Annotated in this window: 44 protein-coding genes; 14 read left to right on the forward strand and 30 right to left on the reverse strand. The window is 63.8% G+C overall.

Annotated elements, in window-relative coordinates; all coding sequences use genetic code 11:
- The coding region (locus BMF89_RS12920; RefSeq protein WP_139359649.1) for an HNH endonuclease signature motif containing protein at positions 1 to 653 on the forward strand (653 nt) is incomplete at its 5' end.
- On the opposite strand, the gene mctP is transcribed toward BMF89_RS12920, so the two are convergent.
- Both mctP and BMF89_RS12930 read right to left on the reverse strand, forming a co-directional pair.
- Complete coding sequence (gene mctP, locus BMF89_RS12925) at positions 569 to 2266, reverse strand: monocarboxylate uptake permease MctP (protein ID WP_078107512.1); 1698 nt, start codon at positions 2264 to 2266, stop codon at positions 569 to 571. The two genes, BMF89_RS12920 and mctP, sit on opposite strands and share 85 nt — an antisense overlap.
- A complete protein-coding gene (locus tag BMF89_RS12930; protein WP_078107513.1) occupies positions 2263 to 2553 on the reverse strand; it encodes a DUF3311 domain-containing protein in 291 nt (96 codons plus the stop codon). The genes mctP and BMF89_RS12930 overlap by 4 nt, the downstream gene beginning before the upstream one ends.
- 276 nt (positions 2554 to 2829) lie before the next feature.
- Between BMF89_RS12930 and BMF89_RS12935 the strand changes: the two genes are divergently transcribed.
- A complete protein-coding gene (locus BMF89_RS12935; RefSeq protein WP_078107514.1) occupies positions 2830 to 4326 on the forward strand; it encodes a lysozyme in 1497 nt (498 codons plus the stop codon).
- Positions 4327 to 4403: 77 nt separating this feature from the next.
- Here the strand turns inward: BMF89_RS12935 and BMF89_RS12940 are convergent, their stop codons facing one another.
- The 3 genes from BMF89_RS12940 to BMF89_RS12950 all read right to left on the reverse strand — a co-directional run bounded on the left by BMF89_RS12940 (position 4404) and on the right by BMF89_RS12950 (position 8772).
- Positions 4404 to 6899, reverse strand: a complete 2496-nt coding sequence (locus BMF89_RS12940) for a bifunctional YncE family protein/alkaline phosphatase family protein (RefSeq protein ID WP_078107515.1) — start codon at positions 6897 to 6899, stop codon at positions 4404 to 4406.
- Positions 6900 to 7054: 155 nt separating this feature from the next.
- Entirely contained in the window at positions 7055 to 7378 is a 324-nt protein-coding gene (locus BMF89_RS12945) for a DUF6221 family protein (protein WP_078107516.1), read from the reverse strand.
- Between the two features lie 47 nt (positions 7379 to 7425).
- Positions 7426 to 8772 carry an ammonium transporter gene (locus tag BMF89_RS12950; RefSeq protein ID WP_171983485.1) on the reverse strand — a complete coding sequence of 449 codons (1347 nt, stop codon included), beginning with the start codon at positions 8770 to 8772 and terminating at the stop codon, positions 7426 to 7428.
- A gap of 384 nt (positions 8773 to 9156) precedes the next feature.
- On the opposite strand from BMF89_RS12950, the gene BMF89_RS12955 reads away from it, so the two are divergent.
- From BMF89_RS12955 to BMF89_RS12965, 3 genes are all read left to right on the forward strand, one after another.
- The gene (locus BMF89_RS12955) at positions 9157 to 9927 is read left to right on the forward strand and encodes a glutamine amidotransferase (protein ID WP_078107517.1); all 771 of its coding nucleotides are present in this window, start codon (positions 9157 to 9159) and stop codon (positions 9925 to 9927) included.
- 14 nt (positions 9928 to 9941) lie between these two features.
- Positions 9942 to 10262 (forward strand): antibiotic biosynthesis monooxygenase, encoded by a 321-nt coding sequence (locus BMF89_RS12960; RefSeq protein ID WP_078107518.1) that lies wholly within the window; start codon positions 9942 to 9944, stop codon positions 10260 to 10262.
- Between the two features lie 158 nt (positions 10263 to 10420).
- The gene (locus BMF89_RS12965; RefSeq protein WP_241710418.1) at positions 10421 to 11350 is read left to right on the forward strand and encodes a serine hydrolase; all 930 of its coding nucleotides are present in this window, start codon (positions 10421 to 10423) and stop codon (positions 11348 to 11350) included.
- A gap of 1381 nt (positions 11351 to 12731) precedes the next feature.
- Here BMF89_RS12965 and BMF89_RS12970 read toward each other — a convergent pair.
- Positions 12732 to 13418 carry an IclR family transcriptional regulator gene (locus BMF89_RS12970; RefSeq protein WP_366214892.1) on the reverse strand — a complete coding sequence of 229 codons (687 nt, stop codon included), beginning with the start codon at positions 13416 to 13418 and terminating at the stop codon, positions 12732 to 12734.
- Positions 13419 to 13660: 242 nt separating this feature from the next.
- Here BMF89_RS12970 and BMF89_RS12975 point away from each other — a divergent pair, with 242 nt between their 5' ends.
- Entirely contained in the window at positions 13661 to 14860 is a 1200-nt protein-coding gene (locus BMF89_RS12975) for an allantoate amidohydrolase (RefSeq protein WP_078107521.1), read from the forward strand.
- Positions 14857 to 16212 carry a formimidoylglutamate deiminase gene (locus BMF89_RS12980; protein WP_078107522.1) on the forward strand — a complete coding sequence of 452 codons (1356 nt, stop codon included), beginning with the start codon at positions 14857 to 14859 and terminating at the stop codon, positions 16210 to 16212. The genes BMF89_RS12975 and BMF89_RS12980 overlap by 4 nt, the downstream gene beginning before the upstream one ends.
- A gap of 187 nt (positions 16213 to 16399) precedes the next feature.
- On the opposite strand, the gene BMF89_RS12985 is transcribed toward BMF89_RS12980, so the two are convergent.
- The 9 genes from BMF89_RS12985 to BMF89_RS13025 form a co-directional block, all read right to left on the reverse strand.
- Positions 16400 to 17290: a carbohydrate ABC transporter permease gene (locus tag BMF89_RS12985; protein WP_078107523.1), complete on the reverse strand. Its 891-nt coding sequence runs from the start codon at positions 17288 to 17290 to the stop codon at positions 16400 to 16402.
- 11 nt (positions 17291 to 17301) lie between these two features.
- Positions 17302 to 18258, reverse strand: coding sequence for a sugar ABC transporter permease (locus tag BMF89_RS12990; protein ID WP_078107524.1), 957 nt, complete (start codon positions 18256 to 18258; stop codon positions 17302 to 17304).
- A 31-nt stretch (positions 18259 to 18289) separates the two neighbouring features.
- Positions 18290 to 19252: a phosphodiesterase gene (locus tag BMF89_RS12995; RefSeq protein ID WP_078107525.1), complete on the reverse strand. Its 963-nt coding sequence runs from the start codon at positions 19250 to 19252 to the stop codon at positions 18290 to 18292.
- Between the two features lie 44 nt (positions 19253 to 19296).
- Positions 19297 to 20097: a tyrosine-protein phosphatase gene (locus BMF89_RS13000; RefSeq protein ID WP_171983486.1), complete on the reverse strand. Its 801-nt coding sequence runs from the start codon at positions 20095 to 20097 to the stop codon at positions 19297 to 19299.
- A 44-nt stretch (positions 20098 to 20141) separates the two neighbouring features.
- Positions 20142 to 21497 (reverse strand): extracellular solute-binding protein, encoded by a 1356-nt coding sequence (locus BMF89_RS13005; protein ID WP_139359650.1) that lies wholly within the window; start codon positions 21495 to 21497, stop codon positions 20142 to 20144.
- 67 nt (positions 21498 to 21564) lie between these two features.
- On the reverse strand, positions 21565 to 22716 hold the full coding sequence (locus BMF89_RS13010; RefSeq protein WP_078107552.1) for an ABC transporter ATP-binding protein: 1152 nt from the start codon (positions 22714 to 22716) through the stop codon (positions 21565 to 21567).
- A gap of 160 nt (positions 22717 to 22876) precedes the next feature.
- Positions 22877 to 23767, reverse strand: coding sequence for a MurR/RpiR family transcriptional regulator (locus BMF89_RS13015; RefSeq protein WP_078107528.1), 891 nt, complete (start codon positions 23765 to 23767; stop codon positions 22877 to 22879).
- A 92-nt stretch (positions 23768 to 23859) separates the two neighbouring features.
- Positions 23860 to 24333 carry an ATP-binding protein gene (locus BMF89_RS13020; protein ID WP_078107529.1) on the reverse strand — a complete coding sequence of 158 codons (474 nt, stop codon included), beginning with the start codon at positions 24331 to 24333 and terminating at the stop codon, positions 23860 to 23862.
- Positions 24334 to 24463: 130 nt separating this feature from the next.
- On the reverse strand, positions 24464 to 25303 hold the full coding sequence (locus tag BMF89_RS13025) for an alpha/beta hydrolase (RefSeq protein WP_078107530.1): 840 nt from the start codon (positions 25301 to 25303) through the stop codon (positions 24464 to 24466).
- Positions 25304 to 25467: 164 nt separating this feature from the next.
- Between BMF89_RS13025 and BMF89_RS13030 the strand changes: the two genes are divergently transcribed.
- Positions 25468 to 27201 carry an ABC transporter ATP-binding protein gene (locus BMF89_RS13030; protein WP_078107531.1) on the forward strand — a complete coding sequence of 578 codons (1734 nt, stop codon included), beginning with the start codon at positions 25468 to 25470 and terminating at the stop codon, positions 27199 to 27201.
- Positions 27198 to 29183 (forward strand): ABC transporter ATP-binding protein, encoded by a 1986-nt coding sequence (locus BMF89_RS13035; protein WP_078107532.1) that lies wholly within the window; start codon positions 27198 to 27200, stop codon positions 29181 to 29183. The genes BMF89_RS13030 and BMF89_RS13035 overlap by 4 nt, the downstream gene beginning before the upstream one ends.
- 107 nt (positions 29184 to 29290) lie before the next feature.
- On the opposite strand, the gene BMF89_RS13040 is transcribed toward BMF89_RS13035, so the two are convergent.
- The 15 genes from BMF89_RS13040 to BMF89_RS13110 all read right to left on the reverse strand — a co-directional run bounded on the left by BMF89_RS13040 (position 29291) and on the right by BMF89_RS13110 (position 46936).
- Complete coding sequence (locus BMF89_RS13040; protein ID WP_078107533.1) at positions 29291 to 29503, reverse strand: hypothetical protein; 213 nt, start codon at positions 29501 to 29503, stop codon at positions 29291 to 29293.
- Between the two features lie 148 nt (positions 29504 to 29651).
- Positions 29652 to 30536: a BadF/BadG/BcrA/BcrD ATPase family protein gene (locus BMF89_RS13045; protein WP_078107534.1), complete on the reverse strand. Its 885-nt coding sequence runs from the start codon at positions 30534 to 30536 to the stop codon at positions 29652 to 29654.
- On the reverse strand, positions 30533 to 33130 hold the full coding sequence (locus BMF89_RS13050; protein ID WP_078107553.1) for a glycoside hydrolase family 2 protein: 2598 nt from the start codon (positions 33128 to 33130) through the stop codon (positions 30533 to 30535). The genes BMF89_RS13045 and BMF89_RS13050 overlap by 4 nt, the downstream gene beginning before the upstream one ends.
- A 67-nt stretch (positions 33131 to 33197) precedes the next feature.
- Positions 33198 to 34277, reverse strand: a complete 1080-nt coding sequence (locus tag BMF89_RS13055) for a family 43 glycosylhydrolase (RefSeq protein WP_078107535.1) — start codon at positions 34275 to 34277, stop codon at positions 33198 to 33200.
- Positions 34278 to 34301: 24 nt separating this feature from the next.
- A complete protein-coding gene (locus BMF89_RS13060; RefSeq protein ID WP_078107536.1) occupies positions 34302 to 36386 on the reverse strand; it encodes a hypothetical protein in 2085 nt (694 codons plus the stop codon).
- 72 nt (positions 36387 to 36458) lie between these two features.
- Positions 36459 to 37541 carry a glycosidase gene (locus tag BMF89_RS13065; protein ID WP_078107537.1) on the reverse strand — a complete coding sequence of 361 codons (1083 nt, stop codon included), beginning with the start codon at positions 37539 to 37541 and terminating at the stop codon, positions 36459 to 36461.
- A gap of 5 nt (positions 37542 to 37546) precedes the next feature.
- Positions 37547 to 38302 (reverse strand): carbohydrate ABC transporter permease, encoded by a 756-nt coding sequence (locus BMF89_RS13070; protein WP_241710426.1) that lies wholly within the window; start codon positions 38300 to 38302, stop codon positions 37547 to 37549.
- Positions 38303 to 38519: 217 nt separating this feature from the next.
- On the reverse strand, positions 38520 to 39482 hold the full coding sequence (locus BMF89_RS13075) for a sugar ABC transporter permease (protein ID WP_078107538.1): 963 nt from the start codon (positions 39480 to 39482) through the stop codon (positions 38520 to 38522).
- 13 nt (positions 39483 to 39495) lie between these two features.
- On the reverse strand, positions 39496 to 40806 hold the full coding sequence (locus BMF89_RS13080) for an extracellular solute-binding protein (RefSeq protein WP_078107539.1): 1311 nt from the start codon (positions 40804 to 40806) through the stop codon (positions 39496 to 39498).
- 111 nt (positions 40807 to 40917) lie between these two features.
- Positions 40918 to 41940 carry a LacI family DNA-binding transcriptional regulator gene (locus tag BMF89_RS13085; protein WP_078107540.1) on the reverse strand — a complete coding sequence of 341 codons (1023 nt, stop codon included), beginning with the start codon at positions 41938 to 41940 and terminating at the stop codon, positions 40918 to 40920.
- Positions 41941 to 42131: 191 nt separating this feature from the next.
- Complete coding sequence (locus BMF89_RS13090; RefSeq protein ID WP_078107541.1) at positions 42132 to 42899, reverse strand: type 1 glutamine amidotransferase domain-containing protein; 768 nt, start codon at positions 42897 to 42899, stop codon at positions 42132 to 42134.
- Between the two features lie 151 nt (positions 42900 to 43050).
- Positions 43051 to 43530 (reverse strand): RpiB/LacA/LacB family sugar-phosphate isomerase, encoded by a 480-nt coding sequence (locus BMF89_RS13095; RefSeq protein ID WP_078107542.1) that lies wholly within the window; start codon positions 43528 to 43530, stop codon positions 43051 to 43053.
- Positions 43527 to 45257 (reverse strand): dihydroxyacetone kinase family protein, encoded by a 1731-nt coding sequence (locus tag BMF89_RS13100; protein WP_078107543.1) that lies wholly within the window; start codon positions 45255 to 45257, stop codon positions 43527 to 43529. Before BMF89_RS13100 ends, BMF89_RS13095 begins: the two co-directional genes overlap by 4 nt.
- A 33-nt stretch (positions 45258 to 45290) precedes the next feature.
- Positions 45291 to 46067, reverse strand: coding sequence for an SDR family NAD(P)-dependent oxidoreductase (locus BMF89_RS13105; RefSeq protein ID WP_078107544.1), 777 nt, complete (start codon positions 46065 to 46067; stop codon positions 45291 to 45293).
- A gap of 44 nt (positions 46068 to 46111) precedes the next feature.
- A complete protein-coding gene (locus BMF89_RS13110) occupies positions 46112 to 46936 on the reverse strand; it encodes a sugar phosphate isomerase/epimerase (protein WP_078107545.1) in 825 nt (274 codons plus the stop codon).
- 193 nt (positions 46937 to 47129) lie between these two features.
- Here BMF89_RS13110 and BMF89_RS13115 point away from each other — a divergent pair, with 193 nt between their 5' ends.
- From BMF89_RS13115 to BMF89_RS13135, 5 genes are all read left to right on the forward strand, one after another.
- On the forward strand, positions 47130 to 48467 hold the full coding sequence (locus BMF89_RS13115) for an MFS transporter (protein WP_078107546.1): 1338 nt from the start codon (positions 47130 to 47132) through the stop codon (positions 48465 to 48467).
- Complete coding sequence (locus BMF89_RS13120; protein ID WP_078107547.1) at positions 48467 to 49381, forward strand: transketolase; 915 nt, start codon at positions 48467 to 48469, stop codon at positions 49379 to 49381. The genes BMF89_RS13115 and BMF89_RS13120 overlap by 1 nt, the downstream gene beginning before the upstream one ends.
- An 80-nt stretch (positions 49382 to 49461) precedes the next feature.
- Entirely contained in the window at positions 49462 to 50415 is a 954-nt protein-coding gene (locus BMF89_RS13125; protein WP_139359652.1) for a transketolase C-terminal domain-containing protein, read from the forward strand.
- Between the two features lie 122 nt (positions 50416 to 50537).
- Complete coding sequence (locus BMF89_RS13130) at positions 50538 to 51197, forward strand: GntR family transcriptional regulator (RefSeq protein ID WP_078107549.1); 660 nt, start codon at positions 50538 to 50540, stop codon at positions 51195 to 51197.
- A 115-nt stretch (positions 51198 to 51312) separates the two neighbouring features.
- Positions 51313 to 52713 carry an MFS transporter gene (locus tag BMF89_RS13135; protein ID WP_216353819.1) on the forward strand — a complete coding sequence of 467 codons (1401 nt, stop codon included), beginning with the start codon at positions 51313 to 51315 and terminating at the stop codon, positions 52711 to 52713.
- Positions 52714 to 52970: the final 257 nt, after the last annotated feature.

Below are 52970 nucleotides of genomic sequence, written 5' to 3' on the forward strand. Positions count from 1 at the left end.
ACCGCACCCTCTTCCAAGGCGACGCCGAACCCGCCCGGCTCCCCGGCTACGGCATCGTCCCCGCCGGCTGGGCACGGTCACTCCTCAACGCCGGGAACCAGGGCAACGCCACACCCGGCCAAAATCACGATTTGAAGGTCTGGCTCCGGCGCCTCTACACCGCCCCCGGAACCGGGGAACTGGTCGGAGCCGATTCCCGTGCCCGGCTTTTCCCGGCGGGTTTGCGGCGCTTCATCCAGGCCCGCGACGACACCTGCCGCACCCCCTACTGCGACGCACCGATCAGGCACATCGACCACATCATCCCCTGGCACCACGACGGCACAACCAGCCTGGCCAACGGGGCAGGACTCTGCGAAGCCTGCAACCACACCAAAGAACTCCCCGGCTGGACAGCACAAACCTGGACAGCGCAAAACGGGACAGCAACAACCAGTCCCGGAACACGGCACGTCCTCGACATCCGCACCCCCACCGGACACCACTACCGATCCACAGCGCCACCCCTGCCAGGAGTCGGCATGCGGGGCACAAACCCGCCCGGCCGTGTATTGGTAGTGCCATCCAGTCAGAACGCAGGGCCTCCCGTTTCGCCCAGCCGGTATTCGCGCTGGAGTTCGGCAACTTTGGGGTCGTGCTCGTCAGCTCCGTAGTCCGAATTCCGGGTGATGTCCTTGCCGTCGGGGAGCTTCATCGCCCGGAAGACCAGGGACAGGACGGCAGCAATAATGAGGTTGATCGCGAATGCCACGACGGCGATGTAGACCTGCACGTTGGTGCCGGGGATGGCAGCGATGGAGCCGCCGAAGTTCGCCTTCGTCACGGGGTTGACCACGTTGTACGCCGCGACGGTGCCGTAGGCAATCCCGGCCACCCAGCCCGCGAAGAGGGCCCAGCGGTGGAACCAACGGGTGTAGAGCCCTGCCACGATCGCCGGGAAGGTCTGCAGGATCCAGATGCCGCCGAGGAGCTGCATATTGATGGCGGCCGACTGGTCCATCGCGATCACGAAGATCAGCGCCCCGAACTTCACCACGAGCGAGGCGATCTTGGAGACCTTCGCTTCTTGCCGCGGGTCGGCGTCGGGCCGTATCAAGTCCCGGTAGATATTGCGGGTGAACAGGTTGGCGGCAGCAATCGACATGATGGCGGCCGGGACCAACGCGCCGATGGCGATGGCCGCCAGGGCAATACCGGCAAACCATGCCGGGAAGTTGTCCAGGAACAACTGCGGAACCACCAGTTGCGGATTGACCGCACCGTTCAGGTCAATCGGCTTGGTGCCCGCGGAAATGGCCGCGTACCCCAGGAGGGCAAGGAATCCCAGCATGAGCGAATACAGCGGAAGGACCGCGGCGTTCTTGCGGATCGTGTTCCTGCTCTTCGTCGCCAGGACTCCCGTGACCGAGTGCGGGTACATGAACAGCGCCATGGCCGAACCAAGGGCCAGCGTCCAGTACGCGGAATAGCTGGCGGCACCCGGGATGAAGACACCCGCCGGCTTGCCTGTGGCTGGGCTGACGGCGTCGAGTTTCGTCTGGGCTGCACCGAAGATGTTGTCCCAGCCCCCGAACTTGATTGGCAGGTAGATCACGGCAACGATGACCGCGAGGTAGATCAGCAGATCCTTCACGACGGCGATAAGCGCCGGCGCCCGCAGGCCCGAGGTGTAGGTGTATGCGGCCAGGACCACGAAGGCGATGATGAGGGGCAAGTCGGTCAGCAGCACATTCTGCGCACTGCCGAGGCCCAGCACGGTGAGCACCGCCTTGATGCCAACCAATTGCAACGCGATGTAGGGCATGGTCGCGACAATCCCAGTGAGGGCCACCGCAACCGTCAACGCTCTGCTGCCATAGCGCCCGCCCACGAAGTCAGCCGGTGTGACGAACCCATGCCGGTGGGAGACCGACCACAAACGGCTCATCAAAAGGAACACGATCGGGTAGAGCACGATCGTGTACGGCACGGCGAAGAAGCCGCTCACGGCGCCGGTGGCCCACATTGCCGCCGGGACTGCCACGAACGTGTAGGCCGTGTAGAGGTCCCCGCCAAGGAGGAACCACGTGACCCACGTTCCGAAACCGCGGCCGCCAAGGCCCCACTCATCGAGGCTGTGCAGGCCCGTCTCCTTGCCCGCGCGCCAGCGCGCGGCGAAGAAGCCCAGCACCGCCACGAGGATGAAGAGGACGACGACGACGGTGAGCGCGACGCCGTTGACGGGCCGGTCCGCTGTGGTCGCCAGCGGGACAGTGAACGCGCTCATTGTTCCTGCTCCTCGGTGAATGCGCCTCGTCCGCCCCGCGCTGCTTCTCGGCGTCGACGGTCCTCCTTGGTGACCAAGCGATAGGAGATGCCCACCATGCCCGCGGTGATAGGGACCCAGAGCATTTGGTACCAGTAGAAAAACGGCATGCCGGCGAGCCGCGGTTGATCAATCGAGTACGCGGGGACGAACAGCGGAACCAGAATGGCGACGGCCAGCAGGATTCCGGCCGCAATATAGGGACCAGGCCTTGCGGGCCCCCGGGTCGGCACATCTGGAGTGGACATGGACGCCTCCTCAGAGAGACGGCCCCCGGTGCGGGATGGGCTTCCCGGGACGTGCCGGCGGCCTGATGGACCGTATGTGTACCGGTTCATCAACAGAATAGATTCTGGATTAATTCTTTGACAGGGGAAGTGCCCCCGCTTTTTTCGCGGCCGGGTTTGATGCCGCCTGTTTGTCATCCGTCTTGACTAGAGCTGGTAATGTCCGTGACGTCCGCTCCTGCGGGCGTTGTTTGCAGGCGCGGGTCTCTTCCGTTGCCAAAACGGAAGGAAATTCACATGAACGCGTCGATCCTGCGCGCTCCCAGGCGGCCGAAACTTGTTCGACCCCGTATCCGGAAAGGCATCGCCGGGTACGCGGCCCTGCTCATAGCGGGCATCGTCCTCGTCGCCCCCGGCGCCGGCGCGGCTTCCGCGGCACCCACGACGACTTCACCGTCACCCTCTCCGTCCGCGACGTCAAGTACCTCGAATGACCACGCGATGGGTTCAACTGTCCGCAGTCATGAGACCGCTGCGCCAATGCGGATGTCTGCCCAGGCCGTAGCGCCCGCTTCGGTGGCGTCCGGGGTGCCGGGGATGGATGTCAGCAGCCACCAAGGCAATGTCGACTGGCCCACCGCGGCCGCAAATGGCGCCAAGTTCGCCTACGTCAAGGCCAGCGAGGGCACCGGTTACGCCAACCCGTACTTCGCCAGCCAATATGCCGGATCCGCAAACGCCGGACTCTTGCACGGCGCCTACCACTTCGCGCTTCCCGACGCGTCCTCAGGAGCGGACCAGGCCAACTACTTTCTGCAGAGCGGCGCAGCCTGGACCCCCGACGGGAAGACCCTTCCTGCCCTCTTGGACATCGAATACAACCCGTATGGAAGTACTTGCTACGGATTGAGCCAAGGGGACATGGTGAATTGGATCTCCGATTTCGCCACGACCATCCTGTCCAAGACCGGGCGCCTCCCTGCCATTTACACCACCACTGACTGGTGGACAACGTGCACCGGCAATGCGGCGGGTTTCGGAAACCACCCCCTGCATATTTCCTATTTCTCGACTGACGCCGGACCGCTGCCGGCCGGCTGGCCGGACTACACCTTGTGGCAGAACTCCGATACAGGCGTTTTTCCCGGCGACCAGGACGTCTTCAACGGCACCCTCACCCAGCTGACCGACTTCGCCACCAACCCGGGCCCCATCTTCTCGGACATTTCCGGGGACCCGTTCACGTCCGAAATCAACTGGCTTGGTTCCCGTGGCATCTCCACCGGGTGGACCGCGTCGGACGGGTCGAGGAACTTCAACCCCCTGACGGCGGTAGCTCGGGACGCAATGGCTGCCTTCATGTACCGCCTGATGGGCAGCCCGGCGTTCACCCCGCCGGCGACGTCGCCATTCACTGATGTCGCCACGAACAATCCGTTCTATAAGCAGATCACCTGGCTTGCGATCAACGGCATCAGTACGGGATGGACCGAGTCCGACGGAAGCAAAACTTACCGTCCGTATCTAGCGGTCAACCGGGATGCGATGGCCGCTTTCATGTACCGCCTCGCGGGTAGCCCGGCCTTCACGGCACCGGCGACGTCGCCATTCACCGACGTCGCCACTGACAACCCGTTCTACAAGCAGATCACCTGGCTCGCAAACAGCGGCATCAGTACCGGATGGACCGAGTCCGACGGAAGCAAAACCTACCGTCCGTATCTAGCGGTCAACCGGGATGCGATGGCCGCGTTCATGTACCGGTACAACACCAATTTCGGGACGATGCACTGACAGTAATGCCCTGCAGATGAAACCGCAGAGGGCGGCCACCGATGCCGGTGACCGCCCTCTGTCATGTGTGAATTTGGCTAGCCGTCAGGATCCTTCGCGGCCGGCTGGCTGCTGGAACCGGAGCCCGAGCCGATCACGTTGTGCTGGGGTTCGGGCATCTTCGAGTCAGCACCGTTCACTGACTGCCAGATGGACTTGTTGAAGAGTTGCTCATCGATCTTGTCTTCGGTTGCCGTGTCCTGGGTGGCTACCTGGGGGGCCATGGGAGCGTTTGACCCGTTGACAGCGGTCATGTCGTAGCTCGGTTTGAGCGCGGTGTACGGCGTGTTGTCAGGCTTGGCGGTGAACGACGCGTTCATGGGAGTGGCGAATGCGTCGAACTGGGTCAGCGGGCCGATGCCGGCGATGAGCCCGATGGTGCGGACCATCGAAGCCGTGCTGTAGAAGGTGGAATCGACTTTCCCGGTCTGGGTGTAGGGGCTGATGGCCAGTGCCAAGGTGCGGTGCGCATCCACGTGGTCCGGGCCGTTCTGCGCGTCATCCTCCGTGACGAAGATGGCGGTGTCCTTCCAAGCAGAAGAGTGGGACACGGTGTCCACCAGCTTGCCGAGCGCGTAGTCGTTATCAGCGACGTAGGCCTTCGGCGTGGGGGCGCCAGTGCGGGTGGCCTGGGTGTGGTCATTGGGCAGCCGGACGAACTGGACCGTGGGAACGGTTCCGGACGCCACGTGGGACTGGAAGTCCTTGGCCCATTCTTCAATACGTGGAGTACCGCAGCCAGGCTTCAGCGGCGCGAACGATCCCGCCGAATCAGGGCAGTTCAGGTCGTAACCGTGGTAGTTGTGGTCGGTTTGCGCATCCAGAACGGGGTCCGCTGCGTTGAATGTGCCGGCGTTGTTGGACACATAGAAGCCGTAGTTGCGGAAGCTGACTCCTGCCTTGGCGAGCCGCTGCCAGACATACGTGTTGTCAGGCTGTTGGGCCGCGATTTCAGGGGCGTTTCCTTCGCTGGGATACGGCGCCTTGCGGCCCGAATAGTTGGCCGGCCACATTTGCTCTGCGTACGGGTTCGAGTTCGCGGAGGCCACCCAGTTCCAGCCGTTGGCACTGACTTCGGCATCGGCGTAGAAGTTGTCAATGGTGGTGAACTTCTTGGACAGGGCCCGCATGTTCGGTGCCGACTCGTCGCCGAAGAGGTTCAGTGAGGGGTCACCATTGCCCTTGCCGAGGCTTCCAAGCACCTGGTCGTAGGTGCGGTTTTCCTTGACCACGTAAATCACGTGTTTGATGGGACTTTCTTGACCGGGTTGGCGCGGGATGATGTTGCCACCGGCGGTGTCCGGGCGGTTGTTGTTCTTTACCTGCTCGGTGGCCTTCTGCAACTGGCCGCCCTCCGGAACGCTGAAACTGCTCAGCGTGCCAGCGATCATCGATCCGCTGTATTGGTTTTCGGCGGCCGGGGTGGTTGACTCCGGGTTCGGGTGGCCAGGTCCGTTGTTCGGCCCGGCGCCCAGCCCCTTCGCGTTGGTGACATGCAATGTCCCGCCGCTGAAGGCCAACGAACTCGGGTACCAGCCGACAGGAACCACGCCGGCCACGGCGTTCCGGGCAAGATCGACGACGGCGACGTCGTTGTTGCCGGAGTTGCTCACGAACAGGCGGTGCCCGGCTTCGTCCAAGGCCACGCCAGTGGGATTGGTTCCCACCGGCGCCCCCTTTTCAGGTGCGACGCTGATACTCGAGCTTGTGCCGGCGGCTGTATCGACAACCGAGACGGTGTCGTCGTCGCCGTTGGCGACGTAAAGCGTACGGCCGTCCTTCGACAGGACGGACTTGTTGGGGTGGAGGCCCACCGTGACGGTGCGGGAAACCTTCGGTTCGGTGCCTGTGATGTCCACCGCGGAGAGGTCGGAGGCGCCCTGGTTGGTGACGAACGCCGTCGTCCCATCCGGGGAAACCGCGACCGAAAGCGGTCGGTGACCGGCCGGCGTCGTCGAGACGTTTCCGGTGGAGAGGTCGACGACGGACACGGCGTCAGCGAGCTGATCGGCGACAACCAGCCGTTTGCCGTCGGGTGTGATGGCCAGTCCGGCCGGGAAGAGGTTCAGTGCCTTGCCCGCGGGCGTCGTGGTGGGCAGCTGGATGGGCGCACCTTCTGCCAGTTTGCCGCCGGAGTAGCTGTAGGTGCGGATCTTGGAGTTTGCTGCGGCGCTCGCGTAAAGCTTGGTGCCGTCCGGGCTCCACGCCAGACCCATGTAGAGGGACTCCGGGGACTTGTAGGAGAGGGTCTGGTCTACCTCGTGGTCTGCGAGGTCGACGAGTTGCAGAGACTGGGTACCTTGACCGTTGTTTGTGACCGCTAGTCGCTTGCCGTCAGGGGAGAGGGCGGAGTTCAGCGGAAGGTCTCCGAGTGAGGTCTGCTGTCCGGTTGGCGTGACGCGCATGCCGATTGACGTGACTGCGGTTCCGTCGTCGTGGGGGCCGGCGAACGTGGAAACCGCCGCGAACGCGGCGCCGCCGACGAGCACACAAGACAATGTTCCGATGATGACCGGGATTGTTTTGAATTTCATGGTCCCAAAGCTAGGAGCCGTGAGACACGTTGGCCCGACTCACAGGGAACCGTCAGCTAAATCATCAGTGAACTGATGAGGCGCGCGGGGGTCTGAGTCGGGTCACCTTCTGCCGATTAGTCGCTCGGCTCGCGGAGGAGCGGTAGGCCCGCCAGCTACGTCCCCGCCAGCCATTCCGGCTCGAAGTCCGGATGGTCGGAATAGGGAAGCGCAAGGGCATTCAACGATTTCGTGGTCCATTCGATCGATTCCGGAATCCACTGCGGCGTATCACCAACCGTTCCGCGAACCATCGTGGCCAAGGCCGCCTGCCGTGCGGATTCCACGATGCCGAGCAGCCTTCTCTTTGATTCGCATTCGAGGAGAAGACGTCGCTCGTACCATTTGCCCGCCTCGGAGACGGAACGGTCGCCGAGGAGTTTCCGCGCCGCAGCTTCATCCTCACTCAGGCGGTCCGAGAGGAAATCGACGATGTCCACAAACTGAGCGTACGCGTCCCTCGCGGCTGCGGAAACGCCCGCCCCAGCTAAGCGGGGTCGGCTTGCTTTTCGCGCTGGAGCTCGACGGCGGGAACGGCGGCGGAGGACGAAGCGGCGGCAGCGGCCACAGGGATGTTGACGTGCGGGAGGGCGTTGAAGTGGCTCCGGGCCATGCCGCCGAACTCGTAGGCGGTCTCGGCATGCTCGGACAGGTCCACTCCGGCGAGCTCCGCCTCGTGGCTGACGCGGAATCCTATGGTCTTGTGGATGACAAGGCCAATGATTGCCGTCATGATTCCGGACACCGCGAGGGTGACAAGGATGGCGACGATCTGCGCCACGAGCTGCTGGAGTCCGCCGCCGTAGAACAATCCTCCACCCTTGCCGTTCACCGGCAAGGCGATGAATCCGAGCGCGAGCGTGCCCACCAGCCCGCCCCCAAGGTGGACGCCCACCACGTCGAGGGAGTCATCGAAGCCGAACTTGTGTTTCAAGTCGACAAACACGGCGCAGGCGGCGCCGGCCAGCAAACCCAGGCCGAGGGCCGCAGCAGGAGCCACGTTGGCACAAGCCGGAGTAATGGCCACAAGGCCGGCAACGACGCCGGAAGCCGCACCCAAAGATGTGGGGTGGCCATGCCGGATTTTCTCGGTGAGCAACCAGCTGAGCATGGCCCCGGCCGGGGCAACTAGGGTGTTGACCCAGATCAAGCCGGCCTGCGCCGACGTCGTGGCCGCACCGGCATTAAAACCGAACCAGCCGAACCAGAGGAGGCCGGCGCCAAGCATGATGAAGGGGAGGTTGTGCGGGCGGTGGTTCGGATCTTTTCCAAAGCCGTGGCGCTTGCCCAGGATCAGGGCCAGGACAAACGCGGCAGCGCCGGAGCTGATCTCCACCACTGTGCCGCCGGCGAAGTCGATTACCTGACCGAAGACCGAGCTGATGGCTCCGCCGGGGCTCAGGAGGCCGCCGCCCCAGACCATGAAGGCCAAAGGGCAGTAGACCAGGGTGATCCAGATCGGGACGAAAACGACCCAGGAGGTGAATTTGGCACGATCGGCGATAGCGCCGCTGATCAGGGCCACGGTGACGATGGCGAAAGTAGCGCTGAAACCAAGCTTGATGAGGTCGGTGGAACCGACCAGGTCTGCCGAGCCGAAGCTGCTGAACGGATTGCCGAAAATGCCCAGGACACTCTTGCCGCTGATCATTGAGTAGCCCCACAGGATCCAGACGGCGCCTACGATGCCCGCGGAGATGAAGCTCATCATGATCATGTTGAGGGAGGCCTTGGCCCGCGTCATGCCACTGTAGAAGAGGCCGAGTGCCGGAGTCATGAGCAGTGCAAGTGCCGCCGACACCATCACCCAAACGTTTTCCGCAGTGATATTCACGTGCGCTTCCCTTCTGATCGGAATGCCGTAGGAGGACCGTTGCAGCGTGGTCCCGTTCTTCCCCTGCCCAATATTTCCGGTTCCGTGTTTCAAGCAATGCGAGGAAAAATTGCGGGCACGTTACATAACTTGTCTTGGCGTGAAGAACGCATGACAGGCGTGTTTCGGGAATGTTAACGCCGTCTCCGCAGGGACGCCGGATCGCCCGGAGCGGACGCGCGGGATGCCTGTGATTCCGCGGAATCCAAGGCAGAAGGAGGTGAAATCCCTCCATCCGGCCGGAATGCCGGACATTTCTTCGACGTGAACGGCGGCTCACCGCCTCCAAAGGGATGTTTCAGCGGGACGCTGGCGCGCCAGGGCCACCGCGTGCACACTTAGCCTGTGAAGCCGTTTCTCCTGCTCGCATCTCGTGCCGAAGACGCCGCCGCCGAGGAAGAGTACCAGGCGTATCTCCGTTTTGGAGGGCTTGCTCCCGAGCAGCTGCAACGCATCCGGATGGAAGCGGCGCCACTTCCGCCGCTTGAGCTCTCCGACTACTCCGGCGTGATCGTGGGCGGCAGCCCGTTCACGTCGAGCGACCCTCCGGAACACAAGAGTCCGGTCCAGAAACGGGTGGAGAAGGAACTCGCTCAGCTGCTGGACACGATTGTGGACTCCGACTTTCCCTTTCTGGGGGCCTGCTATGGGGTCGGAACCCTGGGCCTTCACCAGGGCGCGGTGATTGACCGCACCTACGGTGAAGGACTCGGAGGGGTAACCATCAAGCTCACGGCGGAGGGCCTCCAGGACCCTCTCCTCCAAGGCATGTCCGAGCGCTTTGTCGCCTTTACGGGCCATAAGGAAGCCTGCACGGTCCTGCCGGGACACGCGGTGTTGCTGGCCGGTTCAGCCGCCTGCCCTGTGCAGATGTTCCGCATCAAGAGCAATCTTTACGCCACGCAATTCCATCCGGAGCTCGACGCCGAGGGGCTCGTCACCCGGATCGACACCTATCGCCACGCCGGATATTTCCCGCCCGAGGCTGCTGAACAGCTGATGGCGGACGCCCGGAAGGTCACGGCGACCGAACCGATGAAGATCCTCGGCAACGATGAAGATCCTCGGCAACTTTGTCCGCCGATACGCGATTCCTCAATAACGTCGGCGGAATGAAGCACAATAGGCGCATGACCTTTGCAAACGTGGGAAGTCTCGGCACGAAACCCGGCCAGCGCGACGCCGTCGTGTCCATCCTGCTGACACCGAAACCCGAACTCCGGGGCGCGGGTTGCCTTCTCTACGAGGTGGGAATCAACGAAGAATCGCCCGACACGGTGTTTGTCTGCGAACTGTGGGAATCGGCAGAAGCGCACCAAGGGTCGCTGCAGTTGGACAGTGTCCGGGCCGCGATAGCCGAGGCAATGCCGCTGCTGTCCGGAGAGATGGGCGGCACGCGGTTCACTGTATTGGGCTCACCAATCCGCGACGCTCGATATTCACCCAGGTGACACGTGGCTGACGGACAGGGTTTTCATAGCTCCCACATAGCTGCAGTAGCTACGGTTGCATCATTATGGAAGAGCAAGAGCCCCGTCGTCCCGGCCAAGGGTCCGGACGAAAGAGAAGCCGGTGGAACCAGTGGAGCCCTCGCCGGCGTCGATCGGCCTTGCTGACAGCCTGCGCCGCCATTCTGGCTCTGACCCTGACGGCCACGGTCTACTCAGCTGCGCACGCCCGCCCCGCTTCCGATTTCGTTTCGGCCCCGACGGCACCCCCGGGTGACCTGGCCGCGGCTGCCCCGACGACGACGGCGGCTAGCCCTACGGCGGCCGCTTCGGCTCCTGCCCCGGTAGCCGCTGCGCCGGCCCCGACGGCGGCCGCAGCACCGGCCCCGACGGCGGCAGGAACGGTGACGCCAGCGCTTGATGGCCAAATCAATGCGATCATCGACGCCAACAATGGGTATCAGATCGGCGTGGCCCTGATTGATCTGTCCGATGGTTCGACGCACCAATACGGGGTCCAGGATCCGTTCGAGGCAGCAAGCACAGCCAAGGTGCTGTCAGCGATTGCCTACTACCACCTCGTCGAAACAGGCGCAGCGTCGCTTGACGATCCTTTGGGGGACTACACCTCGGGCTTCCAAATCAAGGAAATGATCCAGGACAGCGATAACGACTCATGGTCGTTGATCATGGACACCATCGGTCACCCACAGTTGCAGGCCTACGCCACGTCAATCGGGATTAACTACGACCCGGAGAACAACACGCTGACCCCCGCCGAGATGGCCAGTATCATGGCTGGTCTCTACGACGGGAAGCTCCTGAACCAGCAGGACACGGCGCAGTTGTTGTCCTATATGCAGAACACCAACTACGAATCACTGATCCCCGCCGCAGTGCCGGCCGGAATCACAGTTTTCCACAAATATGGACTGCTCGACGACGAACTCCACGATGCCAGCATCCTCACCAACGGGACCAAGAGCTATGCCTTCGTGGTCTACACCAAGGGCCAGGACGAGAGCGACATCCCCGCCCGCACCGACATCTTCCACCAGCTCACCCAGGCTGTGGTGGGCGGCCTGTTCTAAGGGGACCCAGGCTACTTTTCAGTATCACGACGCCGGCCGTGCAGTCAGATGGACTGTACGGCCGGCGTCGTTGTTCCCTTGGGCGCTGAGCTCCTGTCGCGATGTTCGCTTATACCTATATGCCTCCTTTACTCATGGGGTCGGGCCAATTTCCTATCAGTCGGTTATTGTCCTGCATGGTCTTCTCCTGACTAGACGTGTCCTGCGCTGGTGGCGCAGTTGGTCGTGCCTGCCAAAAGGGCAGGAGCGGCCTGGTCAGTCGGGGGAAGATCCCGGATCGAATGCGGGTTCGGTTGAAGGCGTTTGCCTGCGGTCGGGTATCGGACAGTGGCCGGGCGGGGGCGCGAGTCCACGTTGTTCGGGCAGATCTGCCGCGCCAAAAGTGGAACCGCCCTCCGGGCCCGACATCGATCCGGCCTCATGCGGCGACGCAGCCGCGGGAGCCGGCGCGTCAGGCGGAGGTCCGCCCGGAACCGTAGACACATCCGACGCCGCGAATACAGCAGGGGGAGCGAAGACAACACCGTCCGGGAATCCGGAAGTCCTTGTGCTCGCTCGTGACCCGGTCTGGACGGCAGGTGGAACGGGGTTCGTATGGACAAGCGTGGAGGGGCTAGTGAGCGCCGCGCCGGGTCCAGCACGCGGGGGAGCAGCGGGGACAGCCGGAACGCTTGGTCCTGTATTCCGCAGTATTCCGGGCACCCGCGGCAATTCCGGCACGGAAGGACCCTCCGGCAACGCCGCGAGTTCCTTGAGCGTGTTGGTGACCACGCGCTGCGCGCCGTGGACGACCCCGACCACCGGCGTCAAGGCGTGGTCTGTTAGCTGACGGACCACGGTCCCAGGAACTGTGGCCAATTGACTCGGGACTGCAACCCCGGAGGGGTCCTGGTTGACGAGCCGTCCTAGGGGATCGGCGAGGGGAACCGGGAGGGAAACCGAAGGCGCCGGGACAGCCGGGACCCCCGGCATGACGTCGGTGGCTTGCGAAGGACCGGCGAGCCACAGCAACCATGCCAATGCGCCGAAAGCGGCGAATAGCAGGGGGCGTAACACATAAATGCCACGGCGCCCCAGAGACCTGGCCAAACACTCCACCTCCCCAGTGCGGTGTTTGGAAACTAAGGTACGCCGGTCGTCGTCGGCAGTCCATAGCTAAGCATGCTTAGTTCCCGAATTCGAGAAGCAACAGGGATCCTGGATCCTCGCCGGGTCACCGCTGCCTTCCACGAGGCCGCGCAACACCCCGGCCATCTCGGTGACTGCGGGGCAAGGCTGCGTCAATGGCCGACGTCGGCTGGTCATCGAGGTAGATGGTACCGCTGGTGGGCTCGATGAGGCGGTTGATCCGGGTACGCCTTGGTGACATTTTCAAACTTGATCATTTCTGTTCCATGCTTTCCTGGGGCACTTCATGGTCTCCGGAGGGTTCCACGAGGATGTTGTCCGCCACCCTCGCCAGTTCCTCGCCAAATGTCTGCGCCTTCGCTTCGCCCAAGCGGTAGCTCGGTGCGACGATGCTGAGGGCTGCCACGGTCCGGCCGCCGATCACGATGGGTGCGGCGACGGCCGTGATGTCGTCTTCTACGCCGCTTCGCACGATGGCGAAGCCGCGGCCGTTCTGCCCGCCGGTCAGGACCTTCCCGGCGGCGGATCCTTCCAACGGAATGCTCCTGCCGACCCAACTGGTGTGCCGGACAGAGTGCGTACCTTCGACGATGGCAATGTAGATACCGGTTTCCCCAGGACCGGGAATACTCAAATAGCAGGACTCGCCCGTTTCAGCCACCAACCGCTTCATGTGTGGCGTGCAGAGCGATACGAGGGACTCCTGTCCCAACGCGAGGGCTCCCAACTGGATCACGCGGGCGCCGGGACGGAAGTTTCCACCCGGATCCCGCTTCACGAATCCGCTGCCTTCCAAGGTGCGGAGGAGACGGAGTGCGGTGCTGGCCGACAAGTCAACAACACGTGCGGCGTCGCTCAGGCTGATGGAGCCATCGGTGCAGACCGCGCTCAGGAGGGCCAAAGCCCTTTCGACCGTCCGTGTGGAGGAATCTGCTGCCACTGCTTGGCCTGCTTTCAAGTGGTCTGAATCACCATGTCTTGCCACTAAGTAAAAATGAACTTTCATCGGATGGCAATAGATTTTCGGAAATTGTCTGAGATTCCGGGATTTGAGACATTCTGTCGCGCCAGGGCGTATCGGTGGTGTTTCGGGCCCGTTAATTGTCGTGATTCTGCGTCGGAGCCCTTGTCATGGGGTGGCATCTGGTTTTTACTTGGTGGCAGACATAATCGGAGGAACACGTGAATACCGTCAATCAGCTCCTTGACTCAATCAAGGACGTGGGCCGCGATGCGGTGCGCGGGGGATACTCGAGGGCCGTCTACTCGACGCCCGAGCTCGACCTCAGGCACTGGTTCATCGAACAAGCCCAGCACCGCGGCCTCGAGGTCGAGACCGACCGCAACGGCATCATCTGGGCCTGGTGGGGAAAGCCCCAGGACGGCGCGCTCGTCACAGGAAGCCACCTCGATTCCGTCCCGGGAGGAGGGGCCTTTGACGGGCCGCTTGGCGTCGCGTCCGCACTCGCCGCCGTCGATGTCCTCGTTTCCCGCGGTCTTGAGCCTGGGCGTTCCCTGGCCATCACCGTCTTCCCGGAAGAGGAAGGATCCCGCTTTGGCGTGGCCTGCCTGGGTTCGCGACTATTGACTGGCGCCATCGACGTCGACAAGGCGCTGAACCTGCGCGACATCGACGGCAACACTTTCGCCGACGTCGCCCGAAGCAACGGCCTGGATCCCCGGCACGTCGGACCCGATCCGGAGGCCATGGCGCGAATCGGCGACTTCGTTGAACTGCATGTGGAACAGGGAAAGGGACTGGGCCAAGGCGGGCCGGCCATCGCCGTCGGAAGCTCCATCCTGGGCCATGGCCGCTGGAAACTGAGCGTCAGTGGCCAAGGCAACCACGCCGGGACGACCCTCATGACCGATCGCGCCGACCCGATGGTTGCGGCCGCGCAGATCGTCGTTGCCGTCCGCGACACGGCGGCGAGGCAGCCGGATGCGCGGGCCACCGTGGGGCGCTTGACCCCGGTTCCCGGCGGCACCAACGTGATTGCCTCGCGCGTCGATCTCTGGCTCGACGCCCGGCATCCAGACGACGCCGTGACCGCACAACTGATCGAATCGATATACCGCGCAGCCCGGGAAATCGCGGCGGGCGAGGGATGCACCGTTAGCCTCACCGAGGAGTCCTACAGCGACACCGTGCACTTCGATCCCGAGCTGAGCCGACGCATCGGCGAGCTCCTGCCGGGAGCGCCCGTGCTCGCGACCGGCGCCGGGCACGACGCCGGAGTCTTGGCTGGACATGTCCCCTCGGCGATGCTTTTCGTGCGCAACCCGAGCGGAATCTCGCATTCCCCGGAAGAATACGTGGCTGACGAGGACGCCTCAGCCGGCGCCGTCGCCCTCGCCGACGTTCTGGAGGGACTCTTGTGAGCGGGTTCTGGTGCGAAACCGCCTTGGTAAACGTCGACGGCGGGAGCGACGGCGGTGCGGTTGTCGCCTCCGGTGTTCGGCTGGGAGTGCACAACGGCCGCATCTCCGGGATCTCGACCGGCGTCGGGCCCGAAACGGGTGACCGGATATTGAACGGTGTGGTCTTCCCCGCGGCGGCAAACGCCCATTCGCATGCTTTTCACCGGATCCTGCGTGGACGGACCCATGACGGGCGCGGTGACTTCTGGGTTTGGCGGGAGCAAATGTACAGGAGCGCTGCGGAACTGACACCGGAGAAATACGAGAAGCTCGCCACGGCGGTCTTCGCCGAAATGGTGGTCTCGGGTTTCAGCAGCGTGGCCGAGTTCCACTACGTGCACCACCAGCCCGACGGAACGCCGTACCCGGAACGGCACGCGATGGAACTGGCGTTGGCAAGGGCAGCCGTTGCGGCCGGGATCCGACTGACATTGCTGGACACCCTATACCTCGCAGGAGGCATCGGGACGCCGCTCAGCCCGGAACAGGCACGGTTCGGCGACGCTGATGCGCAGGCCTGGTTGGACCGGCTCGGCTCACTGCGCGCCGAGGTAGCGCAGAGCTTCCCGGCGGACATGGTGGGCGCGGGGGCAGCCCTGCATTCCGTCCGCGGAGTGCCCGAAGAAGCGCTCAAGACCGTCGCGCGGCAACTGCCTGCGGACATTTCGCTCCACATCCACCTCAGCGAACAACCGGCCGAGAACGATGCCTGCCTGCAGGCCTACGGCGTCACCCCCGCTGGGCTTCTTGCCCGGCACGGCCTGCTGTCCCGGCGGCTCTCCGCCGTCCACGCGACCCACCTGACGCCGGACGACGTCCAGCTCCTCGGGGACGCGGGAGCCACCGTGGTGATGTGTCCGAGCACTGAGGCCGATCTTGCCGATGGCATCGGGCCGGCACGCGAATTGTCCGACGCCGGAGCGACCATCGCGCTGGGAACGGACCAGCACGCGGTGATCGATCCCTGGATTGAAATGCGCACTTTGGAACACGGAGAACGCCTCGGCTCCGGCCAACGGGGCAGGTTCTCCCCCCAGGAACTGCTGCGCGCCGCCACCATCGGTGCAACAGCTTCCATGGCCACACCCATAGCGTCGGCGCTGGAGGTAGGTGCAGTGTGCGACCTCATGGCCGTGGCCCCGGACTCGGCGCGAACGGCTGGTTCCATGCCGCAACAGTTCGCGTTCAGCGCGACCGCGAGTGACGTCACCGCCGTCGTGGTTGCCGGGGAGCTGGTGGCCTCCAACGGCGTCCACGTTCGGCTGGGTTCTCCGGGGAGCCTGCTCACCGAGGCGCTGAAGGAGTTCTCCTAGGCCGATTCCTCAGCCCTGGAGCAGTTGGGGAGGCGTCACGTTGCTGCCGCCGGGACGCCCGCGCACCTTTGTGGCCGTTTTTCGAATCCCTCGCTCACCTCTAGTGAGCGAGGGATTCCGAAATTTGCCCTGTATGTGAGCGCGCGTCGGCGGAAACGGCGACATATGTGAGCGAGCGTTCGGCGGGTTACTTCAACCCCGAGCGGACGAAGGCATCCACCACGTATCGCTGCAGGAAGATGTAGATCAGGAAGATCGGCAGGCACGCGAGCGAGGACGCTGCCATGATGGCGCCCCAGTTGTTGCCTTCGGCGCCCAGGAAGCCGCGGATGCCCACCTGGATGAGGGCGTCGGACTTCTGCATGATCAGTGATGGCCACAAGTATTCGTTCCAGGCGCTGATGAACAGCATGATGCCAAGGGCCGCAAGTGCTGGGCGGAGGTTCGGGACCACCACTTCCCACAGGGTCCGCCAGGACGACCTGCCGTCCATCTGGCCGGCATCCAGGAGGTCCCTCGGGAAGGCTTCGAGGTGCTGGCGCAGCATCATCACCGCGAATGCCGAACACAACTGCGGAATGACGACGCCGGTGATGGTGTTGAGCAGGCCCATCTGGGACACGAGCAAGTAGTTGGGAATCATGGTGACCTGGAAAGGCACCAGCCACGACCCCACGAACAACAGGTACAAGGCCTTCTTGCCGACAAAGTCCCAACGCGCGAAGCCGTAGGACGCCAGGATCGCCACGAGCAATTGGGACACGGCCAACGTCAGCGCCATGCCGAAGGTGTTCGCAAGCATGCCTGCGATCGGGATGGTCTTCAGGACGTACTGGAAATTCTCCAGGCTCAGCGGTCCCGGCAGCGGGTTGGTGGACAGGGCGTCCGACGGCGGCCGGAAAGCCGTGACGAACATCCAGTAGATGGGGAAGATTGAGACGATCGCCAAGGCGATGAGGAGAATGTGGCTTGGTAATGACCGTAACGAGGAGAACGGCCCTGAAACTTTGGTCGGCACTGGAAGGGCAACATCCGAGGAACCAGGCTGGGCCGGCGGGGCGATGGTGATGAAGGCCATGATGGTTCTTTCTAGTTGTCGTAGAAGCTGAGTCGCTCCGAGAGTTCCACGAAGACCAGGGCAATCAGCCCGAATCCGAGGAAGAAGAGCGTGCCCGCGGCGGAGGACAGGCCGGCGTCGAAGTTCCTGAAGCCGAACTGGTAGAGCAGGTAGTAGATGTTGGTGGATGAATTGCCCGGCCCGCCCTGTGTCACGAGGTCGATGATGGGATATGTCCACTGCGCGGACAGCAGGATGGTCATGAGCGAGAGGAACACCAGGCTCGGCGAAAGCAAAGGGATGATGATCCGCCACGTGATCTGCCTGCCGCTCGCGCCGTCGATCGACGCGGCTGCTGCATAGTCCGGACTGATGCCCGCCAGCCCGGCCGAAACCACCAGCACGCCGAAGCCGAGCATCTGCCACCCCACGATCACGATCACCGCCATCATCGAGCTGTCGGGATCCCGGAACACGTTGCCCATCGGCGCGCCCAGGGCGGCGGCGATCGCGGGAATCGTTCCGCCTTCCGGTGCGAACAGCCATCGCCAAACGGCACTGCTGGCCACGGGTGTGATCAGGAAGGGAACGAAGATCAGGGCCTGGTAAGCCGTGCGGGCCTTGCCTTGGACCTTGCGCGAGAGCAGCGCGAACACGAGCGGCAAGGCAACCGAAATACCCAGGAACGCCAGGATGTACACGCCGGTGTTGAGCAATGCTTGGTGCAGTTCGGGCAGGCTCAGGACCTTCGCGTATTTCTGTACGTCAACGTATTGCTTGGGCTTGGTGGGGATCAGGTTCCAGTCGTTGAAGGAGAGGTTGACGGTCTGTCCCAGCGGCCAGTAGGTCCAGACGAGAAGCAGGACCACGGCGGGCAGGATGTAGAGGTAGGGGCTCACGGCGCGGCGCTTGGGACACCGATTGACCGGGAGCCCCGCCAGGCCGGCAGGGGCAACGCCCGTTGCCGGCCCGGCGGTCTCGATGAACATGCTTGCGGTTTCCTTCCGGTGCTGTGGCTGGTTAGCGAACGCTTTCGGCGAGCTCGCCGTCGGCGGGTTCACCAGTGTTGGAGGGCTCGACGTCGGACTCCTCGCCGGGTGCGGTCATCGCTGCGGTGGCCTCTTCGAGGGTCATCTTCTCGAAAGCGGCCATCTGCTCAGCCGTGACGGAGTACACCGTGGAGAACTCGCCGATCGGCACGACGGAGCTGAGCATCTTGTCCTGGTAGAGGTGGATCAGGTTGAACGCTTGTGCTCCGTTCTGGCCGCGCATGGACTTCGGAGCGACGTTCAGGTCCTGCGTGTAGCACGTGGCCGAAGCAACGGTGACGGGAGCGCCGCCGAAGGTGCTGAAGGTGGAGTAGTGCAGGTGGCCAGCCAGGATGCCACGGACGTCGGTGCCTTCGATGACCTTCTCGAAGCGGCTCTGCTCGCGGAGTTCGAACATGGCCATCATCTCCAGCGGGCTGGGGACGGGCGGGTGGTGCAGGGCGATGAGGGTGCCGTGCGGGGCCGGGGTAGCGAGGACATCGGCTAGCCAGGCGAGCTGTTCGTCCGAGATTTCACCGTGGTGCTTGCCGGGAACCGTGGAGTCCAGGGCGATGATGCGCAGGCCGTTGACGTCGTGGACCATGTCCACGGATTCCTCGCCGGCGTCGGAGTCGAGGAGGCCCGAGCGGAAGGCGGTACGGGCGTCGTGGTTGCCCATGACCCAGATGATCCTGGCGCCGAGTTCCTCGGCGACGGGCTCCACGATGTTGCGGAGGCGGACGTAGGCGTCGGGACGGCCGGTGTCGGCGAGGTCGCCGGTGAACACCAGTGCTTCGGGCTTGACCTGGGCCTTGACGAAGTCGCGGAACAGTTGGCGGAGGTTCTCGTCGCTGTCCACGCTGCCGTGCAGGAGGTCGTTATCGGCCACGAAGTGGGTGTCGCTGATGTGCAGGATGAAGTGCTCGGGGGCGGGGTGCTGGAGTTCAGTGCTCATGGTCTTGTCTCCTTGTAGTTATCTGCAGTGGGTAGCGGCGGTTCTTAGCGGGTGGAGCTGGTGGTCAGGATGTCCTGGAGCCGTTCGAGGTCGGCGTCGCTGAAATCGTGCGCCCGGAGCAGGCCGGCGGCGCTGCCGTAGGTTTGGTCTACGAGGTCCAGCGTGGTTTCCAGGACGGTGGCGGGGCTCGCGGAGATGATTTCCCGGAGTTCCCCGCCGATGCCCGAAAGGCCCGGGTGGCTGGAGGCTGCGGCCATCATGGCCTCGCTCCATTCGCCGCGCAGGTTCTCCTCGCTGGCTACGTAGTCCAGGATCACCTGTTCGCGGTCCACTCCTGCTGCCAGGAGGGCCAGGGCAATGACGACGCCGGTGCGGTCCTTGCCCGCGGTGCAGTGGACCAGCACGGGTTCCGTCCCGGAGTCGGCAATGAGGCGGACGGCGTCGGCAAGGCGCTGCGCGTGGCTACGGACCATGAGCCGGTAGATGTCCAGCAGGGTGGTGATCTCCGCAGTACCCGGGACGTTACCTTCTTCGAAAATCGGGTTGTGCCTGGTGTCGACGCCGAGTCCGTCGAGTTTGCTGGGCGACTTCTCCAACTCGGTTGCGTCACGCAGGTCGATGACCAGGCGGATGCCGAGCTCGGAGAATTGGCGGCGTCCGGCGTCGGTCAGTCCGTGTAGCGCGTCCGAGCGGTACAGCTTCCCGTCACGGATGGTCCGCACGACGGCGGCATCGCCCGCCGCGGCGGCGGGATAGCCGGCCGTGCTCCGGAAGTTGTAGGTGCCCTCCACGGGGTAGGGGCGGTTGCGGGTTCCGAAGACTGCGTCCTCGGCAGTGGTTGTCACAGCTGGTGTCCTTCCGGATGGGGCAGGAAAATGGATCGGGGAGCTTAGGGGATCAGGTCCTGGGCGCGCTTCTGGGCGTCGGCCATGGTGGCTTTCGGGTCCTTGCCGTAGTAGACGACGTTCTCCACGGCTTTGCCCAGGATGTCGTCGATCTGCACATAACTGTTTCCCGGGTAGGAAACCCACGGCTGCAGGCGGTCAAGCTGGGCGAGGTTCGGAGCCAGGAGCGGGTTCTTCTGGGCCCAGTCATAGAGCGATCCGCCCGGAGCAGTCAGCGAGGTGCGCAGCGGCAGGTAGCCGATCTTGGTGGAGATCTGCTCGTAGGCGTGGTCGCTGGTCATGAACTTGATCAATTCCCAGCCGGCGCGCTGCTTCGCGGGATCCTGCGACAGGACGAACAAGGCCGATCCCGAGTTTGTGGGCACGGCTGGTTTGCTTCCGAAGGAGGGCATGCCGGCGGCCTTGAGCTGCCAGCCACCCTTCGTGGCGGCCGACATGAATGATCCCTGCAGTGCCGAGGTGGTGAGGATGAAGGCGGTGTCGCCCTTCGCGAGGCCTTCGGACTGGGCGCTGCTGTCGGCATTGCGCAGTACGCCGTCCTTCGTCAGTTGTGCGAGCTTCGTGACGGTGTCGACGGCCGCGTCCGAACCGAATCCGATGGTCTTGCGGTCATTGGAGAGGACCTGGGCCCCGTTCGACTTGAAGATGCCTTGCATGCACCAGTTGCCGCCGATGCTTGCGCACGAGATGTCCAGGGACGGCTTCCCGGACTTCGCGGAAACGGCCTTTGCGGCTGCCTCCACCTTGTCCCAGGTGCTCAGGTCCGGGTTGGTGATTCCGGCGTCGGCGAGCTTGGTGGCGTTGTAGAACAGGACAGGGGTGGAGAAGACGTAAGGAATTCCGTAGGTCTTGCCGTTCCAGTCGGCCAGGTGTTTGGCGTTGGGGTGGAAGGGGTGGGCCCCGCCGAGCGCGTCGTCGACCGCTTTCTGGCCGACCAGGTCGCTGATGGGCTGGGCGCCAAGCTGGGTGGCGGCGAAGTCCAGGGAATCGAATGTCAGCTGCGCGACGTCGGGCGCGTGCCCGGCGAGGAGCTGCGTCTGGACGCTGCTGACCGTGTTGGATCCGACGGCGCCGCCGCCCTGCGGCGCCTGGGCGGTGACGTGGATGTTCGGGTGGGCCTTTTCGAAGTCCGCTACCAAACCTTTGACGGTATCGGTCCAGACGCCGGCCTGGGCCAGGTTGTAGCTTTCGAAGGTGATGTTGACTTGCTGGTCTGCTGTGAGCTCCGGGATGATCTGGTTGCTCACGGTGCTGGCCTGCGAGGTGCCGGAACAGCCGGCGAGGGCCAATGCGGCGGTGCCGGCGGCGATGGTCAGTGCAATTGAACGGAGAGGGCGCACAATATTTCCTTGGTTGCTGGGATGGGTGGGTACTGCTGGTTCCGGTTGGCGCCGGAGCATGGGGGAGCTAGACCGATGCGGTGGGTTGGGCCGAGCTGGAACTAGAGGAATGCTTCGCGTCCGCCTGCCATTCGAGGCGCCGGCCGCTTGCCCGGTCAAAGAGGTGAAGCTTCTTCGCTTCGGCGCTGAGTACGACGGCGTTGCCCGGCTCCCAGCGCAAGCCCCGCGGGGCGCGGACAGCCACGCGGTTCGTTCCGACCCGGCAGTAGATGACTTGTTCGCTGCCGAGGTTTTCGGCCAGGTCAACGATGCCCCGAAGGGCTGCCCCGGAGCTTGGCGCGGCTGCTGCAGAGCCAGGTGCGTGGATGCTCAAGTGTTCCGGGCGGATCCCCACGACAACGTCCCGCCGGGGTGTTTCCCCGTCCCACAGCACTGCTTCCACGGACGGCGCCATGACAGTGATGGAGCCGTTGCTGGTGGAAAGTTCGGCATCGATCAGGTTCGTGGCGGGTGAGCCCAGGAAACCTGCGGCGAATACGGATGCCGGCTTGTCGTAGAGCTCTTCCGGGGTGCCGAGTTGCTCGAGCTGGCCACCGTTGAGCAATGCGATCCTGGTCGCCATGGTCATGGCTTCCACCTGGTCGTGTGTGACGTAGATGAACGTGGCACCGAGGCGCTTGTGCAGCCCGGCCAGCTCCTGCCGGGTTGCGGTGCGGAGCTTGGCATCCAGGCTGGATAGCGGTTCGTCCATGAGGAAGGCCTTGGGCTCCCGCACCAAGGCGCGTGCAACTGCGACTCGCTGGCGCTGACCGCCGGACAGTTCCTTGGGCTTGCGATCCAGGAGGTGGCCGATCTCCACCATTTCGGCCACGGCCTCCACGCGCTTCTTTACTTCCTGCTTGTCGGTGCGCCGCACATGAAGCGGGAAGGCCAGGTTTTTCGACACGCTGAGGTGCGGGTACAGGGCGTAGCTCTGGAACACCATGGCCAAGTCGCGCTTCTTGGACGGGGCGGTGGTGATGTCCGTTCCGTCCAGTTCGAGCGAGCCCGACGTCGGTTCCAGCAGGCCCGCGATCATGCGGAGCAGGGTGGTCTTGCCGCAACCGCTGGGGCCGAGCAGGACCAGGAAATCACCGTCTTCGACGGTGAGCGATACGTTCTTTACCGCCGACACGTTCTTGAATGAACGCGACAATTGGTTGAGCACAAGTCGGCCCACGAGCACCTCCGAGGAAACGATGTTTCCTAAATCGAATTATTTAGGAAACGTCTTACCCTTGAAGGGTGGGGCTCGCTTATTAACGGTCGGTGCGGAGTTGATGAACTCCCCGTGCGCGGACAGGAAACAGTTGAAACCGCTCGCGTTTCGCGCCAGAAAGCTATTCGGGGTTTTCCACCATGTGGAGGACTTCTTCGAACACGGCGGAGCGAGCGCGCTCAACTTCGGGGGAATCCGCAGTCACCGCGGCGTGCAGGGCGGACAGCACCAGCATCTGGACGATATTGCCAATGGGGAGCTGGTCGTTCCACGAATGGAATTCCGCCCCGGCCACGAGCGTGTGGGTCGAGAGAGCGGCGAGTTCGGATTTCGCGTAGCTGGTCACCCCGATCACCGTGGCCTTGCGCTCAGCCGCGATCCGCGCCGAACCAATCGTGAAGGAGTTCATACCGCTGTCACTCACGGCGATGCAGACGTCGCCCGTGGAGAGGAGCTTGGCGGAGATATGCTGCGAAACAATGTCGGACGGCGCCTCGCATTGCACGCCAGCGGACAGGAACCGCAGGGCAAGGGATTGGGCAGGAGCAAGCGACGCGCCGTTGGCCACTACCAACAGGCGTCCACCCTGGCGGATCGCCTTCACCGCGGCGTCGAATGCCTCGAAGTCCAAAGAACCCAAAGCTCCGCGGATGTCCTGGGACGCCCGGGAAAAGATCCCCGAGACCAAATGCTCGGAGGACCCGGGTTCACCGGTTGCCCCGGATTCTTCCTGCTGGATGCTGTCCCGTGCCGCCGCACCCAGATCACGCAGCAGGACTTGGCGCAAGTGCTGGAATCCGTCAAAGCCCATGCTCTTGCAGGCCCGAACGATCGTTGCCGGCGATGTCCCCGTCTGCGTGACCAGATCCGCCACCGACATCCTGGCCACGGTTTCGGGGGAATCAAGGCATAACTGCGCCACGCGCTGTTCGCTGCGGGCCAGCGACGGGAAAATCGACTTGATATGCGCGCGGGAACCGCCCAGGGGCGGTTCGGATTTGTACGGGGTCATTCGCCTTTCATACCAGATTCACTTGAATAGGGAACCAGCAGTTCCGAAACCGACGACGGCGGGTGCGCGCCGCCGTCGGGCATCGACGCCTATCAGTCGAGCGGCAGGGTGACGGTGATGCAGGTTCCGTTGCCTGGACTGGAGGCGACGGAGACCTCGCCGCCCACTTCGCTGACCGCGATGGACATGAGGCGGAGCCCGAATCCGTGGTGTGGACCGGCGGGTGTTGCCTGGCCGTCGAAGCCCGCGCCGTTGTCTGTGATTGTCAGCCGGATCCCGTGGTAGACCGCGGCGAGCCGGACGGTGACGTCGTGGGCATGCGCATACTTGAACGCATTGCTGAGCACTTCCTTGGCTGCGTGGTAGAGCAAGGACGCGGAGTCGGACGAGATTTCGACTCCATGGTGCGGCGTCTCCCAGTGGATTTCGGTCCCTTCCCGGCGGAGCGGTGTGGCCAAGCGGTCGATGCAGCCCGCGAGCCCCAAAGCGTGGAAGTCAACGGGTTGCTGATCGGTGATCACGCCGTTGATGGCGGTGACTTCGTCCAGGGCTGTTGTTGTCTTCATGGCCGGTCCTGCTCCCCTTGCAGCTTTGGTGCTTTCGCCGGCGAATGGGTTCCGCCTGGGCTTGCATTAAGACTGGACCCGAGGAGTTAAGGTTCCCGCGATATTCAGTTAGTTTCGTCCTAATTTCTTGTCAGGAATTTTCGAGGAAGCCAAGCAAGGCCTGGTTGACCTCGGCACCATGCGTCCACAGCAAGCCGTGCGGGGCGCCGTCGATCTCCACATATTTGGCGCCGGGGAGCGCTTCGGCGAACCTGCGGCCGGTGACGTCGATGGGGAGGATGTTGTCCGCGGTGCCGTGCACGATCAAGGCGGGCACGTCGATCTTGGGGATGTCGGCCCTGAAATCGGTGAGCCACGTGGGCTGCGCTGCCACCGAGGCGAAGGCGCCGGATTGGGCTGCCAGGTTCCAGCTGGCGGCGACTGCTTCGTGGCTCAAGCGGTGCGTTCCGAGGAAAGTGGAAGCGTTGTAGAAGTTGTTGAAGAATTCGGTGAAGAACGCGTAGCGGTCGGAAATGACGGCTTCGGAAAGTCCGTCGAACACGGATTGCGGGACGCCTCCGGGGTTGTCCGCGGTCTGCAGGAGGAACGGTTCCAGGGATGCCAGGAACACGGCCTTGGACACCCTGGCCGAGCCGTACGTGCCAAGGTAGCGGGCCACTTCTCCGGTCCCCATCGAGAAGCCCACGAGGACGGCGTCGTTGACGTCGAGGGTGTTCAACAGGGTGTTAAGGTCCGCCGCGAAGGTGTCGTAGTCGTAGCCCACGGTCGGCTTGCTGGACTTGCCGAAGCCGCGGCGATCGTAGGTGATGACCCTGTAGCCGGCGTTGAGCAGCGCGGCGGTCTGCTTCTCCCAGGACGAACCATCCAGCGGATAGCCGTGGATAAGGACCACTGCCTGGCCGGTCCCGTGGTCCTCGTAGTAGATCTCGATCCCGGTGCTGTTTTCATTTCCGACGGTGATGTAAGCCATGACTACGGTCCTTTCGTAGCGGATCTTGCCGAGTGTTTCCAGCCTACTGTCCGGGTACGACGGTGGCACACCCTCCGCCCCGCTTCGCCCTGAGGGAAAGCTCTAGTTGCCCCCAGCAACCAGTCGTAGACTGGCCTTCGAATCACTACGCGAGTTGGAGAACGATGCTCTGGAAACTTCTCGTTCAGTACCTGCGGCCACATCGGCGGCTCCTGATCGCCGTCGTCATTTTCCAGTTGGCGCAGTCGATAGCGTCGCTGTACTTGCCCACGCTGAATGCCGACATCATTGACGAAGGCGTGGCCAAGGGGGATACCGGGTACATCCTCGGCACCGGCAGCCTCATGTTGCTCATCACGCTCCTGCAGATCACCTGTTCGATCACGGCCGTGTACTTCGGCGCGAAAGCCGCCATGGGCTTAGGCCGGGACCTGCGCGGCGCTATTTTCACGAGGGTGGGGGAGTTTTCCGAGCAGGAGGTCACCCGCTTCGGCGCGCCGTCGCTGATCACCCGTTCAACCAACGACGTGCAGCAGGTCCAGCAGCTCGTCCTGATGTCCTGCACGCTCATGGTTGCGGCGCCCATGCTCAGCATCGGCGGGGTCATCATGGCCGTCCGGCAGGATGCCCAGTTGTCCTGGCTGATTGCCGTGAGCGTCCCCGTGTTGCTCGTTGCGGTGGGCCTCATTGTCAGCCGGATGGTGCCGCTGTTCCGCAAGATGCAGGTCCGGATCGACACCGTGAACCGCGTCCTCCGCGAACAGCTCGCCGGCATCCGCGTGGTGCGCGCGTTCGTGCGCGAGGACATGGAGACCGAGCGCTTCGCCTCGGCCAACCAGGACGTCACCGAGATGGCGCTCCGCGCCGGGCGGCTCATGGCCCTCATGTTCCCGGTAGTGATGCTGGTGCTCAACGTCTCCAGCGTGGCCGTGATCTGGTTCGGATCGTTCCGGATCGACGACGGATCCATGCAGGTAGGCACGTTGATCGCGTTCCTGAGCTACCTCATGCAGATCCTCATGTCCGTCATGATGGCGACGTTCATGGCCGTCATGATCCCGCGTGCGGCTGTTTCCGCGGACCGCATCGGGCAGGTGCTCGAGACCCCATCCAGCGTGCGGCCTCCCGAGAACCCTGTGACGGAGACCGCCGGCCGCGGCGAGCTTGAATTGCTCGACGTCGGATTCGCCTACCCCGGTGCCGAGCAGCCGGTCCTCAGCGGCATCAGCTTCCGGGCACGAGCAGGCCAGACGACGGCGATCATCGGCAGCACGGGCGCCGGCAAGACCACGTTGGTGAACTTGCTGCCACGGCTCTTCGACGCGAGCAGCGGCTCGGTGCGGATCGACGACGTCGACGTCCGTGAACTGCACCCGGACCTCTTGTGGGGGCACATCGGACTCGTCCCGCAAAAGCCCTACCTGTTCTCCGGCACGGTCCGAAGCAACCTTCTTTACGGCAAGCCCGACGCCACGGAGGAAGAACTCTGGCGGGCGCTCTCCATTGCACAGGCCCAGGACTTCGTCGAAGAGATGGAGGGCGGGCTTGACGCTCCGATCTCGCAAGGCGGCACCAACGTTTCCGGCGGCCAACGGCAGCGCCTCGCAATCGCCCGGGCACTCGTGAAGCAACCCGAGCTCTACATCTTCGATGACTCCTTCTCCTCCCTGGACACCGCCACCGACGCGAGGCTCCGCCAGGCGCTCAAGCGCCACACTTCCGGCGCCACCATGGTCATCATTGCGCAGCGGGTATCGAGCATCGCGGACGCCGAGCAGATCCTGGTGCTCGACGACGGGCGGCTGGTGGGGCGCGGAACCCACGACGAGTTGTTGGAAACTTCCGAAACATACCGTGAGATAGTTTCCTCGCAGCTGGCAGCGGAGGAGGCGGCATGAGCAGCGCACCCAGCACCGGCACAGCAGGCACCGCAAACCGCCCGCAGCGTCCCCCGATGGGGCCAGGCCGCGGCGGACCCTTCGCGGGAATGAGCATCCCGGCCGAAAAGGCCATGAACTTCCTGCCCTCGGCCAAGCGGCTCCTGGGCACGCTGCGGCCCGAGCGCATGTGGCTGACCCTGGTTCTCTTCCTTGCCGTCGCAAGCGTGACCTTGTCCGTGATCGGCCCCCGGCTTCTCGGTGAGGGCACCAACCTGATCTTTGCCGGCGTCGTATCCAAGCAACTTCCCGCCGGGGTGAGCAAGCAACAGGTCATCGACGGGCTGCGGGCTTCCGGCCAGGGCTCCAAAGCGGACATGTTGAAGGGCATGGACCTGACTCCCGGCGTCGGAATCGACTTCGGGGCGCTGTCCTCGATACTGCTGTGGGTGCTGGTCCTGTATGTCCTGGCCTCAGCGTTCGGCTGGATTCAGGCGTACGTTCTCAACGGCGTCGTGCAGCGGACGGTGTACCGGCTTCGTGAGCAGATCGAAGCGAAAATCAACCGGCTCCCGCTGCGCTACTTCGACTCGGTGCAGCGCGGCGAACTGCTCAGTCGCGTGACCAACGACGTCGACAACATTTCGCAAAGCCTCCAGCAGTCCATCAGCCAGGCGGTCACGTCCCTCCTCACGGTGGCTGGTGTCATCTTCATGATGTTCCTGCTCTCGCCGATTCTGGCGTTCATCACCTTGGTCACGGTGCCGTTGACGCTCGTGACCACCGTGCTGATTGCCAAGCGCTCGCAGAAGCTGTTCGTGGCCCAGTGGAAGAACACCGGCGAGCTGAACGGGCAGATCGAAGAAACCTATACCGGTCATGCGCTCGTGAAGGTGTTCGGACGCCAGCGGGAAGTGGAGGAACGCTTCCGCGAGAAGAACGCAGAGTTGTTCTCGGCCAGCTTCGGCGCCCAGTTCATCAGCGGCTTGATCATGCCGGCACTGACATTCATCGGCAACCTGGTCTATGTGGGGATCGCCGTGGTGGGCGGCCTGCAGGTGGCCTCCGGTGCCATGCAGTTGGGCGATGTCCAGGCCTTCATCCAGTACTCCCGGCAGTTCACGCAGCCGCTGGCCCAGCTCGGCTCGATGGCCAACCTGCTTCAGTCGGGCGTGGCATCCGCGGAACGCGTGTTCTCGCTGCTCGATACCGAAGAGCAAAGCGCGGACCCCGAGCCCTCGGCCGTCCCCGACGTGACGCGCGGGCGCCTGGTGTTCGAGAACATTTCCTTCTCCTACTCCGAAGACAAGCCGTTGATCCAGAATCTGAGCCTGGTGGCCGAGCCTGGGCAGTCTGTGGCGATCGTCGGGCCCACCGGAGCGGGCAAGACCACCCTCGTGAACCTGATGATGCGCTTCTACGAGCTCGACGCCGGGCGGATAACGCTCGACGGCGTCGACGTCGCCTCAATGTCCCGCTACGAGCTGCGCTCGCGGATGGGCATGGTGCTGCAGGACACGTGGCTCTTCGGCGGCACGATCAGGGACAACATCGCCTACGGACGGCCCGACGCCACCGAAGCCGAGATCCTGGAGGCGGCACAAGCAACCTACGTGGATCGCTTCGTGCACTCCCTCCCGGAGGGCTATGACACCGTGCTCGACGACGAAGGCAGCAACGTTTCCGCCGGTGAGAAGCAGCTGCTCACCATTGCACGGGCGTTCCTCGCCCGACCGTCAGTCCTGATCCTGGACGAGGCTACGAGCTCCGTGGACACCCGGACGGAGGTCCTGGTCCAGAAGGCCATGAGTGCCCTGCGTTCTGACCGGACGAGCTTTGTGATCGCGCACCGCCTGTCCACGATCCGCGATGCCAACCTCATCCTGGTGATGGAAGCCGGGCAGATCGTGGAGCAGGGTACGCACGCAGAGTTGCTGGCCGCTGGGGGCGCCTACTCGAGGCTGTACGAAGCACAGTTCGCGGCGCCGGTGGCGGAGGTCTGACGGCTCTGTCCACATAGCCGTTCCTCCAGGCAGGCCTCCGGATACGCGAACGACGGCGGGAGGTGGCTCCCGCCGTCGTCGTTGCTTTGCGTCCGAAAAGGCGCTGTTTACAGGGAGTGTGCGTCGAAGGCGGTGGCCTTGGCCGCGTTGCCGTTCAGGCTGACAGTGAAGGTGTTTGGCCCGCTGCAGGTGACTGCAATGCTGGCCTTGGAGGTGTTGTGGCGCACCGAGAAGTCGTGCACCAGGGCGTCCAGGGTGTGGTGGGTGGTTGAGCGGTCCCAAATTTTGAGGGTTACGGAATCGGCAGTTTCAAACGTCATTGTTCAGTGCTTCCATTCATGAATCCGGATATCCGGCTATCGCGCCAGTGCGAAAGCCGCCGTACAGCTTTTCCATAGTGCACAGCGAGGCGCGGACTGCTCAAGCCAGAACGGCGTTTGTTGCTCGTGAGACTCATCACAGTGGCGCTTAGTGGGATGCAAGATGCAGAGCGCCGAAGACCGGATCCTGGGTCAGGACCTGCAGAGTGTGGAGCCCCCGGGTTGCGAGGGCGATCCGCATGGCGGTCTGCAAGGTGGGCTTCATCCCGAGGCCACCGCCAAGGACAATGGGGCCCTCGATGTCCAGTTGCGCGGCGCATTTTGCCGCCAAGGAGGCGAGATCGGCGCCTGCTTGGAGGATCATGTCCAAGGACGCTGTGTGCCCCGAGGCCGCGCACTCAAAGACGATCGGTGATTTCGACGCCCAAAACTCGCGTCCCGCGTCGCCATGGAAAAGGGCAATCAATCCCTCCGGACCGGCGAGACCACACGACTTCACCAGCGCTTGCGTCAGTCCGTCGGGACGCAGCCCGCTGTTCATGCGTTCGAGGCTGTACCTCACCGCTTCACGACCGAACCAGTACCCGCTGCCTTCGTCGCCAAGCAAGTAACCCCAGCCGCCAGCGCGCGCCTCGTCCTCGCCGTTGGTGCCCCAGGCCGCGGACCCGGTACCGGCGATCACGGCGATTCCAGCGCTGCATCCGGCGGCAGCCAGCAGAAGGCGCGTGTCGTGAACAACGGAGACGGCGGCGTCGGGAGCCAAGGGCTGGATCAGTTCCTTCAGTGCGTTCGCGTCTTCGGCAGTGTCGATCCCTCCGGAACCGACCACCACCCGCGCAACGGACTCGCCCTGGAGGGTGGCGAAGACACCCTCCAGGTTGGTTCGGGCTTGGGCGCGGCTCACGTTCTGGACATTGGCGCTCCCGCCGGAAGCATCGGCAACGGCGGCGCCATCCAGCCATTTGATGCCGCGCGTCTTCGAGCCTCCGATGTCCAGGCCTACGACGGCGCCGATCGTGCCGGGGTATGTCATTGAAATGATCCTTCTTCGGTTGAGTTCGAGAATGCGAATCCGGCGGGTGGCATGATGCTTTCGGTTCGGATTCCGACCCCCTGCAGCACCGGATACCGCGACCATGCCTCAAGTCCCGGCCCGTCGGCACCACCAACCGTGGAGGCGACCCGGAAGGTATGGCTTTCCCCGGGCAGCAGTGAGATGCATTGTTCGGAGACAGTCGCCTTGGGGTCGAGCCGGTCCGCCTGAAGAACCAGATCGCGCACGATACTGTCGGCGGTGACAGTCACTTCAACGCCGCCGGGGACTTTTGATGCCCGGGCGGTGACCCGCGCCGGCTCCTTGATGCGATCCTTGTCCTCGGCGTAGAAGTGGAGGATCCGGTCCGCATGCCCGAGTCCTGTGCCTCGCGCCACGAGAACATCGGTCAAGGGCCGCTCAGCCTCGTGCAAATCCTTCGGAAGGCGGATTTCTGTCTTGCCCCGGGGTTCGACCTCGAACGCGAATTCATGGGACGCCTCCAGCCGGACGCCCCCCGCAAATGCCTCCTTCGGAGAATCCGTGCCGACGCGTTCCACGGTGAGGGTTCCACTCCAGGCCTCCACGGAATCGTTGACCAGAACGACGGCGAGCCCGTCGCCGCGGGGCTGGATGGTCGCCAGCCGCGGCCGGTAGGCCTCACGGATTGCGTACCACAGCGGTTTCAGCTGACCATATCCATCGATGGCGGCCCAGGAGGTGACGGGCCAGCAGTCGTTGAGCTGCCAGACAATCGATCCGGCACAAACAGGCGATCCGGCACGGAAGTGCTCGATGCCGAAGCGGATGGCACGGGCTTGGTTTACCTGCGTGAGGAAGTGCCATTCCTGGAAATTCGCCGGCTCGGGAAGATGTGCGGAGAGCCCTCTCTGCAGCTTCCCGGTACCGTCTTCGGCCTTTTGGTGCTGGAGGAATGCCGGGGATTCGAGGTCCAGGTCCGCCGGCTCCAGGACGCGGGTGAGGGTGGACCAGTTGGGGGGACCCTGGAATCCGAATTCGGAAACGAACCGTGCATTCCACTCCGCGTAGTGCGAATAGTCCTTCTGGTTCCAGACATCCCAGATATGCACGTTCCCGTGCCTGGGATCGTTGGGATGCAGTTCGGGATCTCCCGAATATGGGCTGCCGTTCCAGTACGGGCGGGTGGGATCCAACTCTGTTACCAAAGCGGGCAGGAGCTCGGAATAGTAGCTCCATCCCCAGTTTCGACCATCGAGCTGTGGCTTCCAATCCCAATCCCAGAAGCCCCAAACGCATTCATTGTTTCCATTCCACAGCACCAGGCTCGGGTGGCTCATGAGGCGTGTGACATTGTCCCGGACTTCGCCAGCGACTTCTCCGGCGAGCGGCCCATCCTCCGGGTAGCCGGCGCAGGCAAAGAGGAAATCCTGCCAGACGAGAATCCCCATGCGGTCGCACAGCTCGTAGAAGGTGTCCGATTCATACACCCCGCCGCCCCACACACGGAGCAGGTTCATGTTTGCCGCAGTCGCTTGCGAGAGGCGCTGCCGGAGTCGGTCTTCGGTGATGCGTGACGGGAAACAATCGTCCGGGATCCAGTTGGCACCCTTGACGAAGATGTCGGTTCCGTTGACGGCAAAGACAAAGCCGGTTCCGGCTTCGTCCTGTTCGGTTTTGAGGTCAAATTGCCGGAACCCGATGTTTTTGGACCAGACGTCAAGGTCATGCCCGTCGGCCAACAGCGACACCGTCAGTCGGGAGAGCGGTTGGGCACCCATATCGTGCGGCCACCACAGCTCAACATCCTCGAGATCCACCACTACCCGGGCCTTGTGGGAGCCCGCCGGAATGGACAACGACTCGGTCTTGCCTTGGATGGCGACCTTGAGTCCGAGCTCGCCTGAAACGCCCGGCGCCCGCAGAACCTCGACCTCCAGTTCCACCCGGGCATGTCCGTGGGTGGGGAGTTCTCCCCGTCCGGTCCCGGGTACAACGGTGGTGGTCACCGATGGACGAACGGACTGCAGCCGTGCCGTCCCGTACCGCCTGATGCGCACAGGCTTCCACGGTCCGGCTGTCACGAGGTTCGGGCCCCAGTCCCAGCCGAAATTGCAGGCCGACTTACGGACATACTGGAATGGCTCCGGATTGCCGTTGGGTTGTTCACCCACGGAGGCCCGGATGCGTTCGGCGTACTCGCGTACATTCTTGAAAACGATGGCCAGGTCATTGGCACCCGGCCTGACCACGTCGGAGACGTCCACGACGTAGCTGCGGTGCTGGTTGTACGTGTGCGCAAGGTCCTGCCCGTTGACCCGGATGACGGCGACAGTGTCGAGACCTTCGAAGACGAGCTCTGTCCGCCGGTCTTCATTGCCGTCGTGGTTGAAGGTTGTGGAGTATTCCCACTCGCTCCGGCCCACCCAATGCTGGGACTCCTCGTTTTGCCCCACGTAGGGGTCCGGGATGTGCCCATGGTCCATGAGGACCGTGTGCACAACCGACGGAACGGAGGCATCAAGCTTCCAGCCCTCGGCCCCGGACGGGGCGTCCGGGGCCGGAGCGGTCACTCTCAGAGTCCATCCCTTGGCGAGGTTGCTCGTCTCAATCATCATGTGTGCCTTATCAATCGAACGTGTGTTGCCAAGGGTGGCGGGTACGGCAGGCGGCTGGAGGTGCTTAGCCCTGGTCTGCGCGGTAGAAGTACATCTCCCGCGAGCCCGAAGGGGCATCCCAGCCTTGGGCGAACATCCAGGTTCCGCCGAACTTCAGGAGCCCGCCCCAAGCCAGCGAGCCTCCTCGGTGCATCCCCTTCTGGGTGAACGGTTCGTTCACGTCATAGAGCGCCTGTGCGGCGGAAAACTGGCCGTCTGTGTCGCCGTAGAAGAAGTCCAGCACCAGCTTGCCGCCGTCGCTCCCGGTGTTGTCGCCGTCGTCGACGATGGCGCAGGCCACTTCGTGCAGTGAGCCGCCCAGCGGCCCTAGGTCCAGGTACTCCTGTGGCTCGAACGTCCAGTTCACCATGTCGGTGGACCGGCCCACGTGGGTGGTTCCGCCGCAGCCCTCGGACAGGTACATCAGGTAGTGGCCGCCGATCTTGACGGCGTCGCCCTGGGCGTTCCGGGGGATGACGGCCCCCTTGGCCCAGAACCGCGAGACCTCGTAGGGGACGGCCAGGCCGAGCTTTTCCCAATGGATCAGGTCGTCGGATACGGCGACATTGATGTCGCAGCCGACGTCGCCCAGGGGATAGACATCCGGGTCCTGGCCAGCCTGCTCCTCGCTGCGGTCGATCGTCCAGATCCCGTTGTAGAACATGTAATAGCGGCCATCGGCCTGGTACACCTTGGGATCTTCGCAGCCAAGGATCTCATTGTCCTGGGTGGGGTAGATCACCGGGTTGGAGGGGTTGTCCTGCCAGCCGGTTTCGGGATCGTAGACGGCAACGCCGATGCGGCTCGAGACCGATTCCTTGCGCGGGGATGCGCGGTAGAAGAGGTAGAGCTTGCCGTCGCGTTCCATGACCGAGGGGTTGAAGATCGAATCCGCCGTCCAGCCGATGCCGGTCGGATCTGCCCAGTCCTGGACTTGCCGGAACGTCAGGGAATCGTCCTTGCGGAACGGACCAACAGCCCATTCCGGGTGCTCGGGATACGCGGCGGAAAACTGGTCGGTGGAAATGGTGTCGGTCAGCGGATTGCTGAACGTGAGCGCTCCCTCGTAACTGTGGAGCAGGGCTTCCGTGGTGATTTTCTGCATGGGTTCTTCCTGTGGTGATAAGTGTCAGTTGTGGACCAGGGTCACCCAGGTGAACCCACCCGGGGCTACGGTGACGCGGCCGGAATGGTCTGCCCCGTTCTGGTCGGGACCTGGTGCGACGGGCTGGCCGGAAGCATCGAAGGCCCGCTGGCTCAAATGGAACCCTTGGGGCATGTCCACTTTTCGATCGGTGCTTCCCGGAGCTGCGCTGATGTACAGGGTTGATTGGCCTCCTGAGCCGGAGACGGAAACCGAGGAAATCTGCGGCTGCAGCAGCACACCGTCGATCGATACGTCGCTTCCGGCCTTGGCGGTCACGCTGTCCTGGCCGGCCGGCAGGGCCTGGTCAAGGGAGAACGGGAAGAGCTTGCCGGGAGTTGCCGTGATGCCTTGTTCCCCTGCCCCGCCGTTGGGCGTGATACCGAGGAAAGTGCTCCCGGCAGTCCACGACGTCGTTCCGGCGGCTTCGGAGCGCTGGTTCACGATCGGGTACGCATTACGTGCCTGGCCCGCAGCGGGGACCGGGATCTTCACGGTGCCGCCCGCGTTGAGGGCGACGTATGCACCGCCGGACCAATTCGCCTCACCGGTCCATGCGGAGGCTGGCTTGACGACCGCGCCGCCGGTGATGGTTCCGGCTTCGGCTTCGGCTACCTTGAGTCCGTCCGTCCCCACGGTGCTACTGATCCCCAGGGCCTTGGCCTTGAGCTCCGGATTGGCGTCCAAAGCGAGCATGGACAACAACGTGTGGATGGTGGATTCCGCCCCGGAGTTGGGGTTGACACGGCCGTCGGTTTCGATGCCGTCAATAGCCGTGCCTGTTGCCGGGTTGTAGGCGGGCTTTCCGCTGCGGTTGGCACCGAAGTACCAGCCTGCGGCAACCGCCGCGACGTCGAGTAGTCCGGGAGCGTTCGCGGCTTTTGCGGTCGCCACGAGTCCTTCAACCCGCGAGTCCACGCCGTAGGCTATCTGTGCCTCACCGGGGGTCGGGCTCCAGGCGTTGTCCGGTCCTCCCGCGGCGAGGAGCTGCGGAGTGAACTGGGCGGAGTCCTTCACAGCGGCGGTCAACAGCTCAGGGCGATGCAGCAACGGGGACGCGGTCGCGACGGCGGCTGCAGCCATTCCGCCCCATGCATGCCACAGGGTCTGGGTCTGGGTCGACGGAAGAATCGCGCCGAACGGCCACTGCTGGACCGATCCCGAGGACATCGCGGCGATGCCCTCGGTGAGCTGGCCCAGCGCGGTGGCGGCAGCGCCGTCGTCGGGCGCGGCCTTCGAATAGGCGGAGAGTCCGAGCACGGCTTCCGCGGAGGCATCCGCCCCTCCGGTGATCAGCCAGGCAGGGACCTTGGTGCCGTCGGCAACGTCGTACTTTCCGTACTTCGAGAGGGACTGCTTGTTGAGGGACGCGACGGCGAGGTCCATCCTGGTCTGCAGGAACGCGGCAAACTGGGGATCGGCGGACTTGAACGCCGCATATCCTTCGCCTAGGGCCCACACGGTCCGGGCCAGCCAGTAGGACTCGGCCGAATCGCTGGGGTCAGGAAGTTCCACCGGCTTGGCACTCGGCGTCAGGGTGCCATCGGCTTGCTGCCACAACACCACGTTGCCGGCATTGGGACCGGAAGACGTCTGCAGGTACGTCAGCTCGCGCAGCACGTCGAAGGCATGGGCGCGGCTCGACGCGTCGCCGGTCTGCTGCCAATGGCGCAAGTAGACGACGGCGGTGCGGGCGATGTCGTCCGCGTTGAAGGCCCCTTGGCTCCAGTAACCCGTGGTTGCGTCCTTGGAACCTCCTCCTACCCGCGTGTAGCTGCCGTCGGCGTTCTTGTTGGCGTACGTCCACGGCGCCTGCGCCGCGGGGTGTTCAGCGATCTGGTAGGTGGTGTGGCCATCCACGGCGTTCAGGGGAACCGTGTCCAGCAGGAAATTCAGGTGGGACAGATTGGTCAACGGTGCCTGCGACGCCGACGCCGGCGCCCGCGACGCAGCGGCCGGAACCGGCTGCGCCGCCGAGGCCACCCCAGCCCCGGCCAGGAGCATCGACAAGGTGGCAACAACTGCGACCGGGGCGGATTTCAGCCGCGCATAAACAAGGGGAGGTGTCATGTCTAACTCCTAGGGGCATGGAAGAAGGGCTGGACTGCTGGGGCCGGGTGGTGCCTTGGGGCGCGGTCCGCCCTAGGCGCGGTCCAGCCGCGCCACGCCGATCTTCGAATCAGCCATGCCATAGAAGACGAACAGCTGCTCGCCGATCTTCTCTATTGCCGTGGGAAAAACGACATTGGGGACGATGCCCGAGATCTCGTCTTCCGTCTCCGGCGCCAGAAGCGGCTTGTCGCTGCGGGCGATCACGATGGAGGGATCGTCGCTGTCGAGGATCATCGCCGCGGCTGTGTAGTTGACGTTCTGCTGGTGGTCGAAGGCGGACTTTTCCATCGATCCGGAGACGCCGTGGTAGATCAGGAGCCAGCCCTCGTCGACCCGGATCGGGGCCGGTCCGCCGCCGATCTTGAGTTCTTCGAAGGGGAACTCGCTCAGGGCCACGAGCTTGTGCTTGCGCATGTGAACGAGATTGCGGATGTCCCTCTCGACATCGTCAACTGCGACATAGGAAATCCAGATACCGGGGCGGGTGTCTTCGATGCCGGCCGGCAGGTGCTCGCCTTCGCCTTCGCGGATCCAGCCGAGATCCCACATGGGGCGGTGCAGCAAAGCGTAGGAGGGGACCCCGTCGGGGTCGTTGATCGGTTCCGGGAAGAAGACTGCGTCCTTGTTGGCGAACAAGTTCAAGTCCATGGACAAGTCGGCCTGGTACTCGAAGTGGCAGGGCCCCAGGCGGTCCCACGTGCGCAGGTCTTCGGAATGGGCGAAGGCCAGGCGGGGCCCCAGCGGTCCGTAGGCTACATAGGTCATCAGGTGGCGGCCGAGCGATGGTACCCAGGTGATGCGGGGGTCTTCGGTTCCCGCGTTGTTGCGGCCCCTTTCCCATCCTTCGTCCGGTGCCAGGACAACGCCTTGGCGTTCGACGCCGGACGGGACGCCGTCGTCGCCGACGATCACCTTGGCGAGCCCCACGCGGGAGACATTGCCTTTCGCCACGAGGCGCGGCAGGAGGTATAGCTCGCCGTCGGGTCCGCGGCCGCTGGCGGGGTTCAGGACGCCTTCGGCTTCGAACTCGTTCCCGTCTTCCGGGGTCATGATGACGCCGGCGCGGGTGAGGGTGAACGGGACAGTGGGGAGTGCTGAAGTTGAGGAAGTCATAGAGCTTAGCCCTTTACGCTTGATCCGATATTGGTGGAAATGAATTGGCGCTGGAAGAAAATGAACAGCGCGACGGCGGGGGCCGCGAGAACGCAGGCACCGGCAAGGATCGCGCCGAACGGGTTTGATGCCGTGGCGGCGATGTTCGAGATGTAGTTCGCCAGGGAGACTGCGAGCGGCTGAATGGCTTGGTCCTTGGTGACGAGGAATGGCCACAGGAACTCATTCCACGGCCCGATGAACGTCAGCAGGACTGCCGTGACGATGGCTGGCCGGACCAGGGGGATCGCGATCTGCCAGAGGATCCTTAGCTCGCTTGCTCCGTCAATGCGGGCGGCCTCGAACAAGGTGGAGGGCAGCTGCATGAAGTACTGACGGAAGACGAACACCGCGGTGGAATTGATCGCGAACGGCAGGATCATGCCCAGGTAGGTGTCAGCGAGCCCATAGTCCCGCACGATCATGACGTACAGCGGGATGAGCAGGAGCTGGAACGGGATCATCTGCACCAGCAGCATCATCCCGAACACAAAGCCCTTGCCCCGGAATTGCATCTGGGCGAGTGCATAGCCCACCAGGAGCCCGAACACCACCGTGAAGAAGATGACGCCACCGGTGAAAATGCCCGAATTGGCCAGGCCTTTGAGCAGGTCGATCGAGTTGTTGATGTTGCTGTAGTTCTCGCCGGTGATGTTTGCCGGACTGGGGAACGCGCCGCCCACGGAGGTGTCCGGATTGGTCTGGAGCGAGCCGATGAACATGTAGTAGAAGGGGAACAGGAAGACGAAGGCCCCGAGGGCCAGGAGCACGAAGCTGCCCACGCCCAGGTTCTTGCGCTTCGCCACGGAACTGCCCTTGCGGGGGGCCTCGGAGCCGGGGACCGGGGCTTCGGGACCCGCTCCTTCGGGAGCGCCGGCACCTGGCCGGCGGGCGCCGTCGTCGTCGTTCCGGAGAGGCGCTTTGTTGAAAATAGACACGTCAGTCCTCCTTCCCGCCTACGAGGCGTTTTTGGATCAGGGCGATCAGCAACACGCCGATCACCAGCACCACTCCCAGCGCCGCTGCCACATCGGGATTCCCCTGCAGGATTCCCTTCTGGTACATCAGGAACACCGGTGACGTCGAGGCGCCGTCCGGCCCGCCTCCGCCAGTGAGCAGATAGGGCTCGGTGAACAGGTTCGCTCCGGTGATGGTGGCGAGCAGGGTCACCAAGACGCTGGCGGAGCGCACTCCCGGAACGGTGATGTTCCAGAACTGGACCCATTTGCTTCCGCCGTCCACCGAGGCGGACTCGTAGAGCTCATCCGGAATGTTCTGCAGTGCGGCCAAGTAAAGCAGGATGAAGAATCCCAATTGCTTCCACGTCACGTACAGGGCCACCGTTGGCATTGCCAGCCAGGAGTTCGTCAACCACGAGGGGTTCGGGGCCAGTGGCCCCAGAATGGCGTTGACCAGCCCGTTCTGCTGGAACAGGAACAGCCAGACCCCGACGACGGCGACACTCGCCGTGACGTACGGGACGTAGTAGCTGACCCGGAAGAAGGTCTTGAGCCGGGTCACGCGGTTCAAGGCGTTGGCCAGGACCAGGGACAGTCCCACGGTCAGCGGCACGTTGATGACCAGGAAGACGCCGATATTGGCGAAGGACCGTTGCACTTCCGGATCGGACAGGACAGTGACGTAGTTGTCCAATCCCACGAAGGGCCGGTCAACCTGGACGCCCGGAGCGGTGAAGAAGAACTGGTGGAAGGAGATGTAGACGGCGTACCCCAGCGGGTATGCCAGCACTCCAAGGACGAAGATGACGTAGGGGGCGCTGAACAGCAGTCCCAGTGGCTGGCGGCCCAGGAAGTTCTTGCGTTTCCTGGGCGCCTGCCGCTGATCCACGGTCCGCCCGGCAGTGTCTCCCGTAGCGGGACCCCCAGCTGAGCGTAGTGACATGGGGATTCGCCTGCTACTTCTGGGCTGCCAGTTGGTTGATCTTGTCGGAAGCACCCTTGAAGGCGTCATCGATGCTCTGGTTGCCGAAGATCACGGACTTGCTCCAGGCATCCCGGAAGGTCTGCCAGATCTGGACTGAGTTGGAGACGTTGGGGACTTCCACGGTGCGTGCGGCTTGGTCGGCGAACGTCTTGTAGGCCGGGTTCTGGTTGAAGTAGTCCGGGTAGGCGGTGGTCAAGTCCTTCCGCATCGGCATCTGGCCGGTTCCGCTGAGCAACTTGCCGTCTTGTTCCTTGCTGGTGGCGAACTTCATGACCTCCCACGCAGTGCCTTGGTTCTTGCACGCGGAGTACATGGCGATGTTCTTGGCGTCAGAGAAGGTGGAGCCGTCGGTCTGGGCTTGGGTGCCCGGGACCGGGACCGTGCCCCAGTTCACTTTGCCCTTGTAGGCGTCGATGGCCCACGGGCCTGCGAGGGCCATGGCGGACTTGCCGTCCGCGAAGGAATCTCCCTTGTACGCTTCCTTGGATGCCAGCTTCTCCTTGTACAGGGTCTGGAACATCGTGGCGACCTGCTTGCCCTGATCGCTGTCAAAGGTGGACTTGCCATCCTTGAGCAGCTGGGTGCCCTGCGTACTGGCGGCATAGAACGGGTAGAAGTCGAACCAGGGCTGGTAGAAGTCGCTCGTGGGCGAGGGCCAGATCGCGGTCTGGGTTGCGCCGGACTTCACAAGGGTCCGGGCGGTGTCCAGGAACTCCTGCTGGGTGCCCAACTTGGGGTTTGCCGGGTTGAGCCCGGCCTTCGCGAAAAGGTCCTTGTTGTAGAAGAGGACCACCGGGTTGGACTTCCACGGAAGCTGGTACATCTTGCCGTCGGATGACTTGTACTGATTGGCGAGATCGCCGGTGCGGTCCTTGATGTACTGTGCGCCGTCCGGGAAGGAGTCCAGCGGGACCAGGCCACCCTGCTTCTGGAACTGCGGAACCGCCACCGGTGCCGTGTTGAAGACCAGGCAAGGAGCATTGCCGGCGGTAATCGCTGCCCCGATGACCTCTTCGGAGGTCTTCCCGGCCGGGATCTCCTGCGCATCGATTGGCTGGTCCGGGTGTGCAGCGTTCCATGAGGCCACCATGTCCTTGCCCCACTTCACCTCGAACTCGTTGTTGGAGTACCAGATCTTGATGGGACCCTTGGCCGTGGTGGCGGAGCTCGCGCCAGATGCTGTGTTGCTGGAGGCGCCTCCACCGCATGCTGCCAGGCCGGCTCCGATAACGGCAATAGCCGTAAGGGAGAGGACTCTCGAACCAAATTTTCCGTGCTTCATTGCAACTCCTTTTGCGGGTAAAAACTGAAAATGCGGCGGCGGCATTGCCTTCCAGGGGAATGGCAAATAGCCCCACCCAATGGCGGGTAAATCGGTCTTTGTAGGGATTAGTTATTCGGCATGCTGGGGGACCGGCCCGGTGGAGGCGCGGACTACCAGCTTGGGAGAGGGCAGATAGACGTCCGCCGCAGGCGCTCCGCCGAGGAGGCTCAGCAACTGCTGGGCCGCAACACGCCCCCAAAGCAGCGGATCGGCGGGGACAGTGGTCAACGGAGGGTTGAGGTAGGTGGCGAGCTCTGTGTCGTCGTAACCCGTAATCGATAGATCGTCGGGAACGGTCAGTCCGAGGGACTGGGCGTACGACTGTCCGGCAGTGGCCATCAGGTCGTTCGCGTAGATGATCGCAGTGGGCCGTTGGGCCGAGCGAAGCAGTTCAGCAGTTGCCGCCAGTCCTCCGGCTGCGGTGAAGTCGGCCTCAATGAAGGAACTGGCCTCGAGCCCGGCTTTCGACATGGCGTTTTGCCAAGCCAGGCGCCGGCTTCGGCCATGAATGTAACTCTGAGGCCCGCCCACGTGCCCAATCCGGGTGTGCCCGAGGGAAACCAGATGCTCGACGGCGGCGGCAATGCCTTCGGTATCGTCCATGCAGACGGCAGGGAACGGCGAGGAGGTTTCGGGCCGATTAAGGGTGACGGCAGGAATCTTGAGGCTCTTCAACAAAGCGATACGGGAGTCGTCAACCCTCATGTCCGTAAGGATGACGCCGTCCACGCGGCTGTCGGCAGCCAGCTTCCGGTAGCCCATTTCTTCGGCGTCGGCGCTGGCGGCAACGGTGAGCACCAGTGCGTATTCGTGCTCAACCAAAGTGGTCTCGATCCCGGCGATGAACGCGGGGAAGAAGGGGTCTGTTCCCAGAAGCCTGGGGTCCCTTGCGACCACAAGCCCGACCGCGAACGCTTTGGCTGAAGACAGGCTCTTGGCGCGAAGATTGGGCGTCCATCCCAGCTCCCGGGCCACCTTGAGAATGCGCTCCCGGGTGTCGTCACTGACGCCGGGCTGCCCATTCAACGCGTACGAGACGGCACCCTTGCTCACGCCGGCTGCCTGCGCAACGTCGTTGATGGTCACTGTCATGTTTGCCTCATTGCCACTTGGTGATTGGGATCACTGAACCGGTTTTGTTATATCTACTGAACCGGTTCAGAGAGCGCTTGTCAAGGGCAATCAGGAAATTATGGTTATTTGCGGGTCGTTCATTGGCGGCGACTGACACTGGCGGCCACCCGCCGTCTGGGGCGGCCGCCAGTGTCAGTGGGCTGTGGGCGTTACTGCTCTGCGTCTGCCGCAGCAGCCTTCTTGGCGTCCTTCTCTGCCCGCAGGGCCTCGGCCTCGTGCTGTTCCTCGGCCTTTTCCTGGTGGATGACCACCGCGAGGAGCTTCTCCATCTCCTTGGCCACGCCGGCGGCGGAGGCCGGATTCTGCCCGGTCACCAGCCGGTCGGAGACCACGACCTTCTCTGCGAAGACGTCGGCGAAGACGTGGGTTGCGCCCTCTTCCTTGAGCCGGTCGGCCAGGAAGAACGGAATGACCTTGTCCATGCCTGCTGCAACTTCTTCGTCGTTGGTGAATGCGGCCACTTCCCGGCCCCCGACGAGCCGGAACCCGTCGGCCAGGTCCACGTTCACCAGACCCGCGGGTCCGTGGCAGACAGCGCCAACCACGCCACCGGCGTCGTACACGTTCGCAACCAGTTTCTGCAGGCCTTCGCTGTCCGGGAAGTCCCACATGGTGCCATGGCCTCCTACGAGGAAGACTGCGTCGTACTGGCCCGGATCAACGACGTCCACGCGGGCCGTGTTGTAGAGTCCGGCGCGCGTAGTCTCGTCCGTCGTGAAGGCAACCTGGATGGGATCCTGCGGGTCTACTTCATCCTGCGGAGGCTGTCCGCCCTTGATGGATGCGAAATCGACGAAGTGCCCGGAATCCTTGAAGACCTTCCAAGGATGTGCGGCCTCGGCCACGTTGTAGCCGGTCTTCTTTCCCGTATCGCCGAGCTCGGAAACGCTGGTCAGTACCATGAGGATTTTCTTCATGAAATGCTCCTATCGTCCACATTCCACCCTACGCCAAGCCCAAATTCAGGCCCACCCCCGGGGTCGTAAGACCCAACTAGCTCGCAGTTGTTGTCGTTATGAGCCTCCAAAACGACAACAACTGCGAGCTAGTTGGGACGGGGGACGGGACTCAGCAGCCCTCGAAATCCGTGAGCACCTTGACCTTGTCGGCCGAGGCCGAAGCCGGGTCGAAGGCGTAGCCGAGCCATTCCCGGGCCAGCCTGCTGGCCAATTCGATCCCGACGACGCGCTGGCCCATCGTGAGCACCTGGCAGTCGTTGGAGAGGATGGATCGCTCCACGGAGAAGGAATCGTGGGCCGTCGTGGCGCGAATGCCGTCCACCTTGTTCGCTGCGATGGCCACGCCGATCCCGGTGCCGCAGAACAGGATGGCCCGGTCTGCATGGCCGTCGCGGATGAGTTCACCGGCCTTGATCCCCACATAAGGGTATGGCGTGGTGAAGTCTTCGGTGGAGTCGCTGCGGTTGACGCCGATGTCGATGATCTCGCTGATCCGCGGATCGTCCCGCAGGTCCGCCATGATGCGGTCCTTGTAGTCGACGCCTGCTTCATCGGCACCCAGGATGAGTCGGAAACCTTTCGTGCTCATGCCGTGACCTTCCCGGCACTCACAGCGTGGGGGCCCATGACGGTGAAGATCATCGCGAGCGAGGTAGCTCCGGGATCGGCTGTGCCCAGGCTCTTTTCCGCCAGCGGCCGGGCCCTTCCCTTGAGCGGACGGAGCGAGGCCGTGGCTTGCGCGGCCGAGGTGGCCGCCTCGGCAGCTTCAGTCCAGGCGAGCTCCGGAGGAACGCCTTCGGCGACGCGATTGCTGAACGTTTCGGCGAAGGGGAGCAAGGCATCCACCATGGTCTTGTCGCCGATCTCGGCCTTGCCCAGATCGGTGATCCGCGCGGCGAACGCGGTCACGGCAGCGGCGAGTCCAGCCGGTTCGGGTGCCTCGTCATTGCCGAGTGATTCGCCGAATGCCCGGAGGCCCGCGCCCCACAGGACTCCGGAAGTTCCGCCGGCCTTGTCCGCCCAGGCGTCGCCCGCGGCTACCAGCATATCGCCGGTTCCGGCACCATCGGCCAGGGCCTTCGCGGCTGCGGCAGTGGCGGCGTCGATTCCGCGGACCATCCCGCGGCCGTGGTCGCCGTCGCCCGCCACCGCGTCCATGTCGCCAAGGTGCGATTCGGCGTCGTGCAGTGCATTCCGGGCCGCCTCCAGCGCGGCAGCGCAGTTCGCGGCGTAGTTGCGCGAGTCCAAAGTGGCCGCAAACTCCGTGGTGGTTGGGCCGCCGTCGTACGCTTCCTCGGCAAGCAAACCGCCAGCAAGGGCGGCGTTGCCGCGCCGGTAAGCGGGCGTTTCCGCGGGGGCCGTCCAGAGCGGCTCAAGTTCCTCGTCCAGCCAGGTGATGGTGAGGGAGACGCCGGACATGTCCAGGCTCGTGACCAGTTCGCCGACCTCCGGCATGACCAAGGTGTACCCGGCGGCGCGAAGCAACGGTGCCACGGTCAGCCACAGGACGAAGAGTTCTTCATGCTTGGTGGAGCCGAGTCCGTTGAGGATCACGGCCAGGCGGTTGCCCGCCCCCTGCGGTGTTTCTGCCAGCAGTCTGGCGACGAGTTCCTGGCCGAGTTCCTTCGCCGGCGGGAGATCGGTGTCGAACAGGCCGGGCTCGCCGTGGATGCCCAGGCCGAGTCCCATCTGCTTGTCCTTGAGCGTGAACAGCGGAGCTTCGGCGCCGGGGAACGTGCAGCCGTGGAAGGCGCTGCCGATGGTGCGGGTCAGGCTGTTGGCCTTGCGGCCCAAGCGCACGACGTCGGCCAGCCCGGCTCCCGCTTCGGCGGCGGCGCCCATGATCTTGAAGACGATGAAGTCGCCCGCGATGCCTCGGCGTTTGGCGGATTCCGACGGCGGTGCGCTCGCGATGTCGTCTGTCACCAGCACGTTTTCCACAGCGACGCCTTCGGCCGCCAAGCGCTCGCTCGCCATGCCGAAGTTCAGGACGTCCCCGGCATAGTTGCCATACGTGAACACCACACCGGCACCGGAATCCGCAGCCTTGGCCACGGAGTAGGCCTGTTGGGCGGAAGGCGAGGTGAAGATGTTGCCCACGACGGCGCCGTCGGCCAGTCCCGCGCCGATGAGTCCGGCGAATGCCGGGTAGTGCCCGGACCCGCCGCCGGCCAGGACGGCCACCTTGGGCTGCTCGGGACGGTGGCGGCGGACTGCGCCGCCGGGAACCTGGCGCACCAGGCCGGAGTGGAGGTCGCAGAAGCCGGCGAGGGCTTCGTCTGCGAAATCGGCGGGATCGTTGAAGATTTTGGTCATCGTGGGCTCTTTCGGCTACGGATGCGGGGACTGCTAGTGGATGTGGCTTCCACCATTGATGTCGATGGTGGTGCCAGTGAGGTAGGCGGATTCCTCGGAAGAGAGGAACGTGATGACGGCGGCGATTTCCTCCGTGGTGGCGTTGCGGCCCAGCGGGATGCCGGCGTTGATGGCGGCTTCCTGCTCGTCGGTGCTGCCGACGCGGATGTTGGTGTCCACGGCGCCCGGAGTAATGGCGTTCACGGTGACGCCGGTGGAGCCGATTTCGCGTGCCAATGCCTTGGTGAAGCCGAGGATGGCTGCCTTCGCAGCGGAGTACGGGACCTTGCCGAAGACGCCGCCGCCGCGCTGGGCGGAAACGGAGGACATGTTCACGATGCGGCCCCAGCCGCTGGCGATCATGTCCGGCAGGAAAGCCTTGGTCACCAGGTAGGTGCCGGTGGCGTTCACGTCCATGATCTTGTGCCACAGTTCCAGCGTGGTTTCGAGGAACGGGACAGGGGAGGTGATGCCCGCGATGTTGGCGAGGGCGCCGACGGCGGGGAGGTTGCCTGCGCTGATTTCGGCGGCGACCGCGTTGTACGCCGCGTTCACGGAAGCTTCGTTGGCGACGTCGATCTCGTAACCGAACGCAGGGACGTTGAACTGGTTGCCGATTTCCGCTGCGACTTTGGCGGACTTCTCGCCGTCGAGGTCCAGGATCACCACGGCCCAGCCGTTACTGGCGTAGCGGCGTGCGGTGGTGATGCCGATGCCCCGGTCCGAGGTTGCCCCGGTGAGGACGGCGGTGCGCTGGATGGTGGTGGTCATGATGCTCCTTGTTGCTTGCTTTGATGAGTTGTTCGTTGTGAGAGCTAGATGAGGTCTGTGATGAAGCTGGCGGCTTTGGCGGCCGCCGCCGGGCGTTCGTCGTGGGTGACGTCGCGGGTTTCGAGCTCGAGCGAGAAGTGGCCGTTGTAACCGGTGGCTGCGAGCGAGCGGAGTCCGGCGGCGAAGTCCGCCTGGCCGTTTCCGATGCTGAGGTTGATGTTGCCCGGAACCGCGTCCCGCAGGTGGACATGTGCAATCCGGCCCCGATGCCGCTCGATGTACTCGAGCGGGTCTTCGCCCGCGGCGACGATGTGGCTGAAGTCCATGACAATCCCGACGCCGGAGCCCGCCAGCCGTGCGGCCAGCAGTTCGGCACGTTCCAGGTTCCAGCAGAACCGGAGGAAGTGCAGGGATTCGGTCCAGAGTTCGACGCCGAACTCCGCCGCGCGCTGCCCGGCACCGATGAGCTGGGCCGCGATGGTGTCAAGATCCTCGTCGAGGCTGCGGACCGGATCGTGTCCTAAAGCGCCGCAGGGGAGGACCAGCGCCTTCGCGCCGGTGTTTGCAGTCAGGGTGAGCAGCGCGTCCAGGTGCTTTTGGCGGGCGTCGCGTTGGCCGGCGTCGAGCACGGCATTCAGGTCGCCTATATCGCCGTTCACCGAGCGGACCCGCAACCCCGAGGCGGCGACCTCCGCAGTCACGGCTGTGACGGCGTCGGAATCCAGTTCATAGGGAACGTGATCGCAGACGCCCGGCAGGGCGCCGAGGTCGATTTCCTCGAAGCCCAGGCCATTGATGGTGCGCAATGCCGTGGGTAGATCCTGGTGCCGGAAGCTGATGGACGAGCAACCAAGCCGGGAGTTGAACATCTTCGTTTCCTCCAGTTGTGCCCGAAGGCAGTAGTGATGGGAACCACAGTAGCTAAGTTAACTGTTAACAGTCAACCCTTGAAGTTGACTGTTGACAGAAGTAGATGATGCAGGTCACACTGGCATATCATGTGTTAACAGTCGACAGTGCTGAAGCACCAAGCCTCAGTCGCTCTTCGAAAGGGATTCACCAATGAGCAAAGAAGCTCTGACCATGCGCGGTCCGGTCCACGGCACCAAGGACGCCAGGCGCGTTGCCATCGGCTCCGGCGTCGGCGCGGTCATCGAAACCTATGACTTCATCGGCTTCGGCACCGCGGCTGCCTTGTACTTCGGGACGGCATTCTTCCCCACGGGCGATCCCGTGACCGGCACCCTCGCAGCCTTCGCGACCCTCGGCGTCGGCTTCGCCGCCCGTCCCATCGGCGGCATCATCGGCGGCCACCTGGGTGACAAGCTGGGGCGCAAGCCGGTCCTCGTCGCGTCCCTCATCCTGATGGGCGTGGCCACTTTCCTGATCGGCCTTCTTCCCACCTACAGCCAAGTGGGCCTCCTGGCGCCGGCGCTCCTGGTGTTCGTCCGCATCGTCCAGGGCCTGGCCTTCGGAGCCGAATGGGGCGGCGCCATCCTGATGAGCTATGAGCACGCACCATGGAAGAAGAAGGGGAAGTACACGGGCATCGTCCAGGCCGGATTCCCCGTGGGACTGCTGCTGGCCAACCTGGTCTTCCTCGTCAGCGTCCAGCTCGGCGGCGAACTCGCCTGGCGCATTCCGTTCCTTGCCAGCATGGTGTTGGTTGTCGTAGGCCTGATCATCCGTTCCAAGGTCCCGGAATCCCCCGTCTTCGATGAGGTCAAAGACAGCGGCGCCATCGTGAAGTCGCCCATCGTCGAGGTCCTGAAGACCGATTGGCGCAACATCGTCAAGGGCATCGGCCTCCGCATTGCCGAGACCGCAGGCTACGCCGTCTCCATCACGTACATGATTTCCTACCTGAACGGCCAGCACTTGGCCGATAAGACCCAGACCCTGGTGGCTCTGTGCATCGCTTCGGCCATCGGCATCTTCGCGACCCAGGCCTGGGCACGGCTGACGGACAGGATCGGACGCCGCCCCGTCTACATCTGGTCCTGCGCCTTCGCCGTACTCTTTGCCATTCCAATGTTCCTGCTGGTCAACACCGGTTTGTTCATCTTCATCATTGCCACGATCGCCGTCTCCTACGGCGTCTGCCAGAACTCCCTCGCCGGCGCCCAAGGCGCCTGGTTCCCCGAGTTGTTCCAAGCGAAGACCCGCGCCTCGGGCGCCTCGCTGGCCTACCAGATCTCGGCCACGATCTCCGGCTTCACCCCCTTCATCACCACCCTGCTCTTCGTCGCCATGGGATGGATGGGCCCGGCCCTGCTCTTCGGCCTGTACGCCGCGATCGGTCTCTGGGCAGCATTGGCTACCCGTGAAACCTGGGGCAAGCGGGAGCGTCAGTTGGCCGATGAGGCCACCAAAAGCACTCCCCAGTCGGTGAATGTCTAATGGTGGTGGTACAGGATCAATTCACTGCCGGGCGGGTGGGAGAAACTGTGGTGGAACGCATCGAAAGAGTGCGCGCAGCCGCCAACCGAATCAGGCACCACGCCCTTAACATGGGCGAAGTCCAGGGCCAGGGCTACGTAGGCCAGGCACTCGGAGCGGCGGACATGCTCGCCGCGGTCTATACGGACCAGCTCCGCTACCGCGCCAATGATCCCGAGTGGGAGGGCCGGGATCGCTTCCTGCTTTCCACCGGGCACTACGCGATCGGCCACTACGCAGCTCTGGCTGAGGCGGGGATCATTCCCGCGGAGGAACTTGAAAGCTATGGTTCGGACGATTCCCGCCTGCCCATGTCCGGGATGTCGACGTACACGCCGGGCATGGAAATCTCCGGAGGATCTCTTGGCCACGGGCTTTCCATCGCCGTCGGAATTGCCCTTGGCCTCCGGCACCGCGCGCAATCGGGGGAGGGCTCCGGCGCGAGGGTGTACAACTTCCTTTCCGACGGTGAGTTGGACGAAGGTTCCACATGGGAAGCCGCCATGGGCGCGTACCATCACCAATTGGGGAACCTCACCGCCATGGTGGACATCAACGCGCTGCAGGCGGACGGCAAGACGGACACGGTCCTCCGGACCGAACCCGTGACGGAGAAGTGGGAAGCCTTCGGCTGGTACACGCAGCGGGTGGACGGGAACGACGTCGGTGCGTTGCTGGCGGCGTTCGACAATGCCGCCGCCCAGGCCACCGCCGTCGGGCGTCCTTCCGTGATCTTGTGCGACACGAAGGTGGGCCGCGGCGTGCCGCTGCTTGAAGAACGCGAAAAGGCGCACTTCATGCGCATCGAAGAACACGAATGGCAGCTCTGCCGCAAGCAACTGACCGCAGGATCCACCGGGAAGGCCGGCCGATGAGCACCGTCACCGCGTCGAAGGGCGCCGCCTCGAGAGGCACAGCACCGCAAGGCGCAGCCCCCAAGCTGAAAACCTCAGCGATGATCGCGTCCTTCGCGGATCCCGGCCAGAAGACTTCTTCCGCGCCTTTCGGCCACGCGTTGGTCAAGGCTGCCGAGACCGACCCGCGTATCGTCGGACTCACCGCTGACCTCGGCAAATACACGGACATGCACATCTTTGCGAAGGCCTTCCCCGAGCGGTTTTTCCAGATGGGCATGGCCGAGCAGTTGCTCTTCGGCGCGGCAGCGGGGTTGGCCGAGACTGGCCTGGTGCCGTTCGCTTCGACTTATTCTGTGTTCGCCGCGCGCCGGGCCTACGACTTCTTGTGCCTCGACATCGCCGAGCCGAACCTCAACGTGAATATCGTGGGCGGACTCCCGGGCCTCACCACGGGCTACGGTCCCAGCCACCAGGCCACTGAGGACATGGCGATTTTCCGTGGAATGCCGAATCTGACCATCGTCGATCCGTGCGACTCCGTGGACATCGAACAGGCCGTGCCTCAGTTGGCGGCCAGCGACGGACCTACGTACCTGCGCCTCCTTCGCGGCAACGTCCCCACAGTGCTGGACGAGTACGACTACACGTTCGAACTCGGCAAGGCGAAGGTGCTGCGCGGCGGCAACGACGTCGTGTTCGTCTCGAGCGGGTTGATGACCATGCGCGCGCTGCAGGCAGCGGAGGCGCTCGCGGCGCACAAGGTGGATGTCGCCGTCGTGCACGCGCCCACCATCAAACCGTTCGACGCCGCCACCGTCCTGGCGGAACTGAACACCGACCGCCTGGCCGTGACGCTGGAGAACCACAGTGTGGTGGGCGGCCTGTTCGAAACCGTGGCCTCCGCCGTCGTCTCGGCCGGGCTGGGCAAGCGCGTGGTTCCCGTGGCACTTCCGGACGAGTTTCTCGATGCCGGTGCCCTGCCCACCCTGCACGAGCGCTACGGATTGTCGGTGCAGCGGATCGTGGCGAAGGTCCTCGCGGAACTCGGCTGAGCCTGGTAATTCCTTGGCAGGAGCGCGGAGCAGGCGTGGGCCGGTTCCGCGCTCCTGCCGTAAGATCAACAGTTAACACAACGACTGTAAACAGTCGACCACTGACATTGAGGACGGACAAGATGGCCGGAGCAACAGCACCTCTTCTGGGACTGGAAAAGAAGAGCCTCCGCGAGCAGGCGCTCTCCGCCTTGCGCACTGCCATCACGAGCGGCGAGCTGGAACCCGGACGGCACCTCGTGGAAACCGAGCTGTCGGACATGCTCCAGATCAGCCGCGGGACGCTCCGGGAGGCCCTGCGGCAACTCGAGCAGGAGGGCCTGCTGTCTGCCGGACCGCGTGGCCGGCTTTCTGTCCGACACCTCGATGCCAAGGAAATCCGCGATATCTACTCCGTGCGGGCGGCCCTGGAGTCCCTCGCGGCGCGCACGCTCTGCGAGCTGCCGGACCGCCAGCAGGTGATCACTTCGCTGCGTACCGCCATCGACGCCATGGCGGCCGCCGCCAAGGGAAGCCTCGAGGAACGGATCGAGTCCGATCTGGAATTCCACCGCACCATGTGCCGCCTCACGGGCAACGAGACCTTGCTCCATTCCTGGGAATCGTTGGAGGGATCCATCCGGATGTCCATCATGTTCGCCGGACTGGAAAAGGGCGTGAAGAACATGAGCGTCGAGCGGCACCACGACATCGTGGCCGCCATCGAGACCGGTGATGCATCCCTGGCGCGCAAGACCATCCTCGAGCACATGGACAGCGCCGCTGCGGAGCTGGTGGCATAAGCGCCCGACGGCGGCGCTCAACTTTCGCGGTAACGGCGCCTCTTGAGGGGGTCACTGCCAGTACCCCTCAAGACAGAGTCTCCCTTGTTTTCTGCATAGGCTGTTTCCTTAATCCATGACTCGCCCCGAAACCACGTTGCCGGCTCCGGTTCCTCCCTCGGCCATGGCCGATGCACCCCGGGCACGGCTCACGCTCATGATTGCGTCGCTGGGATTCTTCCTGATCACCCTCGACATCCTGATCGTCAACGTCGCGCTCACCAGCATCGGCAAGGAACTCGGGGGCGGAACTGCCAGCCTGCAATGGGTGATTGACGGCTACACGCTGATGTTCGCCGCGTTGCTGCTTTTCGCAGGGAACTTGTCGGACCGGATCGGCGCGAAAAGGGCGCTGGGATGGGGCATCGCACTGTTCCTAGTGGCGTCGGTCGCGTGCGCCCTCGCGCCGACGTCGGGGATCCTCATCGCTGCCCGCTTCCTCCAAGGAGGTGCGGCATCGATCATGCTGCCGGCGTCGATGGCGCTGATTCGGCAGGCTTTTCCCGATCCCCGCCGTCGAGCACATGCCCTCGGGATATGGGCGGTAGGCGGGGCAGTTGCCGGAGCCGTTGGACCGCTTGTCGGCGGCCTCCTCACCACGTTGGACTGGCGGCTCGTGTTCGGGATCAACCTTCCCGTGTGCATCGCGATGCTGGTTCTTCTGGCTTCCGTAGCCACGTCACCCCGACGGCCGACTCCGTTCGACTGGGCAGGCCAGACGGCGGCGATCGTTGCCCTGACCGCTTTGATGTACGGCCTCATCACGGGAGGAGCCGAAGGCTTCGGCGCGGTGCCCGTCATCGCTAGCCTTGTACTGGCAGTCGTCAGCCTCGCTGCTTTCCTCCTGATCCAGGCGCGCGGCCGGCACCCGATGATGCCGCTTGAGCTGTTTCGCTCCACCGGCATGAGAATCTCGCTCTCGGTGGGGTTCGCATTCATGGTCGGCCACTTCGGTACGGTCTTTGTCGTCAGTCTCTTCCTTCAACAGCATCTCGGGCTGACACCGCTCCAGGCCGGTTTCACGTTCCTTCCGTCCGCGGCGTTCAGCATCGTCGGCAACATCGTCAGCGGAACACTCTCGAACCGGTTCGGCACGCGGGTGCCGGTGGTTGTCGGATTGACGTCCATGGTGGTGGGACTCACCGGGATGCTTCTCACGGCGCCGCTGGGATCGCCGCTGCTCGTCGGTACCTTCCTGATTTTCACGGGTTCCGGTGGCTCGATCGCGATGCCGCAGGTCACCGCCGTCGTGCTCGCGAGCGTACCGAGCGAAAAGGCAGGCACCGCAAGCGCAGTCTTCAACACGTTCCGCCAAGTGGGCGGGGCGGTCGCCATCGCAATCTTCGGCGCCCTCATCGCCGACCGCGGCAACTTCGTCCACGGAATGCAGACCAGCTTCATCATCGCGGCGTCGCTTCTCTTCCTCACCGCCCTCGCGAGCCTCTTCATCCACTCGCCGCGCGCCGCCAAAGACTAGGCAGCCGCACCGTGGATTCACGGCCGACAGAAGGGCAAACACAGGATTTGCGCAGGACTTGCCTAATACTTTCCCGCTGAGTTGGAATCCGCTCCTGCCGCATCCATAGGCGGGGCAAGATGGTCCCTGTACGTTTTCCAAGGATGTTCGTTGGGGGCTTTCGGTGTGATACGAGAGAAAGAACGCAACGAGCTGGTGCTGCAGCACTTACCGCTCGTTGGCTATTTGGTGTCGGAGCTCTGCGCGAGAGCTTCTCA

It is taken from the genome of Arthrobacter sp. SRS-W-1-2016, assembly GCF_002009585.1.
GTDB classification, from domain to species: domain Bacteria; phylum Actinomycetota; class Actinomycetes; order Actinomycetales; family Micrococcaceae; genus Arthrobacter; species Arthrobacter bambusae_A.

Bases quoted from the DNA above. Each gene is read 5' to 3' on its own strand.
- BMF89_RS13120 (WP_078107547.1), top strand. From the start codon at position 48,467: ATGGTGGTGGTACAGGATCAATTCACTGCCGGGCGGGTGGGAGAAACT.
- BMF89_RS13055 (WP_078107535.1), bottom strand. From the start codon at position 34,277: ATGCAGAAAATCACCACGGAAGCCCTGCTCCACAGTTACGAGGGAGCG.
- BMF89_RS13100 (WP_078107543.1), bottom strand. From the start codon at position 45,257: ATGACCAAAATCTTCAACGATCCCGCCGATTTCGCAGACGAAGCCCTC.
- BMF89_RS12960 (WP_078107518.1), top strand. From the start codon at position 9,942: ATGACCTTTGCAAACGTGGGAAGTCTCGGCACGAAACCCGGCCAGCGC.
- BMF89_RS12990 (WP_078107524.1), bottom strand. From the start codon at position 18,258: ATGTTCATCGAGACCGCCGGGCCGGCAACGGGCGTTGCCCCTGCCGGC.
- BMF89_RS13070 (WP_241710426.1), bottom strand. From the start codon at position 38,302: ATGTTCATCGGCTCGCTCCAGACCAATCCGGACACCTCCGTGGGCGGC.
- BMF89_RS13065 (WP_078107537.1), bottom strand. From the start codon at position 37,541: ATGACTTCCTCAACTTCAGCACTCCCCACTGTCCCGTTCACCCTCACC.
- BMF89_RS13090 (WP_078107541.1), bottom strand. From the start codon at position 42,899: ATGAAGAAAATCCTCATGGTACTGACCAGCGTTTCCGAGCTCGGCGAT.
- BMF89_RS12995 (WP_078107525.1), bottom strand. From the start codon at position 19,252: ATGAGCACTGAACTCCAGCACCCCGCCCCCGAGCACTTCATCCTGCAC.
- BMF89_RS13060 (WP_078107536.1), bottom strand. From the start codon at position 36,386: ATGACACCTCCCCTTGTTTATGCGCGGCTGAAATCCGCCCCGGTCGCA.
- BMF89_RS13015 (WP_078107528.1), bottom strand. From the start codon at position 23,767: ATGACCCCGTACAAATCCGAACCGCCCCTGGGCGGTTCCCGCGCGCAT.
- BMF89_RS12935 (WP_078107514.1), top strand. From the start codon at position 2,830: ATGAACGCGTCGATCCTGCGCGCTCCCAGGCGGCCGAAACTTGTTCGA.
- BMF89_RS13035 (WP_078107532.1), top strand. From the start codon at position 27,198: ATGAGCAGCGCACCCAGCACCGGCACAGCAGGCACCGCAAACCGCCCG.
- BMF89_RS13025 (WP_078107530.1), bottom strand. From the start codon at position 25,303: ATGGCTTACATCACCGTCGGAAATGAAAACAGCACCGGGATCGAGATC.
- BMF89_RS13080 (WP_078107539.1), bottom strand. From the start codon at position 40,806: ATGAAGCACGGAAAATTTGGTTCGAGAGTCCTCTCCCTTACGGCTATT.
- BMF89_RS13020 (WP_078107529.1), bottom strand. From the start codon at position 24,333: ATGAAGACAACAACAGCCCTGGACGAAGTCACCGCCATCAACGGCGTG.
- BMF89_RS13085 (WP_078107540.1), bottom strand. From the start codon at position 41,940: ATGACAGTGACCATCAACGACGTTGCGCAGGCAGCCGGCGTGAGCAAG.
- BMF89_RS12940 (WP_078107515.1), bottom strand. From the start codon at position 6,899: ATGAAATTCAAAACAATCCCGGTCATCATCGGAACATTGTCTTGTGTG.
- mctP (WP_078107512.1), bottom strand. From the start codon at position 2,266: ATGAGCGCGTTCACTGTCCCGCTGGCGACCACAGCGGACCGGCCCGTC.
- BMF89_RS13110 (WP_078107545.1), bottom strand. From the start codon at position 46,936: ATGTTCAACTCCCGGCTTGGTTGCTCGTCCATCAGCTTCCGGCACCAG.
- BMF89_RS12985 (WP_078107523.1), bottom strand. From the start codon at position 17,290: ATGGCCTTCATCACCATCGCCCCGCCGGCCCAGCCTGGTTCCTCGGAT.
- BMF89_RS13135 (WP_216353819.1), top strand. From the start codon at position 51,313: ATGACTCGCCCCGAAACCACGTTGCCGGCTCCGGTTCCTCCCTCGGCC.
- BMF89_RS13095 (WP_078107542.1), bottom strand. From the start codon at position 43,530: ATGAGCACGAAAGGTTTCCGACTCATCCTGGGTGCCGATGAAGCAGGC.
- BMF89_RS13030 (WP_078107531.1), top strand. From the start codon at position 25,468: ATGCTCTGGAAACTTCTCGTTCAGTACCTGCGGCCACATCGGCGGCTC.
- BMF89_RS12930 (WP_078107513.1), bottom strand. From the start codon at position 2,553: ATGTCCACTCCAGATGTGCCGACCCGGGGGCCCGCAAGGCCTGGTCCC.
- BMF89_RS13115 (WP_078107546.1), top strand. From the start codon at position 47,130: ATGAGCAAAGAAGCTCTGACCATGCGCGGTCCGGTCCACGGCACCAAG.
- BMF89_RS13105 (WP_078107544.1), bottom strand. From the start codon at position 46,067: ATGACCACCACCATCCAGCGCACCGCCGTCCTCACCGGGGCAACCTCG.
- BMF89_RS13130 (WP_078107549.1), top strand. From the start codon at position 50,538: ATGGCCGGAGCAACAGCACCTCTTCTGGGACTGGAAAAGAAGAGCCTC.
- BMF89_RS13075 (WP_078107538.1), bottom strand. From the start codon at position 39,482: ATGTCACTACGCTCAGCTGGGGGTCCCGCTACGGGAGACACTGCCGGG.
- BMF89_RS13045 (WP_078107534.1), bottom strand. From the start codon at position 30,536: ATGACATACCCCGGCACGATCGGCGCCGTCGTAGGCCTGGACATCGGA.
- BMF89_RS13040 (WP_078107533.1), bottom strand. From the start codon at position 29,503: ATGACGTTTGAAACTGCCGATTCCGTAACCCTCAAAATTTGGGACCGC.
- BMF89_RS13125 (WP_139359652.1), top strand. From the start codon at position 49,462: ATGATCGCGTCCTTCGCGGATCCCGGCCAGAAGACTTCTTCCGCGCCT.
- BMF89_RS13050 (WP_078107553.1), bottom strand. From the start codon at position 33,130: ATGATTGAGACGAGCAACCTCGCCAAGGGATGGACTCTGAGAGTGACC.